Genomic DNA, 56,530 nt, shown 5'->3' with positions numbered 1-56,530 from the left:
GAGCTTGCCGGTCTTTTTGTTCGTGCGCATGGCGCTCAATGCCATCGACGGCATGCTGGCGCGGCAGTACGACCAGCAAAGCGCGCTGGGCGGGCTGCTCAACGAAGCGGGAGATTTGGTCTCCGATGCCGCGCTGTATCTGGCGTTCGCGATTTTGCCAGGCGTCCATGCCTGGCTGGCGGTGGCCGTGGTCTTGCTGGCCTGGCTGACCGAGTTCGTCGGCGTGTGCGCCGTGACGGTCGGCGCCTCGCGCCGCTATGACGGTCCCATGGGCAAGAGCGACCGCGCGTTCGTGTTCGGCGCTTGCGGGTTGGTGATCGGGCTGGGTTTGCCTGCCGCATCCTGGCTCAATATTGTGCTGATGATCGTCGCCCTGTTGTCGCTCGCTACCGTGTTGAACCGCGCTCGCGCGCTCCTGGGGGAGGTTCAAGCATGAATTTGACGCACCTGCCCGATGTGTTGCTGTATGCGCTGGCCGGCATCTTCCTGCTGCTCGCCATCGCTTCGATAATCACTTTCCTGCTCCCGAAGCGGTATCCGAACAAGGACTACACCGAGCTGCGGCTGCGTGTACGCACCTGGTGGCTGATCGTCGCCGTGTTCTGCCTGGTGGTGGTGTCCAGTCCGTCGATGGCGGTGGTGGTGCTGGGGCTGGTGAGCTTTCTCGCCTTCAAGGAATACCTTTCGCTGATCCCGACGCGCCGTGCCGATTATCGCGTTCTGTTCTGGGCCTATCTCGCCATCCCGGTTCAGTACTACTGGGTGCACATGGCTTGGTACGGCATGTTCATCATCTTCATTCCGGTATACATGTTCCTGTTCCTGCCGTTGCGCATGGTGCTGGCCGGCGATACACAGGGGTTTCTGCGATCGGCCGGCATCATCAGCTGGGGTTTGATGACCACCGTGTTCTGTCTCTCGCACATGGCTTATCCGCTGGTGTTGCCGCAGCCGGTGGGCGCGCATTACAACGGCGCGACGCTGCTGCTGTTTCTGGTGGTGCTGACGCAACTCAACGATGTCGCGCAGTATCTCTGGGGAAAGAGCCTGGGCAGGCGCAGGATCGTCCCGAACGTCAGTCCCAACAAGACCTGGGCGGGTTTCCTCGGAGGCGTTGCGACCACGACGCTGCTGGCCTGGCTGATCGCACCCTGGCTGACGCCGCTGACGGAGATTGAGTCGTTGTTGGCGGGGCTTTTGATCGGGATTTGCGGTTTCGTCGGCGACGTGGTCATCTCGGCGCTGAAGCGCGACATCGGCGTCAAGGACAGCGGCAGTTTGCTGCCCGGTCACGGCGGCATCCTCGATCGGTTGGACAGCCTCACCTACACCGCTCCGTTATTCTTCCATTTCATCCGTTATCTGCACTACTGATCATGCAGCGCCTGCTCCGCCTGTTATTCGTCCTCTTGGTGGCGCGTCCCGTCACCCTGTTCGTGCTCGGCCTCAATATCCGCAATCGGGAACGGCTGCCGGTGCGCGGGCCGGCGATCGTTGCCGCCAATCACAACAGCCACCTGGATACCCTGGTGCTGTTATCGCTGTTTCCGTTGCGCGATATTCACCGGGTACGTCCCGCCGCAGCGGCCGACTACTTTCTCAGCAAACCCTGGCTCGCATGGTTTTCGCGCAATTTCATCGGCATCGTGCCGGTCACGCGGGGCGGCGGGAACCGCCATCACGATCCCTTGAGCGAATGCCACGAGATACTGGCCCAGGACGGTGTACTCATCATCTTCCCCGAAGGCACCCGGGGCGAGCCGGAAACCATGCAAAAACTGAAGTCCGGCATCGCCCATCTCGCCATGCACTGCCCGCAAGCGACGGTCGTTCCCGTGTTCACGCACGGACTGGGGCGAGCCATGCCCAAGGGCGAGTGCCTGCTGGTGCCGTTTTTCTGCGATATGTTCGTGGGCGAACCGATGCGCTGGACCGGCGACCGGCGCAGCTTCATGGAACTATTGGAGTCGCGGTTCAGGTCCTTGCAATCCCAACTGAATCCGGTAAATCACCTGTACGAAGGCGCCACCAATGCCCCCGAGTCGCACCAATGAGCGCCGCTTTACAGCCACGGCGGAGAATTCCGGCATTTTTGACAGGCTGAGTCCCCATCGCCGGTTCTCGGTCATGCAGCCGTGCCGGCGCTTAGAGCGTTTTCTTCTCGTTCGTACGACAAAACAGGCTCGGCGGAAGTGGTTGGCGCCTTCGGCTGGGGTGAATTGATTCAAGCCTTCGTAGGTCGGCAATCCTTTCCCAATCGCAAACGGTCGCTTTAGTCGCGACCCTTCCGACGAAGACGCTCGGCCGGGACGTGGCGTCGGGAAGGGGGGCTTCGGCGCTCCAATCGCAAACGGTCATCCCAGGAGCGCTGGGATGACCGTTTGCGATTGGAATGGATTCCCGACCGACTCGCGAGTGCCCGTATAGCCGACGTAGCCCGGATGAAGCTTGCGGAATCCGGGATGATCGGCGCTTCTACCTCCCCGGATTTCACTGCATTTCATCCAGGCTGCTCGCTGTATGGGACTCATTCCCGCACGACATGCCATCCCGATTCGCCGGGCCGGAATTTCAGTTGACCGTGCTTGAGCGGAATCACGGCGCTGCCGCTCTCGACCACCGGCAAATCGGTGGGCAGTTGTTCGAGGTCGGGCGAGAACCATTTCCAGCCGCTCCCGCGCGGCAGCTCGGTGCCGAACTCCAGCGGGTTCTGCAGCCAGACCAGGTCGGGCAAGCGCTGCTGCTCCGGCAGGCTCATATACCACCGTATCCAGCGGCTGTCGCGCGAATATCCCTGCTGCACGTATTCCTCCTGCCATGCGGGCAGTTCCGGCGCGGATTGCATGACGATGACCGTCGGTTCGATCGAGACGATGAAGAAGCGATAGGGCGCCACGCGCTGGCAATAGGTCACGATGGTGTTGCCGTAATCGTCCTGGTGGTGCACGTCGCCGGGCTGCAGCTGTTCATAGACGCTATAGGTTTCGAAGGTGCCCGCTGCGGGCCAGGCATTCATCGCGCGGTGTTTCTCTAGGAAGGCAAAGGCCTTGTTTGCCGTGTCGAGCGGGTACTCCTTGCGCCACGAGTTGGAGCCCCACGCGGGGACGCGGGTGATCCCGTTGTTCCAGTCCCAGGATTTGAGCGAATAGTAGCGTGCCTTGCGGCCGGGCGCCGCCCATGGCAGGTCTGAGTTCGTGGCGATTTCCTTGGCGAAAAAACTATTGAGCACGGCAACATCGATCCAGGGCAGGGCGGCCAGGAAAACCCCGAGCGCGAGCAGTGCGCCGAGTACCAAAAGTATGATCGTGACGATTTTCATGGGCGCTGCGCCCGCATCCGGCGTGTCATAAGTCAGCAATCGTAGCCCCCTTCCTGTTTCACGGTCACTCCGGGAAAGCCGGCGAGCATTTGCGCGGCGTCGCGGATGGCGCGCGAGCCGTGTCGCCCGTAAACGGACCAGACTCCGAGCTGCAGCATCGCATAGCCGGGCCCTTTGGCCGGCTGCAGGTCGACCCAGGTGGCCTGCACCGGTTGCCCGAGCTCGAACATCACGCTGTCCCGCAAAGTCGAGGCGCACCAGATGCCGTTCGACTCGCTGCTCCAGAGTGCGAAGCTGTGCGGGTTGAGCTTGGCGGCGATATTGGCAGGGGTATCCAGAAGTGTGGGTTGGTACAGGCTGATACGCGCCTGGCGTGCGGCCAGCGCCTGAGGTGTGGCGTCTCCCGTCAGCCAGTACGCGTTCTGCGGCCAATCCAGCACGAAGGTCCGCAACTGCGACGGCCGTTCGGCCATGGCCGTCAGCCGGGCGACGCGAGCACGCCATTCCTCGATATAGGGTTGCGCGGCCAACTGCTCGTTCCAGCTCAACCACAAGGTGCCGGCGGATTGGCCGCCGTCGACTTTACGCAACCCGCCGTAGATCGAGAGACCGACGCTGGTCTCGGGGCGTACCCAGCGGGCATAGAACGGCACGCAGTCGGCCGGATCGGCATAGGACGGGATTTCGGAACGGCTCACCTGGTCCGGTGGTCCCAAGCGTTCGGACAGGGGCGCGGCCCAGATTTCGGGCTCGGGCGTTCCGGTCCCTGCGGGCGCCAGCTCGAAATCGACGCTCGTCACCGGGCGATCCGTCGCGGGTGCCTCCAGGTGGACGTTCACCGCCGCAAAGCCGTAAGCGCTCGCGCAGAGCAGCCTGACTTCTTCCGCCCTGTGGCAACCGTGCCCCGGCTGAATGCCGAGCTGCCGGCACGCTTCCTCGAGCGTCGCGCCCCAGGGAACGAACTGATCGCCGATCCCAAAGCCCTTCTGCAGATTCAGCATGTGGATTCCCCCTCCCGTAACGAAAACGATGCGGCGAGTATAGTCAACGGGGCGGGTGTCGGCGTAGCGTGCGCCCCGGCCGTAGTGCGGAATAGGGTATTCCCGCATTCCGCCGATGGAGCCGCTTCCCATGCGGCGGAATACGCGGGTGCGCTGGCATTCTACATGAGCTGAATTTTGAGTGAGGGGATTTCTACGTCCTTGAGGAAGCTCTGAACAAGTGGATTCCGTTCATGTCCCTTCGACAGGCTCAGGACAGGCCTGTCGAAGGGCTTAATCAGAGCTTCCTTAACATGGTAGTCCAGCCGACATTTGGAGCGCGGCGCAAAACGGTCGGCTGGAATGACAAACTAGGCCCCGTGCTCCCGATGTGCCACCGTACCCGATTGGTAAGCCGCTCAACGGCGCCCCTCGCATTTGACCTCTTCCTTGAACTCCTCACGGCTGGCTTCAAGCTTAACCTTTCGGGGGCACCAGCATTGCTAAGAACTTGCGCAAATGGAACACCGCGGAATTCGCGTCCGTGCTGACGGGTTTGTTAGGACTCCCGTTTCGCTTCCCCCCATGGGTACAGCTTCGGGATATACAGTGTCAGCGCCGTTGCGATGACAATAGCAACGACGGTGCCGACAATAAACAGCGTCCAGCTCATTGGCCGGATAGCGCCAAGCGCGACTATCAAGAATAGGATGGGCAGATCAAGAAAATGTGTGAAAGTGGGAATCCCTTCGCCCCGGGCCTTCTCGAGCTCCGGCGTAATCGCGCCCGCCTGCAGGGCCTCTCTGGTGATGCGCCGCAGGCGCATGAGGTAAAAGCGGGTGACCGTATTGCCCTCGACAAACTCGAAGGCGAAGAGCACAACCATTCCGAGCAACCAGGGAACTTGCACGAAATTCCAACCGCCATAGAACTCGATCATCATCCAGGTTCCAGAAGCCAGCAGAAGAAGGGCTCCCGGTACAACCAGTCCATCGTAGAACACTATGGCCAACGCCTGTGCTCAGCCGCTGGCAAACCGCACATCGGTTTACCAGTTGGTTGGAGCGGATTTTTGGGTGCGATGGACCTCAATGAACCACTTCGGCCTGATTCGCCAAAAGTCCGTGCGGACATGGCTTGCAAGCGCCTTCTTGGAGTCCAGCACAACGGGACCACGAGGCCCGCGCCAGAAAACAGCCCAATGCCAGAAAGGCCGACCCTGCTCCAAGTGCCACCTGGTGGAGAGAAGGGCAAGTGTAGGTAAAGACTCCCAAGACTGAAACAGCGACTCATCGGGCGAAGCATCAAGCCCGAACTGCCTTAGAAGCGTGCGAACATGATGCGTTTCTGACCAGAGGCGCCGATCCTCCGCGAAAATGCCGAGACTATTCGCCACAGCCTTCGCCTGTTTGTAAGTGACTCCAACGAGTGCAGCGACGCTCGCGATGCCGCATCCCGTTATCTCCTCCTGAATGACCGGTTTCATAGCAAAACCTTCAGTTTGCGCCCGCCGGTTATAGAAAAGCCCTCGCGTTCATAGAACGCCAGAGTTCTGTCAAATTGTGGCAGGGGAGGGGTTGTTACCTCCAATCGAGTCCAGCCACGTGACGAGCCGAACCCCTTGGCCTGAGATACAAGGCGAAGACCCAATTCATCCGAGCGGTACTCCGGCCGAACGTAAAGTTCGGGAATGGTGCCAAATGCTCCCTCCGCGTAGAGGGCGTAGCTTTCATAAAGGGAAATGAACCCTGCTGGCCTTCCATTTTCGTTGCGAGCGACAAAGACGAAATATTTCTCTTGATTAATGAAGTCCGTCAGCCTAGATGCTGTTTCGGCAAAGTTGAAGTTGAACGCCTGAATTCCGATGGCGTTCGTGATTTCAGCCAGCAATTCGCCAACCATTTCGGCGATTTCCACTGCATCCTTGGCAGTGGCTCTTTGGATGGTGATCTCTGTGCTCATTTCATGACACCCAACGTTCGCCATAACCGGCGTGGTTAGGCGGTTTATCGTTTTGTGCTTTCATGTTGCTAATGCTCGTCTTCGAACTGTGACCATTGCCATTAATGACATACATGCCGCAGCTATAGCTGCGGGAAACAGAACCGTCGTGACCGAGTAACTTTCAAGGGCCAAAATTACGAGGACATTACGGGCCGCGAACAAGGCGAAAAATAGCAATGACTCTGAATGCGGGGAACTATATGCCTTCCTCACCGTTGGTCCAAACCCCAGAATATCTACAGTGGTAAGAATGACGACAGCCCACAGTGGGTCTGATGTAAAGTACCAAAGCGGTAACGAAGACAGCGCCGAAACGAAAAACATCCAATCGGTTCTTGTGATCGTAATGTCCGTGCGCTTCACGTAAGCCAAGACCGCGACAAAAATGGTGATGCTTCCCGAAACCCCGATGGGCCAAGCACCAATTCCACCTTTTCCTTCAAGTTGGGCAAGAAAAACAACGAAGGTTGTCGCGCCCCAAATGACCCAGGAAAAAACATGGGGTCGGGTTGCGCCGCTAACGATTGCGCGGATATAGGGAACAAAGGCCGCAAAAGTGAGAGCAATTGCGACGGCGCTCAAAATCTCTTTATACGGTTGGGTCCCCATGCTTTTATTCGCCTAACGATGCTGTGGAAAAAACCAGTTTTCGAACATTTTTGCGTCTGTAACTTGTTGATTGGTTGTGGACTGAATTTTCGAGTAGGGCGTTTTTCTACATTCTCAACGTGAAGCTTGAGGTGCGCGGAAACAGGCGGCAAAGCCGGCTGTCGGAGTGCCTCTCTCGAAGTGAAAGTTAGGGTTATAACTGGCCACAAACTGGACCGTATTCATCCTCATCCTCCATTATGCAGCCAAGCCAAAGACGAAGCGCCTCTGCACGTCTTCCGGTCTGATTCTTCTTACACCAGTTGACTGCGCGGTTTGTCCATTCTGTAGGAGCCATTGTAAGCGCCCCCTGTATTTCACAACTCTTGAGCCAAGCCCGCTGTACGGCCACTATTGCCAGCGCAAAAACGACATGTGCCAATCTCGGTGACATACCTGCCCCCAGTGACCAAGCTCAGCCGCGGCCTTACCGGAGCGAAGCGGAATCAAGGCCGTCGACCGAGGCGACCCGTTATGTCTTCCCCTGCGGGGGGCCTTGCACGAACCAATCAAACATTCCGACCGATGTGACGACACCATCAGAGTCTCTGACCTCTACATCGACGGTGATGGACGACCGCCGTTTCTTTTCAAACTGCTCTTTGAATTTTGAAACGGCCTCTTCGGATACGGCTGGGAACGCGAAAATAGCACTGCTTGCCGGCCTTTTGAATTTGACATGGGATTCTCGCAGGACCGGCACAACCTTCCCCGCAAGCTCGGGAAACAGTCGTTGCAGTGCTTCGCCACTGGCTGTCTCGGCAAGCGCGAACTGTGCGCTCGCATGTATCGTGTTCAAGTGGTTTTGCGTTGACGTGCTGAAGGGCAGTGTAAGCGTTCCTTCTTCCGTTCGGCATATACCGACCTTCTCTACAAAGGGAATAGCAGTAACATCCATGCGTCTTTCCTTTTTAGACATAAGGTTAAGGCGGGGGGCGCGCCCCTCTTGTCGGAGGGGGGCAATCGACGACGCTCGTGAGGTCCGGAGACTTTGTCCCGACCGCAGGCGAGCGGCCTTACCACGGCGTTCTTCCATCTCGGATTCCCGAATTCACCGCACGGCGTTCTGGTAAGCCGCGAGCATGTTTGGGTCCTCGATTGAGCCGTGATGGTGAAACTGCAGCCACCGTCCTTTCACTCTGCGGAAAATCCGTGTCGTACGGATCGCCAAGTCCAGCCTCGTACCATCAACCTCGATCCAGCCTCGCTCTCGGCCCACTACGTAGAACAGATCGCCCGCCTCGTGCTGCGTATAGTCGTAGAACTCGAAATGGTACTGCGAGCGGAACCTGAAGAGACGCTCGTAAACCGAGCGAATCTCCGGCCAGCCCCGTTTGACGCCGCCCAGGGGGTTGTCCATGACCGCTTCCGCAGACTGGTCCCAGTTTTGGGCCATCAAGTTCAAGTCGCGGTTGTTGATGGCTCGATAGAACTGGGCGAGAACTTGGCGAGGCTGGCCTAAATCACCTAAATCCTCCTGACCGGTAACCGGCGCCTGGGTGGGCTCAATGCGGCCCAAGGGGGCATCTGCCTGTCGTGTCCTTGCCGCCGAGGCATTCGGCGGCAAGGACTTCGCCGATGCCACGGCAGCTATCGAACCTAATGCCGCGAGAACGATCACAAACGTACGAATCATTCAATGTGTCTCCTAAATTTCACGAGGGACTCCTCCGTTGCTTTTGTCGCCGGCTGAGGTTTGACATGAGAGGCGACCGGGCCGCAGACCGGGGGAGGTCCATTGATGGAAGGCTCAGGTGCCCGGTTTGTCATAGAGAACCATTTGCGTGCAGCGGAAAAGTGCAATGGTCTTGCCTGTCTCTCGGTGAATGACGATTGCATCCCAGAGCTGGGTTGTCTTGCCGAGGTGAACCGCCTTCGCGATACATTCGATCATGCCTTCGCGGGCGGTTCCGACATGATTGGACTTGAGTTCGATCGTCGTGAACCCTATGGCTTCTTCAGGGAGATTGGCGACGCAACCATAGCCTGCCGAGGTATCGGCGAGCGCGACGACGCTTCCTGCATGAAGAAAACCATTCGGTGCCATGAGCGACGCCTTTACCTGGAGTTCAGACCGTACTTCCGCTGGTCCCACATGAGTGACGACGATGCCAAGATAGCCTGGCAAGTTTTGCGCGCCGAGCTTGTTGAAGTGATCCGGGGTAAGCATTGGGCACCTAAGGATGGTGTAGAAGAAACCAGTTTTCGAGCATTTTTGCGTCTGTAACTTGTTGATTGTCTGTGGGCTGAGTTTTCGAGTAGGGCGTTTTTCTGCATTCTCCAGGTTTGGATTCACCGGCACTGCGCGGTGTTATCGCGCAGCATCCGGCGGAATCATGGGTTGGGCTTCTTGTTCTATTTTCCTAGAACGGCCGACTGGTACTCGGCCAATAATGCAGGATCGTCGATAGATCCATGGTGGTGTATCTGGTGCCATTTTCCGCAATCCATTCGGTAAAACCGACTGGTACGGATGGCAAGGTCAACTTGCTTCCCATTAGCGCGGAAATATCCTCTTTCTCGACCGACAGCGCAGAACATGATTCCGGCGTGGTGAATCGTATAGTCGTAGAACTCGACATACACCTCGGCAGGGCCTGCGAAAATTCTTGAATATGCTTCTTCTATCGCTTCCCACCCTCTACGCACTCCGCCAAGGGGATTGGACATTGATGCCTCGTCGGAATTTGCCCAGTTGGCGCTCATGAGTTCCAAGTCTCGGGTATTAAACGCACGGTAAAACTCCTCAAGAGCATTAAGTGGCTTGCCATCGTTTTCCGTAGATTCGAATCCGGTAATCGGATTAGTTGTAAGGTTCATCCCGTATCTCCATTAATGGTTGTATGAGCAACTTTATGGGCAAAAAAATCACGACAACAATCGAGCGGTTTTGCGAAGTTGTGCCACGAGGGCTTTCATTTCAGCTTCGCCCAAATTACCGCACATCCTCCTATATAAAGCATCGCATGTTGCCTCCAGCGCTTCCTTCATGCTCTTGGCCTTGTCGGTAGGAAACACTCGCTGTTCGCGATTGTCTTCAGCCCCAAGTTTTGATCTTTGGACCAACCCCTTTTCCTGTAACGAATCAACAAAACGGGTGATAGTAGATTTCTCGAGCTTTAGCTCACTAGCGATCGCCTTATGGGATATTCCAGGTGACGCCAGCACGAGTCTGAGCAAATAGGCATGCGCAGGCGACAAGCCAAGTTCCTTGAAAGCCTCGTCCCAAATGCGATTCACTGCTCTTGCTAGAGCATTGACATTGAAATACAGACATCTCTCAAACACTGTCGTAGTGTAGAGTATTGTGGTTGTATGTACAACCTTGCGCCCTGCGCATGGCGCCGCGGTTCAGGCGCGTCCGAGCGCCCTGCACATAGCGTTGCCTGGAACCGCTTGTTAGGCGTCACTGGCTTTTCCTACTCAACTTCTTCGAACGCCCCTGTGCGCACCTCGCCGCTGCGCACGTAGCGGGTGATCAGCACACCGCCAGGAGTGCTGGTCGAGTGCGCCAGGGTGAAGGCCGACACCTGTGCATCATCGTCGAACAAGCGCTTGCCGCGCCCAAGTACGACGGGATAAAACAGAAGCCGAAGCTCGTCCACCAACCCGGCTGCAAGCAGTTGGCGCACCATATCGCCGCTTCCCCACGTCAATAGGTTCACGCCATCCTGGTGTTTAAGCGCGCGAATCGCGTCGACAAGATCGTCCTCCAGCGCATGACTATACTGCCAGTCAAGCGTATCGGGTCGGTGCGTGGCCACGTGCTTAGGCACGCTGTTGAACAGGTCAGCGATGGCGTGGCCGGCCCGTACACGCGGCCAATACGCCGCCCATATGTCGTAGGTACGACGCCCCAGCAACAGCTCGAACGGCTGCGCGAACAGGTCCTGCACAGCTTGGCCGGTGGCCTCGTCGGCGTAGGGCACTATCCAGCCACCGAGACTGAATCCCCCGCTGGGATCTTCTTCAGGCCCACCGGGGGCTTGAATAATGCCATCCAGACTGATGTGTTCGGCAACGATCAGCTTGCGCATACTCTTCTCCAAGTTCGACCTCATGAAAGTTCTCGTACAGGGAATGCCAATCACTGCGACCAATCAGCTTCATTCCCTAACGGATAGTCGAACGAGACTCTGCGAAATCGACGGTGCGATGCCTGGATGACGGCTAACGATGCGCGTGCAGCCGCGTGCGTCTTCGCGCGTCGGCTGCACGCGCTTGTTAGCCTCGCGACGAGGACATATCGTTCCCGCCGGCTAACCATATGGCGTGCCGTCCTTGCGAACGAACCGTCCATCAGAGTTCGCGCTCTTCATGTCGATGTCAGAGCACGTCGTCAGATCTTCTGGATGCCGCGAACCCACTTCCAGATAGATCGCGACTGCTGATGATTCATTCATCAAGTGATGACCATTACGTGTGCCTTTTGGAAACGCAGCGCATTCGCCGGCCCGCAGCAGAGTTCTTCCTTGATCTTCAACAAGCGTGACTTCGCCTTCGAGTACATAGACGAACTCGTCTTCGTGACTGTGCCAATGCCGTTGGCTCGACCATGCGCCGGGAGGCAGCGTCATCAGGTTGACCCCGAAGTCCTCAAGGCCACCTGCGTCACCCAGCCTTCGCCGAGTACGCGTAGTGCATGGCACATCGAATGGGCTGGGATACCCAGAACCTTTTCTCATGGGCACCGCCGCGATGTCGATCTTCGGCATGGGCATGACCTCCTTTGCGGCTAACATTGGCGTTAGACGCCAATGCTTCAGTTCTCAACGCTTACGGCTCACGGGATTCGCTCGGGAAGTCTGCTGCCCGAGCTGTTGGGCGAGCCCGATGAGAATTCCTTCGGGGCCCCGGATGTAGCAGAGCCGATACATGTCTTCATACTGGACCACTTCGCCGACGAGCTTCGCGCCGCGTTTGCCGAGACGGGCGAGCGTATCGTCGATGTCCTCCACGGTAAACATGATGCGTAGGTAGCCGAGAGCGTTCACTGGGGCGCTGCGGTGATCGGCGACCACAGGCGGCGCGAGGAATCGAGACATCTCGAGCCGGCTGTGACCGTCCGGCGTACGCATCATGGCAATCTCGACGCGCATGTCGCGCAATCCAGTGACGCCATCTGCCCAGTCTCCTTCGACTGGGGCGCGCCCCTCGAGCTCGAGACCAAGTTCGGTGAAGAACTCAATGGCGGCATCAATGTCTTCCACCACGATGCCGACGTTGTCCATACGCTTTACCGTCATGATGTCTCCTTGGCGTCTAACGCTAAAGTTCAGCCGCGCCGCTTTTGGGCGTCGGCTGGGACGCCTTGTTAAGTGTCCTTTTCATCAATACAACCTTGATTGATGGTTTTACGCCCATGCTCTTCAACCATATCCCTAACCAAATAAGTTGCTGTGATATTGGGCCATTTATCTACAGCTAAAGCCGTAGAAAGACCACAATACACAATAAAGATAGCTTTCTTTAAATCATCGTCTCCCGGAATTTGGCCAAATTCACTTACCCTAGAACGTACACAATTGATAAAGTCCCTTATCTTTATTTGCAATTTTTCGGCTTCGAGATTGTGAGCTATCTGGTTTCGCGCTCTTTCGAGTTGCATAAGGGACGGCCAAACCCAATCATATTCTTTTGTATTTTCGTTCTTCATAGCCCTAACTAGGGCTACCAAAGGTTCCCATCGTATAAAAAAGGAGTCTATATACTCCGGGTGATTTACATTTTGTTTTATAAATTTATAAAGCAATGACTCAGCCAACTGGTGCCCTCGAAGAATAATAATGTCTACATCTTCCCTCTTCTCAGGGAAGTATGTTTGAAACATCTTTAAAGATTCATTCAAATCTTTTAGATAATTTTCTTCAGTCATCCATTGTGATTCCGCAAGACACTTAACGATTTTCTTCAGCCGCGCCCGCGCTGAGGCACAGACGAGCCATGCAGTGTCGCGGGCGTCGGCTGCAAGAAATGGTTAGCAGGCTGGTGAAAAACTCTGACAGCCGCGCCGAATTGGGCGGATCAAGTCTTTGACCGGTTAAAATACCCGCTCTATTTTTTCGAGAACGACAATGCGCGGCGAAGATGTCAGCCAAGGCACCCTGTTCAGCTACGTGAGCCTGGAAGAGCGGGTTCCCAAAGATCATCCGCTGCGCCGGATGCGCCTGTTGGTGGATGGCCTTCTGGCCTCGCTGTCGGATGAATTTGCGGCCCGCTACTCGCACACCGGGCGCCCCTCGGTGGCTCCGGAAAAGTTGCTCCGCGCGTTGCTCCTGCAAGTGCTGTATACGATTCGGAGCGAGCGGCAACTCGTCGAGCAACTCGATTACAACTTGCTGTTCCGCTGGTTCGTCGGGCTGGGAATCGACGACCCGGTCTGGGACCGCACCGTGTTCTGCGTCAACCGCGACCGCTTGCTGGCGGAGGGCAGCGCCCGTGACTTTTTCCGCCGGGTCCTGGCCATAGCCGAGTGGCAGGGCCTGGTGTCGGACGAACACTTCAGCGTCGACGGCACCCTGATCGAGGCGTGGGCTTCCCACAAGAGCTTCGTCCGCCAGGATGGCAGCGGACCCGACCGCCCGGCGGGGCGCAATCCCGAGGTGGACTTCTCCGGCGAGAAGCGGAGCAACGCCACCCATGAGAGCACGACCGACCCCGACGCCCGGCTGTACAAGAAAGGCGAACTCACCGAAGCCAAGCTGCGCTATATGACCCATGCCCTGGCCGAGAATCGGCACGGGCTGATCGTGGATGTCGAGACCACCCAGGCCACCGGCACGGCCGAAGTCGAAGCCGCCGAACGGATGGTCGAACGCACGGTCCCGGAAGGCGCCACAGTCGGGGCCGACAAAGCCTACGACCAGGAAAAGTTCGTGGCGGGCCTGCTCGCGCGGGGCATCCAGCCGCATGTGGCCCGCAAGAAAAGCGGCAGCGCCGTGGACGGCCGGACCGCGCGGGGTAAAGGCTACGCGATGAGCCTCCGGCGCCGGAAAATGGTGGAAGAAGCCTTCGGCTGGATCAAGACCGTCGGCGGTTTCCGCAAAACCCGGCACAAAGGTTTGGCCAAGGTCTCCGGACAGGCGCTCCTGTGCTTTGCCGCCTATAACCTGACCCGGTTGCTGAACCTGATGACCTTTACCCCGGTGGTGGCGCGGGCGGTGCCCGCCTGAGGCGGGGTGCGCCCGAAGTCTGCCCAGAGGCGGGCGAAGGGGACGGAAAAGCCCTGAATCGGGGGCAGAAAGGCCCGACAGACCGGCGGAAAACCCACTTTCTCGCCCGAAAAAAGCCTTCCAGGGATGGGTAAGGGGAAAGATCGGGGAGTTTTTCACCATCCTGTTAGAGGCGTTCCTGTCTGAGAACGCGCAACACTTCTCCATCAGCGTTTTCTGCCTTCGCGATGTAGTCTTTTCGGAGCCAATCAGCCATCAATGGGTCGGGGTCAAGGAAACTCAATCTGGCTAGCTTGAGAAGAACATCTTTGCTTGGTCCCCGCCGCAGCCAAAAGTGGAAGGCACCGTTTCGGTAGTGCTGCGAGGCCCGTTCACTGCCCGGCTCATATTCTGCGATCTGTCCATTCAATAGTTCGTCCGGGAGCATGCCCCATTCGACCCACTCGCGAGGGTACTGCATCAGGTTAATGAACTCGTTCTTGGTCATGCGTTTTCTTGCCGGCCTCTAACGTGGAGGTGAGGGGCGCGGAGCGAGCGGCCGCGCCGCTTGCGGAGCGTCCCTCTCGACCGCAGGGTTAGAGAGCAACGTCTTCACGCGGGGAAACCCGAAAAATATAGTGTCACACCCGTCAACAATGCAGCAAAAGCCGCGACGGCGACCAACTCGCGGTTGTGTGGGTGTGATTGGGCCGGTGGATAGCGACCCAACGTAAGCACGCGAAGAATAATCCAGCCGGGCCAATAGAAAATACCAACGAACAAAACATCGATTACAAACTGCGCGATGGCGCGGACAACAACTTCAGCGATTGCATCGAGTGCTACAGAGTCAGCTCCCTAACTTTGTATTAGAGCCTACCCCATCTGTCTCGACGCAAAATCAAGCCTTGGCGCGAAAATATCCTCAAAGCCCGAAAGAGTGGGGCTGGCAGTATGTGTTTCCCTCCGGGAGCTATTCGATCGATCCGCGCAGCGGCCGCGAGCGGCGGCATCATGTGGATGAAAAGCTATTGTAGCGGGCCATGAAAAAAGCCGTTCAGGCTGCCGGAATAGCCAAGCCGGCGACGCCGCACACGTTGCGGCATAGTTTTGCCACTTATCTGATCGAAGGGGGCTACGATATCAGAACCGTCCAGGAACTGCTCGGCCATAGAGCGTTTTCCGGATCGGTGTAAGGGATTCGGATATGTAGGTCGGCAATCCCTTGCCGACGTATCGGCTCGGCGAAGGGCTTTGTCGGCAAGGGATTGCCGACCTACGTTCTCCCCTCCTGGAACGAATCCGTACACCGGGATGGAAAACGCTCTAAGGACGTGAGCACGACCATGATTTATACCCATGTGCTGAATCGAGTCCTTTGGCCGGACTAAGTTGAGCTCTTTCTGAACTGGTGTGGCTACCAACCCTTTCGTCGGCAAAGGATTGCCGACCTACGACCGTGCCGCTGTAGGTCGCGATTCCTTTCGCGACATTGCGCCGCTCGGCCCGCGGCTTGCCTCTTGATTTCCAAGACGGTATCTTCAATTCGACCCGATCTCCACATCCACGACCAAGGGCACCGCTAGGTCCATCGCGCGGCACATGCGGTTGCCAACGCCGGATGCCCGGCGCCGGTACTTTCGGCCGGGGTCAATGGTTTTGTCCAGTGGACAAGGATTTTCAGATCTTCCTTAACGCATTCAATGCGCCTCATCCCAATTAGCCCCGATCCCCACATCCACCACCAAAGGCACCGCGAGCTGCGCCGCGCGGCACATGCGGTTGCCGATTTCGCGGGCGGCTTCGTCGACATAATCCTCCGCCACTTCGAATACCAATTCGTCGTGTACCTGCATGATCATGCATACCGGAGCGCGGGATTCCTGAATCCAGGCGTCCACGGCGATCATGGCGCGCTTGATGATGTCCGCCGCGGTACCCTGCATCGGGGCGTTGATGGCGGTGCGTTCGGCGTATTGGCGGCGCTGGGCGTTGCGGGTTTGGATCTCGGGGATGTATAGCCGCCGGCCGAACAGGGTTTCCACGTAGCCTTTCTCCCGCGCCATGTCGCGGGTCGTTTCCATGTAGCCTTTGACGTCGGGATAGCGGGCGAAATAAAGGTCGACGTAGCGCTGCGCCTGGCTGGTGGGAATGCCGAGCTGTTTCCCCAGGCCAAAGGCGGACATGCCGTAGATGAGGCCGAAATTGATCGCCTTGGCGGAACGGCGCTGGTCGGGCGTGACCTGTTCCGGCGGCACGCCGAATACTTCTGCGGCGGTGAAGCGATGGACGTCGGTATTGTCGTGGAAGGCGGCGCGCAGGCTGGGATCGCCCGAAATATGCGCCATGATCCTGAGCTCGATCTGCGAATAGTCCGCCGCGAGGATCTTGCGGCCGGGCGGTGCGATGAACGCCTGGCGGATGCGGCGGCCTTCCTCGGTGCGAACCGGGATGTTCTGCAGGTTGGGGTCGGAGGACGACAGGCGGCCGGTGGCGGCCACGGCCTGGTGATAGGAGGTATGAACGCGGCCGGTGCGGGGGTTGATTTGCTCCGCGAGCTTGTCGGTGTAGGTCGACTTGAGCTTGCTCATGGAGCGGTAGTCCAGGATCAGTCGCGGCAGCTCATAACTTTCCGCCAATTCCTGTAACACCGATTCGTCGGTGGACGGCTGTCCGGTCGGCGTTTTCTTGACTACCGGGATGTTCAGCTTGTCGTACAGGATGGTCTGGATCTGCTTGGGCGATCCCAGGTTGAACTGGCATCCCGCCGCCTTGCAGGCGTCCTGTTCGATCTCCAGCATGCGCTTTTCGAGCTCGCGGCTTTGCTGGGCCAGCTTGTACACGTCCACCAGCACGCCGGTGCATTCCATGCGGGACAGGACCGGCACCAGCGGAATTTCGACGGTTTCGTATAGCGATTTGAGCGAATCTTCCGCCTCGAGCTTCGGCCAAAGATGGTGGTGAAGCCGCAGGGTGATGTCGGCGTCTTCCGCCGCGTATTCGGTGGCGCTTTCGATGCTGACCTGCTGGAAGGGAATCTGTTTCGCGCCTTTTCCCGCCACGTCTTCGTAGTGGATGGTCTGATGATTGAGATAGAGTTGGGCCAGGGAATCCATGTCGTGCCGGGTGGCCGTACTGTTGAGCACATAGGATTCGAGCATGGTGTCGTGGCGGATGCCGGTCAGCGCGAGGCCGTGATTCGCAAGGACATTGGCGTCGTATTTGAGATTTTGTCCGAGCTTCGGGCGGTTCCGGTCTTCCAGCAAAGGCCGGAGTTTTTCCAGAACGTAATCGCGGCTGAGCTGCGCCGGCGCGCCGGGATAATCGTGAGCGACCGGGACGTAGGCCGCTTCGCCCGGTTCCACCGCGAACGACAGTCCCACGACTTCCGCGCGGCTGTAGTCGAGGCTCGTGGTTTCGGTGTCGAAAGCGAAATATTCCGCGGCCTCCAGCTTTTTCAGCCAGCGCTCCAGTTCATCCTCGGTCAGGATCGTTTCGTAGTTACCCTTGGTTGAGGTTTGCTCGATAGGGGCGGCCGGGTTTTCGGCAGTGTTCGAAGCATCCAGTTGCCGGAGCCAGGAATTGAATTCGAGCTGGACCAGAAGCTCCCGAAGGGCGGCTTGATCCGGTTCGGTTCGTTTCAAATCGTCCGGTCCGATCGGCAGATCCACGTCGCACTTGATGGTGGCCAACTGGCGCGACAAGGGAATTTGATCGAGACTGGCGCGAAGATTCTCGCCGACCTTGCCGCCGATCTCGTCGGCATGGGCGAGAATGCCGTCCAGCGAGCCGTATTCATTCAGCCATTTTGACGCCGTTTTCGGTCCCACCTTGGGAATGCCGGGAATATTGTCCGAGGTGTCGCCCACCAGGGCCAGGTAATCGACGATGCACTCGGGCGGCACGCCGAACTTGGCTTTTACGCCCGCGACATCCAGGCGGCTGTCGAACATGGTGTTCTCGAGCATCACCCGGTCGTTGACCAGTTGCGCCATGTCCTTGTCGCCGGTGGAAATGACGACCGAAAACCCCTGTTCGACCGCCTTCATCGTGAGTGTGCCGATGACGTCGTCCGCTTCCACGCCGGATTCGATCAGCAAGGGCAGGCCCAGCGCCCGGATAATGGCGTGCAGCGGCTGAATCTGCGCCCTGAGTTCGTCCGGCATCGGCGGCCTATGGGCCTTGTAGTGCTCGAAAAGATCGTCGCGGAAGGTCTTTCCGGGCGCGTCGAACACGACGCCGATATGGCAAGTCTCATACTCTCCGATGAGCTTGCGCATCATATTGGCAACGCCCAGAACCGCGCCGGTCGGTTCGCCCCGTGAGTTGTTCAAGGGCGGCAGAGCGTGAAACGCGCGGTACAGGAACGATGAACCGTCGACGAGGACAAGTTTTTTTTCGGCTGGTTCGGACATGTTTCTTATGGAATAGGGCGGGACGGAAAAATCATTTTAACAGTCCGATGATGGTTACCGGCATGGGGCGGGCAGTTTAGTGTGCGTGAAAAAAGCGGGCTGTCGGCGAAGGGTTGCCGGCTCACGAGTTCTCTCGTCCCGTTCTGCGCATGAAGTAAACAATGCCCTCTCCAGCGGGAGAGGGTTGGGTGAGGGGAGATTAAAAGGTATTGATTCTTTTGATCCCCTCATCCCAACCTTCTCCCGGAGGGGAGAAGGAGTAACATCTTTTGCGACACCCTCAGAGAGAGCTTTTGGTTTTACTTTCTTGGCTATCGGCAAGCCAGGTTTTGAGTGTTCGCACCGATGTTCTCGCTGCAATCCGCTCCCAATAGCGCTTCGCCACCTATGGCCGAGTTTCGTTATCGCGGCGGTCCGAAAGGTGGCGGGGGCGGGTGTCCCTCGGGCACACAGGCGAAATAGGCGTGAACCTGTTCACAGCGTCCCCGTGCCAGTGGCCTGCCCGGAGGATGGAGATTACAGGCCATTCCCGCCGTCCTGCCTAGACAGGCCTCGATGGCATGGCGAGGCGGCGGGTAGGGAGGATGATCGAAGCGGTGTACGAATTCGGGCTGTCCCGGTTGCCTGTTCTCCGGTCCCCAGGCTTCGGGCGCCCTTTCCGGCGGAAACGGCGGCGGCGCCGGAATAACAGCGGGCTCTTCCCTTGGAGGTGGTGGGGGCGGGACGGGTTCTTTCCACGAGGGCGGAGACAATGGAGCCGCCGTGGGTTTTTCCGCCGGGGCGATGACGGGTTTCTCGCTTGTCGCGGGAGGGTTCTCCGGTCGTCGGGACAGGTCTACCGGCCCGAAAATGACGAGACCCCAAACCAGCAGAGCCGTTCCGAACAGCACCCACAGCCAGGCGGGAACAGAACGACTGCGCTTCAGCAGTCCGAGATTTCTGCCGCACTTTGCACAGCGGAAATGGCTCGGATTCGCATCCATCGGAACGGATGTTGCCGTCTTGCAGTGAGGGCAGTTCAGACGGGTACGACCCGACGATGGCGGCATTGGCTTTCGCGGAACCGCGGTCGATTCGGACTGTCCGGGGCCATTGGCCGGTACGGGAGGCATGAGCATTGCCCGAAGTTCCGGGATGGTCTGAGGGCGCCGTTCCGGATCGACGGCCAAGGCCATCATGACGGCTTGGCTGAAGCGGGTCGTTATGGATGGAATCCGCTGATGCGGAGGCACCATTTCATCCTTTTTGTACCGGCTGATCGCCTCCTGCGGCTTTACGCCGGTCACCAGATAATAAAGCGTGGCGCCGATGGCGTAGATGTCGGCGGCAGGGGCGAATTCGTGCTTTTCGAGATATTGCTCGAAAGGAGCGAAGCCCGGCGTCAGCATCACGGAGAGCGTCCGGCTTCTTTGCCCGTGCAGGGCGAGTCGGGCGGCGCCGAAATCGAGCAGGATGGGAGTTCCGCCTTTCGCCAGATAGATATTGGAAGGCTTGATATCCCGGTGGAGAAAGCCTTTTTCATGGACTTCCTTCAAGCCGTCCAAAACGGGAAGCATTAGGGCTGTTGCCGTGGCCTCGTCGAGCTTGCCGCCATTGCGCTTGAGATATTCTTCGAGAGAAATGCCTTCGCAGTAGTCCATCACCAGATAGGCGGTGTTGTTCTGCTGAAAGAACTCCCTGACCCGCACCACGTTGGGATGGCTGAACTTGCACAGGGTTCTTGCCTCCCGCAGAAACTGTTCCAGTCCATAGGCGAATTCCTCGCTGCCATCGAGCGTGTGTGGCGTAACCGTCAGGCTGTTGGCCTCCCGTGCCACCAGGTCGCGGGGCAAATATTCCTTGATCGCCACCGTGGTGTGCAGCACCAAGTCCCAGGCGAGATAGGTCACGCCGAAACCGCCGGGTTTGCCCAGGATGCGTCCGACGAGGAATTTGTTGTTCAGGACGGCCTGATAAGGCAGTGCGAAAGGGCTGCGCCGATGATCCGGCCGATACCCGCAGGCGGGGCAAACCGCGGATTCGCCCTTGTCCTGCATGCAGCCCATGCATAAGTTGCCGAAATTGTCGACAGCCATGTGTTTGCCGACTATGGACGGTGGATTTTTGGCAAAAACACGGGATTTATGCGTTTACCCACGGCCGCGAAAGACAACCGTCCGGTTTCTGCCCGCATTTTTGGCCTGGTATAGCGCGCTGTCCGCACGTTCTATCAGGTTCCGGGAAGAGCAGGTTGCCGCCTCGGCCGGTCCGAAGGAGGCAGCGCCCAAGCTGATGGTAACCTTGATTTCTTCTTCATCCTGGACGATGGCGGCGGTTTCGACCGCGTACCTTAACTTCTCGGCCGTGAATTCTGCTTGCTCGGCATCGCTATCCGGCAGGACGATGGCAAATTCCTCACCCCCGTAGCGGCTGAAAATATCGCTGTTTCGCAGATGGGTTTTCACTGTGTTGGCGACGTGCAGCAGGACCAGGTCACCGGTCTGGTGACCATAGGTATCGTTGATGCGCTTGAAGTGATCGATATCGAACAGAATGATGGCGAATTTCGTCGGAAATAACTGGCTGTAACTGCATTTTTGTTCGAGATAGTCCAGAAAGAATTTTTTATTGAGGATCTGCAGCACGGGATCGAGCATCGCGAGCTTGTGCAATTCCTCGTGGTAAGCGAGTTCCAGGCTGTTGTTGGCGATGAATTTGAAAAGGGTGTTTCCGAAAGTGATCAGATCCTGGTCGCGTAAGACGCATAGCATCTGTTTTTCCATATTGACGAGAGTTCCGTTCTTGCTGTTTTGGTCCTCGATGATGAATTCGGATCCCCGCTTTCTGATGACAGCATGTTTCCGGGATACGGAACTCTCGTCGATTTGGGCGTCTGCGCTTTTGGATCGGCCGATGACCATTTCGTCTTTATTCAGAACGATCCGTTTCCCCACATGGGGACCTCTAATCATGATCAGGCAAGCCACCAACTCGTTTCGGCCGCTTTTTCTTTCGGACCATTGTGTGGCGGATGGCCTCGTTGTTTCATCTGGCGATGTCTCGTTTCCCATATTTTCTCCCGGGAAGATAGCGGACTTTTGCGTCGGCATTTTTTAAAGGATAGGAGTTTATCGGCGGATCGGGCGGGTAACGTTGGTGGGGCCTCGGCTTGCCCGTCCGAAAGCCAAATGTGAAAATACCCAATCCATTCGGATCGGCGCCCGCGATTGATGACCGATACCGGTGTTCCCAGTTGGATTTTAGCCGGAGCGTTATGAACGTTCCGTTTTTTCTTTAGAGAGCCATCGCCTATGAACGAACTCTGGATTGCGCCTTCGATTTTGTCCGCCGATTTTGCCCGCCTCGGCGAGGAAGTGGTAAACGTTCTGAACGCCGGCGCGGACATCGTCCATTTCGACGTGATGGACAACCATTACGTCCCCAACTTGACCATCGGCCCCTTGGTGTGTGAAGCGCTGCGCAAGCATGGTGTCACCGCGCCCATCGACGTGCATCTGATGGTCAAGCCGGTGGACCGCATCATTCCCGATTTCGCCAAGGCCGGAGCAAGTTACATCACGTTTCATCCGGAAGCTTCCGAACACGTGGACCGTAGCCTTCAGCTGATCAAGGACTCGGGCTGCAAAGCGGGGCTGGTGTTCAACCCGGCAACGCCGCTCAATTATCTGGACCACGTGATGGACAAGCTCGACATGATTCTGCTCATGTCCGTCAACCCCGGTTTCGGCGGCCAGTCTTTCATTCCCTATGTGCTGGACAAACTGCGCGAGACCAAGCGGCGCATCGAGGCCAGCGGGCGCAACATCCGGCTGGAAATCGACGGCGGCGTCAAGGTGGACAATATCCGCGAGATCACCGCGGCCGGGGCCGATACCTTCGTGGCCGGATCGGCCATTTTCGGTGCCGGAAAGGACAGCGATCCGAACCGCTACGACTCGGTCGTGCGCGCATTGCGCGAGGAAATGGCCAAGGCCAGAGCCATTTAATAATGCTGGATCGCACGCCGGAGCTCATTGCTTTCGACCTGGACGGCACGCTCGTGGACAGTTCGCCGGATCTGGCTGCTGCCGTCGATGCCATGCTGGGCCGGCTGGGCTTGCCGCCGGCCGGGGAATCGCGGGTGAAAGGCTGGATCGGCAACGGCGTCGACATGCTGGTGAAGCGCGCGCTGACCGGAGAAATGTGGCCTCAAGGCGAGCCGGCGCGATTCGCCGAGGCCTTGCCGATGTTCATGGATCTGTACGAGGCGAACGTCTGCAATCGCAGTCGCTTGTTTCCGGGTGTTGCCGAAGGGCTGAAACTGCTCAAGGCGGCGGGTTTCCGCCTGGCGTGCGTCACCAATAAGCATTCGAGGTTCACCCGTCCGCTGCTGGATCGGTTAGGCGTACTGCACGATATGGACTTCGTCGGTTGCGGCGATCAATTCGAAAAGCATAAGCCGGACCCTTATCCCTTGCTGAAGACCGCCGAATTTTTCGCAGTCGAGCCTTCCCGCGGTTTGATGGTCGGCGATTCCGCGAATGACGTGAAAGCCGCGCGGGCGGCTGGGTTCATGGTCGTCTGTGTGCCTTATGGCTATCATGGCGGCAACGGCGTCGAGTGTCTGGAGCCGGATGCCGTCGTTTCGTCCCTGACCGAGTTGCCCGCTTTATTGAAAAAAGCCGCGTGAGCATCATGCATCGACCTATTCTGAAAGAGCGATGGCGTCACTGAACCAGCCTCAAACGTAAACCGGGTTGGGCCGGAAGGCCTTAACCCGAGGAATGGCTTATTGGGTTACGCTTCGCGAACCCGCCCTATCTGGATGGACAAGACATCATGACGCCCGAACGATTTCAGAAGTACGCCGATCAAGGCTACAACCGCATTCCGCTGGCTCGCGAGGTCCTTGCGGATCTCGATACGCCCCTGAGCGCCTATCTCAAACTGGCCGACTCGCCTTATTCCTATCTGTTCGAGTCCGTGCACGGGGGCGAGCAGTGGGGGCGTTATTCCATCATCGGTCTTCCGTGCCGCACCGTGATCCGGGTATGCGGTTCGGAAATCATGGTCGAGAGGGACGGACGCATCGTCGAGGCGAATCGCGTCGATAATCCCCTGGACTGGATTCGCCGCTACGGTGCACGCTTCAAAGTTCCGCAGATCGAAGGCTTGCCGCGTTTCACCGGCGGGCTGGTCGGCTATTTCGGCTACGAGACGATTCATTACATCGAACCCCAGTTGCACTGCGAAAAACCCGATCCGATCGGGGTACCGGACATTTTGTTGATGGTGTCCGAGGATGTGCTGGTATTCGATAACCTGTCCGGCAAGCTGCTGGTTCTGACCCATGCCGATCCCTCCGAGGCGAATGCTTACCATCAGGCGCAGGACCGGCTGGAAACGCTGATCCAGGGACTTCGGCAAAACCGTTTGCCGGCGAATCGGGGCCAGGGGGCACAAAAACAGGTCGATGAAAGCGACTTCGTCTCGGGCTTCACCCAAGAGGGTTTCGAGAACGCGGTGCGGCGGGTGAAGGAATATATCGTCGAGGGCGACGTGATGCAGGTCGTTCTTTCGCAGCGCCTGTCGATTCCGTATTCCGCCTCGCCCATGGATTTATACCGTGCCTTGCGCTGTCTGAATCCCTCGCCTTACATGTTTCACCTGAATCTCGCGGATTTTCACGTCGTCGGTTCTTCGCCGGAAATCCTGGTGCGCGTAGAGGACGAAACCGTTACCGTCCGGCCGATCGCCGGCACCCGGCGGCGCGGCAAGACCCACGAAGAGGATCTGGCCCTGGAGCGGGAGCTTTTGGCCGACCCCAAGGAAATCGCCGAGCACCTGATGCTGATCGACCTAGGCCGCAACGACACCGGGCGGGTGGCGGAGACCGGCAGCGTCCGCGTCACCGACAAGATGATCATCGAACGCTATTCCCACGTCATGCATATCGTGTCCAACGTCACCGGCCGTCTGGCCAAGGGCAAGGACGCTTACGACGTGCTGGCCGCGACATTCCCCGCCGGCACCGTCAGCGGCGCGCCCAAGATCAGGGCCATGGAAATCATCGCCGAGCTGGAGCCGGTCAAGCGCGGAGTCTATTCCGGCGCCGTGGGCTACATCGGCTGGTCGGGAAACCTGGATACGGCCATCGCCATCCGCACCGCCGTCATCAGGGACGGCACCCTGCATATCCAGGCGGGAGCGGGCGTGGTGTACGATTCCGTTCCCCGAAACGAGTGGGAGGAAACGCTTAACAAGGGGCGTGCGGTATTTCGTGCGGTCGCCATGGCGGAAGCCGGGATCGAAGGAGGGCGGAGCTTATGAGCGCTCGCGTATTGATGATCGATAACTACGATTCGTTCACCTACAACCTGGTACAGTACCTGGCGGAATTGGGCGCCGACGTGGAAGTGGTGCGCAACGACCAGATCGACGTCGAGGAAATCGAAACGTTCGCCCCGGACAAGATCGTCATTTCGCCGGGACCGTGCACGCCGAAAGAGGCGGGCATCTCGGTGGACGCCATCCGCCAGTACGCGGGCAAATATCCCATTTTGGGCGTCTGCCTCGGCCATCAGAGCATCGGCTACGCGTTCGGCGGCAATATCATTCACGCCAAGAGCATCATGCACGGCAAATGCTCGATGGTGCATCACCGGAATACGGGGGTATTTCGCGGGTTGAACAATCCGTTCCAGGCGACCCGGTATCATTCCCTGGTCATCGAGCAGGAAACGCTTCCCGAGTGCCTGGAAGTCACCGCCTGGACCGAGGACCGGGACGGCAAGATCGAGGAAATCATGGGCGTCAGGCACAAGCAGCTCGCCATCGAGGGCGTGCAATTCCATCCGGAATCCATCCTAACGGAGCAGGGCCACGACCTGCTGCGCAATTTTCTGAATCGCTGAGGGTTTTCGATGGAGATGCCAGTCGTCCTGCAGGCTTTGTTGGATAAGAAAAATCTCGGCGCGTCGCAGATGCGCAAGGTGATGCGCACCATCATGAGCGGCGGCGCCACGCCGGCGCAGATTGGAGCCTTTTTGGTCGCGCTTCGCGCCAAGGGCGAAAGCGTGGAGGAAGTGGTGGCGGCGGCCAAGGTGCTGCGGGAGATGGCCACCAAGGTTCCGGTGAGGGGCGATCATCTCATCGACACCTGCGGCACCGGCGGCGACGCCAACCACACGTTCAACATCAGCACCACGGCGGCATTCGTGGTAGCGGCGGCCGGCGGCAAGGTGGCCAAGCACGGCAATCGCTCGGTTTCCAGCCGTTCGGGCAGCGCCGACGTGCTGGAGGCGGCGGGCATCAATCTCGATTTGACGCCGGACCAGGTCAAGGCCTGTATCGACCGGATCGGCCTGGGATTCCTCTTTGCCCAGCGCCATCACGGCGCCATGAAGTACGCCATCGGCCCGCGGCGGGAAATCGGCGTGCGGACCCTGTTCAATCTGCTCGGACCGCTTACCAATCCGGCCGGCGCGCCCAATCAGCTGGTCGGCGTTTTTTCCGACGTCTGGGTGGAGCCGCTCGCGGAAGTGCTGCGGCAGCTCGGCAGCAAGCATGTGCTCGTGGTGCATGCCGAGGACGGGCTGGACGAAATCAGCATCGGCGCGCCCACTCACGTCGCGGAACTCAAGGACGGTCAGATCACGACCTATAGGCTGACGCCGGAACAATTCGGCATAAAACGCGCGCCCTTGAGGAAACTGACCGTCGATACCGCTGCCGCGAGTCTGAAGATGATGCTGAGCGTGCTCGACAAGGAACCGGGTCCGGCTCGGGACATTACCGTTCTCAACGCGGGCGCGGCGATTTATGCGGCCAATCTGGTGGACAGCCTGGAGGCGGGCGTTGAGCGTGCGAAAGCGGTCATCGACGCCGGTTCTGCCCGACGGAAGCTGGACGCCTTGATCGAATTCAGCCAATCCATAGCCATTCATGAATAATCCCCCCGACATCCTGCAAAAGATTCTGGCCCGCAAAGCGGAAGAAGTTACCGAGCGCCGTTTGCGCACGCCGCTGGAGGAACTCCGGCGACAAGCGGAGGAAGCCGGCGCTCCTCGCGGTTTTGTTCGCGCTCTACGTAGCAAGGTCGACAACGGCGCGGCCGCCGTCATTGCCGAAATCAAGAAGGCTTCGCCCAGCAAGGGCGTGATGCGGCCGGATTTCCGCCCGGCGGACATCGCCCGGAGCTATGCCGATCACGGCGCGGCTTGCCTTTCGGTGCTGACCGACCGGGATTTTTTTCAAGGCTCAGAGGAGTACCTGAAAGAGGCCGGAAGCGTTTGTTCGGTGCCGGTGCTGCGGAAGGATTTCATGATCGATCCGTACCAGGTGTTCGAGGCCCGCGCGATCGGGGCGGATTGCATTCTGCTGATTGCCGCCGCCTTGAGCGATGCGGCCATGTGCGAACTCGCGGATGTCGCCGTCGACCTCGGCATGGACGTGCTGGTGGAGGTACACGATGCCTCCGAATTGGAACGCGCCTTGCGCCTAGACCTGCCGCTTGTCGGCATCAACAATCGGAATCTTCGCACCTTCGAGACCCGCCTCGACACGACGCTCGACCTGCTGGAACGGATTCCGCCAGGCCGCTTGGTCGTAACCGAGAGCGGCATTCATACGCCGGAGGACGTGTCGCTGATGCGGCGTCACGGCGTCCACACCTTTTTGGTCGGCGAAGCGTTCATGACGGCGGAAGATCCGGGCGTTCGTTTACAGGCCTTGTTTGCTTCAAACTAAGGTGGATTCGGTGCCGCATCGTCCTGGGATGGTGTCGCAACGGTAGGCCGGGATGACGACCGAATCGCGGCAACCCCGAGGAAATGCTGGGTTTCGTTCATCAACCCAGTCGACGTGTTAAGCTCACGACATTAGCCCTCTCGGAGAGGGCAGGGGTGAGGGTAATCGAAAGATCGCTTTCTTTCCGTAATTTGCAGTAACACGGTTGTTGGACACTCATTCACTGAGCCCACCAAGGCATAGCCTTCATGCTTCCTCATCTCGACGATCTCGCGATTCTGGTTAAAGCGGTAGCCAAGGAAGAATTGCTGCCCCGGTTTGCGGGAACCGAACGCCGGTTCAAACCCGACGGCAGCGTCGTTACCGAAGCCGATTTCGCCGTGCAAAAGCGGCTGACTATTGAATTGCGCGAGCGTTATCCGGCGTTCGAACTGCTGGGCGAAGAAATGGACGCTCAGCGGCAACAAGAACTGCTGGCGCAAAACGATAACGGGCTCTGGTGTCTGGATCCCCTGGACGGAACCAGCAACTTCGCCGCAGGTCTGCCTTTTTTCGGTATTTCGCTGGCTTTGCTCATCGAGCGCAAACCGGTCTTGGGGATCGTCTACGATCCTATCCGCAATGAATGCTTCACCGCGCAGCGCGATCATGGCGCCTGGCTGAACGGCGTTCGACTCAGGGTTCGCCCCACGGATCTGCCGCTGCGGCGCAGCTTGGCAGTGGTGGATTTTAAACGCTTGGGGCCGCTGGCGGCGAAGCTGGCCGCCCGTCCCCCATACAGTTCGCAACGCAATCTAGGTTCGGTGGCTTTGGAGTGGTGCTGGCTCGCAGTCGGCCGATTCCATGTTTATCTGCACGGCAAACAAAAGCTCTGGGACTATGCCGCGGGCGCGCTGATCTTATCCGAAGCCGGAGGCCATGCGGAGACCCTGCAAGGTGAGCCGATTTTCAGCCCGGAATTGCAGCCCCGTTCGGTGGTCGCTGCCGGCGATGCACGTCTGTTCGAGGAATGGAAGACCTGGCTGGTTGAACAGTCGAGCGGCGTCGATTCTCCCTGATCTTTTTCATGCGGCAGGACTTCCGTTTCCGGCCTGATGTGTCTCGGCCGCAGAGCCGATTGCGAAATCACATTGTCCGTTTATCCCTCGATATGGTCCGATCGTCGCCGTGAGCCGGGATATCGGCGACATGCGGCGTTCGATGCCAGTGATATCCTATCGCAACCTTGAGCATGGAGATGGGGCGGAACGGAAGCCGAGTCGATGCCGATAACGACGCACCGCGAAATCGATGGCCCAGATATGGAGTGGTATGGGCATGTACCTTGCATAAACGGCTATTTTTTGGCCAGACGCGGAGGGGTTAATATCGTGAGTGATGCTGTTCTTGTACGCCAAGGCGCGCCATATTCGGATCGTCCGGTACACGCCGGCGATTTCAATCGCACAAGGGCCTTTAGTCAGCCCCTCGCTCAACTGCGCTTGCCGCTGCTCCTTCTTGTTGCCGGTTTTCTTCACGCCTGCGCTTGGTCGCCTTTCCGGCAGGAAGAGCCGAAAGCCCCTCCCGAGCCGCTGGTCGAAAACATCGAGGGCAACCGCTTTGCGTTGGGAAAAGACGACAGTGTCGTCGGACAACTGGCGACGGTGAAGATAGCGGAAGGGGATTCTCTTCCGGACGTGGCTCGACATTTCGGTCTGGGCCTGGAAGGGGTCGGTGAGGCCAATCCCGATATCGATCTATGGGCGCCGCAGCCGGGCAGCCGGGTTATATTGCCGATGCAGTTCACCCTTCCGGACGCTCCACGCAAGGGCATAGTCGTCAATCTCGCCTCTATGCGCCTTTTTTACTTCCCGAAGAAGAAAGGCGGAGAGGTGGTCACCTATCCTGTCGGCATCGGCCGCGAAGGCCGCTCCACGCCGACCGGCGAAATGCTGGTCGAGCGAAAGACCAGTCATCCGACCTGGCACGTTCCGGAGTCCATTCGCAGGGATCACGAGAAGAAAGGCGATCCTCTTCCGGCGGTGGTGTCGCCTGGCCCCGACAATCCCCTGGGCGACTACGCCATGTATCTGAGCCGTCCGAGCTATTTGATTCACGGCACCAACAAACCGTATGGCATCGGACTTCGTGCGAGTAACGGCTGCGTCCGACTTTACCCGGAAAATATCGAAACGCTTTATCGGGAAGTGCCGGTCAAAACGCCCGTGCGCATCGTCAATCAGCCCTATTTGGTGGGGTGGCGCAACGGCGAACTTTATCTGGAGGCCCATAAGCCTCATGAGGAACTCAATGCAAAGCAGCTCAAGAAAAATCTGATGGCCGCGCTCAAGAAAATCGAAAAGAAGCAGGAGCGAAAGCTGGATTGGCCACGCATCGAGCAGATCGTGAGCGAGGCTCGGGGCATTCCGGTACCCATTTTCGAGAACAGCGAAAATCTCGCTCGGCTGGTGAGTCAAGCCGTGGCTCTGAAATATCCCGATGAGCTATACGGTCGGCCGAAAACGCCGGCGATGACCGATAGCGGCTGGTACATCACGGCGCTGGAATCCGGGGACGAATTGAGCGCTCAGCGTTTGGCGGCGGTTCTGAATCATCAGGGACCGCAGATTCCGGCCCGGGTGGTGGCCCTGGAGAACGGACGCTTCAAAGTCATCGCCGGCCCCTTCAAAGACAGCAAGGCGACCAAGGCGGCGGCGAAGCGGATGAAGATCGATCTGGATATCACGGGCGATATCGTGTCGCCGAAAGAGCGCGTGAGTCTCAAATAGCGTTTATCCCCGAGGCGGCATCCGAACGCCGGTAACGGCTGCCGCCTCGTCCCGGCGGCGTCGATCGCCTCGGGCGAGATGGTCCGATTTCAGGTCGTAGGTCGGCAATCCTTTGCCGACGACCCTCGCTAAGTACATTCATGAAACTTTTACGGCATAGGAACCGATAATCGAGAGCACCAGCTGTGGAGAGCGGTTGTGACGGTCGAAGAACTCGCGGGCGGCTTGGAGCAAGGCGGCTACCGTCTCGAAGAGTTCGCAATGGGTCACTTCGCGGCGGAAATGGCGCCACAGCATCTCGATCGGGTTGAGCCAAGGGCTATAGGTCGGCAAGTACAGCAGGACCAGTCGCCCGGCGGCTCCGCGCACGACCGCTTCGATCTCGTCGTCTTGATGCGTGTCGGCATTGTCCCACGCGACGTAAATCGTCCCCGTGGGATGCTGGTCCACTATGGCTTGCAGCAGTTCGGCCACCTCCCGACGGCGCTTGTGTCGTTTGAATAAGACCACGGTTTCACCGGTATGGTAATTCACCGCTCCCAACCCATAGCGCTTCTTAGGCTGACCTGGGGTCGGAATCATAATTTGCTGGCCTACCGGGCTCCACAACGCCGTCAAGGTAGGCAGCCAACTGAGGTTAAACTCGTCGGCGTAGTAAAACACATCGCCCGGTTTCAAGTGATCACGGGTGTCTTCGACCGCTTTTTTTTCACCGCATAGTCTGGATCAGGGCTGCTGATCTTATGCTGCGGACGACTGAGCACAATCCCTTCGCGCTTCAAGGTTTGGCGCAGGGTTTCCAGAGCGATGCGAATCCCGGTTTGCTCGGCCAGGTAATCCACCAGCCGTTGCAGGGTCCATATGGAAAACGGCAGGTCCAAACTGCGCGGACGGCGCCGTACCGCCGCCACCAGGGCGGCCCGATACGCCGCCGTCACTTTGGCTTGCCGTCCCGCTCGCGGCGCATCTTTCAGCCCGTCCACGCCTTCGCTCTGATGCCGTTTCAGCCACCGCACCACGGTATCCTCGCTCTCCCGCACGATCCCCGCGATCTCCAGCGCTTTGAGACCCCGCTCGGCCGAGAGCAAGACCATCTGGGCACGAGTTCGGAGTCGTGGGTCCTTGGTCTTTCGATACAGGGTGTCTAACTCACTCTGTTGCGCTTTGCCCAACGGGGGGATCAGGATGGCTTTCATGCCGCCAGTGTACGCCCTTTCCGCAGAACTTTATGGGATGTACTTAGAGCATTTTCATACCGATTGTACGGGCACTCGCGAGTAGGTCGGGAATCCCTTCCAATCGCAAACGGTCGCTTTAGTCGCGACCCTTCCCGACGATGTCGTTGGGCCAACGGGTTCGTCGGCAAAGGATTGCCGACCTACGACTGTAGCACCCTGTAGGTCGGGAATCCTTTCCCGACGCCATGCTCCGGCCGAGCGTCTTCATCGGCAAAGGATTGCCGAATGCTTGAATCCATTCACCCGAGCCGAAAGCCCAACGACGTCCGCCAAGCCGGTTTTGCCGTACGAGCGAGATAAAAACGCTCTAACTCCAAAGCGCTTTAAATCAAGGAGTCAATTCTTGTAGGGGATTGGGCCGCGAGGCCGTAACCTACCGGGCGAGGTTGCGGAATCGGTGGGTTACGGCACGCGGAGACATCACCGTAATTTTCCGGAATCGGCGCAATGCGTGCCTAACCCACCCTACAAAGGTATCAAAACTCCGGAGCGGCGCGGTAAGTCCAGGTAACGGCCAAATTGCCGAAAAAGCCGTCCCCCAGTTGGACCTGGTCGAATTCGCGGCGGGGATTGGCGAGCACTACGTGCTTGGTGTTCAGATCTTCATAAATCGGCAAGCCGACCGACCCGCGCAGCTTGAAGTTTCCGCCGAAAGCGTTGAGAAAGCGGTAGTCGAAGACGAATGCAAGATTGGTCACGGTGCCGCCGCTGTTCCCGATCTTGTAGCCGTGGTCTTCGCTTTTTTGCGTGTAGCTGGCGTCCATCTCGATGCCCAACATCAGATCATAGTTCGGCGTGTAGTGGAAAGCCGCGCCGACGGTGGCGACGTCGCCGAAGGCAAAGTCGTTGTCATTTTCCGGGTTGACGGTGTAGAGGGCCGAACCGTGAAACCAGAAATCTTTCCAGCGCTGCGAGTAGAGCAACCCGCCGGTGAAGGTGGCGGTGTCTTTGCCCAGCTGTAGAGCGGGGCCGGTGGAAACGAGCCTTCTCCCGGCCACGGGATCCGTGGTCGCTCCCCTCTCGCCGTCGAACTGTCCCGTCGGCAAGGTGGTGCCGAGCAGAATGGTCCCGAATTTGTCCCAGCGGGTGCTGCGCCAGAAGTTATAGCGTCCTTCCAGGGTAATGTCGCCGATGCCGTTTTCCTCGCCGACGGTTTCCCTGACGCTGGTGGGCGACGTTCTGACTAGCGTCTTGGTTCTACGTTCGAACCAGGGGACGTTGACGAAAAGAGAGAGATTGTCGGTGGGCGAGTAGTTGACGATCAGTGCCTGCTGATGCGCCTGGACTTCTTTCGGAGCCCGCGGCTGGGTCCTGTTGCTGTTGATGAACTCGCTGGGATCGGTGCTGTTTGAGCCTGCTTTGACCTGGTCTTTCTGCATGTAGCCGTAGACGGCGCCGATGCTGAAGGCTCCCGCTCCCGGCGTCACTGCCGTACGGATACGGAATGGCGCGGTGGTCCCGACCGGCGAGACATCCTGATAGGCGATCCCGAAGTCGATCACGTCGCCCCCTTCCTTGGCGGCGAATGCCTCGGCCTCTTCCCGGTTGGCGAAAGCGATATAGTTCGGAACCATATCCGGAATGACGCGGCTGCCGATGACATAAATGGCGTCTTCGGCATCTATCAGCTTGCCGGAGACCCAGTCGTGCACTTTTACCGATTCGAAGGCGGAAAGTCCGCCGGCATCGTCGACCTCGCGCAGCATGCAGGCGACGCCGCAGGTGAATTTTTTCTTGCCGTCCTTGTAAACCAATTCGGCGGCACTCTTTAGGTACTGATCGATGTACATACCACAGACCCGGCAGCTTTCCCGTTCATGGGGCTCCTCGGCCGAGACCGCAAACGATATGAGCAGAAGCTGGCATATCGCCAATGCTGGCCCCAAGCCAAATCTAATGAGTGCCGTCATAAAATCCCCCTTTGTATAGCACTGTGGTCAAAAGCTTTTCGAAAGTGTCGATACTGGCTTCCCCGGTGATCTTCTCCCGCACGATGCCTTTCTCGTCGAGCACCAGGGTCGTCGGCAAGCCGATTACGCCGAACTGCCGGGCTACTTTTCCGTATTCGTCCACCAGCATCGGATAAGTGACGTGATCGAACTTCCGGAACCGCTCGTCCGCCTCGACGGGCCGGCTTTCGTGTATGGCGACCGGCAGGAAACCTTTGTCCTTATATTTTTGATAGAGGGTTTCCAGGGCCAGGACGGTTTCTTTGTTGCAGTGGGAGCAATCCATAGCCCAGAAGCGCACCAGGACCACCTTGCCCCGGATGTCCTTGGGCAGCGTCACGGGATTTCCGTGAAAATCGGTGAGCGTGACGACGGGCGCCATGTCGCCGATCTGCAAGCCCGGCCGTCGACCGTTGCAGGCGCCGAGCGACGCCATGATCGACGCGGCCAATAAAAGTCGAATCCAAAATGTGATCGTCATGAACGCCGGTCCAGCGATTCGATGACGGCCGGGGTCACATCCTGAAAGCGCAAGATCTTGGTGCCCTTGTGGTCCTCCAGAAATTCCTGGGCGGACTCTTGATCCCTGAAGGGGAGCAATTCATGACCCATGGGGCCCAGCACGTCCGAGCCGATCACGTAAAATGCGGGCTTGGCTTCGATCAGTTCGACTTCGTAATAATCCGTGACGTAAATGGCGACGATTTGGTCCGCCGTTTTCCCCGGTGTGTATTTGGACGTGTCGAAGATATGCTTGAACATATCCTTGGCGCCGTCGTAAAAGTACGAGGTGCCGTCCTTAAAAACGATCTGCGCCACCCACTTCGGATATTTGTAGACGAACATGCCGCAGACCGGGCAGCGGTCGCTCTTCTTGAGCACCGCCTTTCCTGCTGCGTCGGCGACGGAGCCGGGAACGACCCGGGACAAAGCCAGCGCCGCGAGGGCGCGCAAACAGTTCCTTCGGGATCGATCGGTCATGATGGCTACCTTAACTTACAAAATGAGATTCGAGATCGCGATTCGATACGTCACGATGGATGCGAAAGCCGTGTAGGACACGATCGAGGTCAATGCGAGTCTTCTTAGCAGCGATGGTATTGCCGAGCTCAGGCTTGCTATCCCGCGGAACGGGATCAGGACGGCGATGCCCGCGCCGGCGACTACGGCGCTGAACAACAGGATGTATAGCAGATAACCGATGTAGTTATATTCCTCCATGATGATGCAGAACGGACAATGGTGGGTCGGCAATTCGTAGATATAAAGCGAGATGCAGGAAATGATCGCGACTATGGAGACGAAGAAGGCCACTACCGCCAAAGCGGAATAGACATAGCCGCCTTTTCCCCGAAGATAGAAATAAATGCCGGAGAGCAGCGCCGCGGCAATGCTGATATAAAAAGCCCAGAGCGTGGGTAATGCCGGCAGGGCCGCGATTTCCGAGCCGAGTCCCTCGACCCGTTCGCTGCTGAAAAGGGCGCCGCAGCACGAGGTGATGACATTGGCGTCCAGCTTCAGGAAATAAGCCAGTTCCACAATCGTTTCGGCCACGATGAACGGGGCGATGACCGCCAGCAGGAGGTATTTTTTCCTGATGAGAGGGTAGTCGTAAGCCTGATTGTCCGCGTGGTTCAGCACCAGCCAGAGTCCCGCCAGCAGGAAATTGCCGACCTTCAGGATCAGGGTCGGATAACCGAAGGCATTCACGCTCAAGGCCCCCGCGGCGCACATGGCGCCGACGAACAGCGGGTAGAGCGTGTCGGCGGTGAACACGTAAAGGAACAGCGAGATCAGTTGCAGCCCGAAGGTATAGGACAGCAGCGTCGAGACCAGGTAGGTCCGCCGCTCCAGGGTCAGCTGCAGTTCGCTGCCGCTCTCGATGTTCCAGTGGCGATAGATCTGTAGCCCATAGTAGGCCGAATAAACCACCATCAGGCTCACCGTCAGCGCGGCGATGATATTGGCGATCACCGCCGGATGCATGATCACGGCGCTTCTCCTTCGAGCCGGCCGTCCCGCAGCCGGACCACCTCGTCGACGACGCTGGCCTGGTACACCAGGGGGTCGTGGCTGGTAATCAGGACCGTTTTGCCGTCTTTTTTGAACGTTTCCACGATTTCGAGGAATCTGTAAGAGAGCTTGGTGTCCAGGTTGGAGGTTGGCTCATCCGCGATGATGACGGACGGGTCGTTGATCAGTGCTCGGACGATGCCCACCCGCTGCGCTTCGCCGCCGGACAGCCACTCGATGCGCGAGTGTGCCTTGCGGGAAAGGTCTAGCCTGTCGAGCAGATGCATCGCGCGCTCCTTGAGCGGCCCATGCCGTTCGCCCAAGGGGTAGGCGGGCAGCATGACGTTTTCCAGTGCAGTGATCCCCTTGATCAGATTGTGCTGTTGGAAGATGAAGCCGAAGGTCTTGCGGCGGATATCGGTCAGAAAGCGTTCCGGCAAGCTGGTGATTTCGCGTCCGCTCAGTTTCACCCGTCCGGCGGTAGGGCGCGACATGCAGCCGATGATGCTGAGCAGGGTGGTCTTCCCCGAGCCGCTGGGGCCGGTCAGAACGGTGACCTTGTTGGAGCTGATGTTGAGGCTGATGCCGTTGAGCGCCGAGTATTCGCTCGGCTTGCCTGTGTTGAATACTTTGCGGACGTCGAAAAGCTCGATCATGAATCACTCTCCCGTATGGCGCATGGCGGTGTCCGGATCGATGGTCGCCGCCCGCCAGGCCGGAACGATGGTGGATACCGTGTAGGGCACCACCGTGAGGAAGAAGAGGGTGGTCAATTGTTCGGCGCTTACGAAAGGCATCAGCTTGAACTGCGGATACAGGGTCGACCAGCCTTTCAAAGCCGGTTCGAACACCAGGGAATGGGTGAAGAATACGTGGATGTAAGCGAGGATCACGCCGCCGAGAAATGCGGTCAGCGAAATCACCGCGCCTTCCCAGAATTTCATGCGGATGATGTCCGAGGTTTCCCATCCGATGGCCTTCAGTATGCCGATTTCGCGCCGCTCCCCGGCGCTGAGCCCGGAGGCCTTGTCCCAGGCGAAGATGACGAATGCCAGGACCGCCGCGGACAGGATCACGATCATCATGCCGCCGCGCCAGTTGAAGATCGAGTCGTAGGTGCGGAGGATCTCGTCCCGTATGATCGGGCGGGAATCGGGAAACAGCCGGGTGATCTTGGCGGCGATCGTGGAAAGCTCCTCGGGATTTCTGACCGAGACCGCCAGATCGGTCACATAGTTCTCGGGGATGCCGAAAAATCTGCGGAAGTCGGGCTCGGTCATCAGGATCAGATCGGAGGAGACAAGTTCCGACGCGGAGGAAAGCGTGTCCTTGATTCTCAAGGGCATTCCTTCGCCGGCATGGGTGCGGAACAGTATGAATTCGCCCTTGCCGGCATTCCGCACCCGGGCGATGCCGTTGCCGATGACGATGTTTCCCGCGCCGATCGTTTCGGCGCCGACGAGAGGCATGGCTTGCTCTTCAGGGCCGTGGCGGTGCTCGTTTTCGGTCACGACCGTGCGCATCGGCTCGGTCTCGGCTTGTTCCGTCGCTGTCGTGGCGGGCGGCACCAGCAAGGTGTAGTTGGCTCCGAAAACAGGGTCGAAATAATAGCCCCAGAGCCGCCCCTCGACTGCCTGCACGCCCCGGATTTTCAGAATTTCGTCCCGATAGCGCAGCGGCATGAGGTCGTGCCGTCCCGCCACGACTTTTTGGACGATCATTTCCGGTGACTCTCGAAGGACGAGGGATGCCTCTTTCTTGATCGCGTGGGTAAAGAACATCACCGAGGCCAGGATGAACACGATCAAGGCGTACAGGATCAAGAGGCCAATGTTCTTCACCTTGCGCCGCAGCAGCGACGACAGGGTGAAATCGATGATGTATTTCTGCTTCTCAATCCAACTCTTCATTGATTTTCCGAATGTTTTCCGGTGCGCCCAGGAAGGAGCCGGAAGGGAAATGCTCCAGGGATATGGGATGGTCCTGAAAGGGTGTGCTCAAGTCCGCTTGCGAGAGATGACGCGTGTAGCGGGCCTCGGTAAACAGGCATAGATCGGTGAGATGGAGTGCCTTTACCAAAGCCCGTTTTTCAGTCAATTCCGGTGGATGCGTCCGAGTGGAGATTGCGGCGTGCAGGAGCAACAAACCGAGGATGGCCGATTGCGCTGCGATCGCCGATAAAAAAACGCTCGATTTCCTGGTCATTGTTCTTGTGAATTGTCTTGTGTTTCGGTCTGCGGCGCGTCTTTCCTCAAACTATGCTCTGCCGCTGGCGGGGGGGCGAAGAGAAGAGTGTGACCGCCATGCAACAGGTATGCCTGAATTTGAGACCTTTTTTGATCGGAGTTTTCCGATGTTCATGTGCGTTGATTGCGGCGGAAGTGTGGGAAATCCCGCTTCGGTAGTGTAAATCCCACAGTTTTCGGCGATACGTCGACCGCTCGACAACTTCGCTCATTCGGGCGGGCGACGGCCGGGTTGTTCGTCGCTCTTCCCCTGTTCTGGGCCGGCGGCGTCTTCTTGCACGATGAAGCTGCCGGGAATCATGCCCATCCAGCAACTCCAGGGAATCACGCCGGCCTGTTGCGGCGTGAACTCGACGGTTTGCTCGCCTTTTACCACGTCGAATTCGAGCCCCAGAGACGGGACAATGATCCGGTGGTTGCAGTAGTTCAGTTCCTTTCCCTCGATGATCCACTTCACGGGAACGCCTTTTTTCAGTACGAACGTGTCCGGTTTAAAACCCCGCTTATTGACCTCCATGCGGATCACCTGGTAATCGCCGGCGGGAGCCGTGGAGTCCTCTTTCTTGGTCAAATTTTCCAGGCGGGTTGCGGCCAAGGTCGCCAAGGTCCGAAAGTCGTAGCCGGAGCCGCTCATGATCAGGCCTCGATTCAGCATGATGAGTCCGAGGGCCATCACCAGAAAGGCGGATACTTTCAAGAGTCCTCGGGTCGCCTGGGCGGAAATCAGGCTGGTCAGCACCCCGAAGCCGAACAATATCGGCAATGTGCCCAGCCCGAAGACGAAAAGGAGCTTGGAGCCTTCGATAAAGCTGCCGGTGCCGGCGGCCATGATGTACATGGCCTGGAGCGGACCGCAGGCGATCATCAGACCGTTCAGCAGGCCGATCAGGAATGGACTTTTGCTTTTTTGCGTCCTGCCGTATACGAAGCGGTTCAAGAATGTCGGTATGCGAATGTGAACGCGCCGGAGGCTCTTGAACCAGTCCAGCATGTTGAGGCCGAACACGATCAGGAAGATGCCGGCCGCGATCGCGGCGATGCCACGGATTTCCGGGGTAAAGGCTATGAACGAACCGAGCAGCCCGAATAGGCCGCCGATCAGGGTATACGATAAGGTCTTGCCGACCCCGTAAAGGACGTGGGAGAGCACCAAGGAACGTTTGCCGGTCGCGGCGGCGCTCGCGGTATAGCCGACAACGAAACCGCCGCACATTCCCACGCAGTGAAAACCGGTGACGAAGCCGATCAGAAACAAGAGGCCATAGCTCATGCTACGATCGAACTCTGGCAGGTGCATGCGCTCGGCGAGCTGATCGCCTTGGATCAGGAGTGCGGCAATAACGGTTAGTGAGAGCAGGGCGACCAGCAATCGTCCGAAGGCGCGGAGCCGCGAAGAACCGCCGGCCGGCGCCGGTGAGCATTGATAACCCTGGCTATCGATGGCTTCGATGATTTTTCGGGGATCGGTTCGAGCGGGGTCGAAGCTGACGGTGGCGGTCCCGGCCGCAAAATCGGCCTTGATATCTTGGACCCCGGAAAGTTGGGCCACCGCTTGCTCGATCGTCGTTTCGCATCCCTGGCAGTGCATGCCGTCGACGCGGAATTTCCGGGTTATCATCGCCATCCAATAGTACCTGCTGGGAAATTTCAGCCCGTTACCCGCGGAGCTCAGTAGGGGTGAATTATATTAGCGGATTTTAATGATGACGTTACAAGAGTGTTTCATCAATGTATCGTTTTCGGGCGAATGAGGAGCCTTGAAACAAGGAACCGCGGTAATGATGGCGTTTCTCGTTTTCGGCAAGGATGAATGGCTGCAAAAACTACGCCTCTCGATGAAGCGTGTTCAAAGCACGGCTCGGATAATAGTTGGCGGGAAACCGCGAAAGGCGTTATGAGTCAGTCTTCACGCTTAAATTCGCCTTCTATCGTGTGCCGGGTTTCGCGTGTCGTCTTTCCGGGAGGGTGGGAAATGCCGCTTTCGAGAATACGTTGCGCGATTCGTTTCCGGGTGGCCGGCAGCAGGCAGAACAATGCCAGCATATCGCTGATGAAGCCGGGTATCAGCAACAGCAAACCCCCGGCGGCTATCAAGCCGCCTTCGATCATCTCGCGGGCCGGCAATTCGCCACGCGCCAAGGCTTGCTGAACCCGGAACCAGGTGGTCCAACCCTGTATTCTCAATAAAAAGCTGCCTAGCGCCGCAGCACCCAGCAACAGGAATAAAGTGGGGAAAAAACCCAGCGAACCGACGAGTTTGATCAGTAAATAAATCTCCAAGACCGGCAAGCTCAACAGCGCGAGCAATAACCATTGACCGATGTTCATTAAGCCCTCATACGTTTAGAATTCCGATTAATCCAGTGCTTTTTGCCATGTCTACCCAATACTGTCTAGTTTTGTGCACTTGTCCGGATGCGAACACCGCGGAGACGTTGGCTAGGGCGGCGGTCGCCGAACGCCTGGTCGCCTGCGCCAACATCGTTCCCGGACTGACATCCGTTTATCCTTGGGAAGGCAAGATAGAAACGGCTCAGGAGCATCTCCTCCTGATGAAGACCGAAACGGCTTCTTTGGAAGCATTGGAAGTCTTTGTGCGCGAGAAACACCCGTACGAACTTCCCGAATTCATTGCGGTCTCCATACTGCATGGTTCGACCGCGTACCTCGATTGGATCAGCAGATGGCTGCCCCCCGAAAATTGATGGACCGTCCGGACGGATTGCTTCCGGACAGAGTCCGCATCCCCGACCTTCTTCCTACTGAGTGATTTTGTTATGCCGCAGTTCCCCGACAAAGGTATCTACACAGATCGTCACCCCGGCAGGGAGTGCCGGGGTCCAGGCGCCAAGGATGGCAAAGGCCTTTCACATCCCTGTGTTCTGGATTCCGGCAATCCATGCCGGAATGACGGCTTTGCAAACGTGTGCATATACCTTTGGTTCCGCGAGTGGGTTTTTGGGTTGTTGTTTGTCTTTTTGTCGGTCTGGACGGGTGCGGTTTGGGCCATTAGCAGCGATGAGCTTCTGCCGCCCGAACAGGCTTTCCGGGCATCGGCAAAGATCGAGGGCGATGAGGCCTTGGTCGGATTCGACATCGCGGACGGCTATTATCTGTACCGGCAAAAATTCAAGTTCGCGTCCAAGACTTCGGGCGTCGATTTGGGCGAGCCGGTTTTTCCGAAGGGAGAAACCAAACACGACGAATTTTTCGGCGAGATGGAGATTTATCGCGGGCACGTCGATATCCGTCTTCCGTTGATGCGGAGCGGCGGCACCGCCGATGCACTGGCTCTCGACGTAACCTCGCAGGGCTGTGCCGATGCCGGAGTATGCTATCCGCCGTACAAGCGGACGGTGAACGTGGCGTGGCCTCCGACTGGCGCAGGCGGTGCCAAGACCGATTCGCTCGGAAAATTGGCCGAAGCCTTCAAATCGCTGGGCGTGAAAACCCAGCCCGTCGATTTGCTGCCCCCGGATGAGGCGTTCCGTTTCTTCGCCGAGGTCAAGGATGCTGGTACGCTGTGGGTGAGCTGGCAGATTGCCGACGGGTATTATCTTTACCGGGAAAAATTCAAGCTGGCCTTGCTCGGCGAGAGCGGGGTAAAGCTCGGGAGCTATGAGATTCCGCACGGCGAACCCAAGCACGACGAAGAGTTCGGGGCGGTGGAGGTATTCCATCGGGAAGTCGGTTTTGCCGTTCCGCTGTCGCGTGCCGATGGCAAGCCGGTCAATATTCAGTTGCAGGCGAATTATCAGGGCTGCGCGGAGACGGGTGTGTGCTACCCGCCGATGCAGAAAACCGCGAGCCTGGATTTGCCGGCCGGTGGTACCGGAAAAATCGCGTCGGTAGCAAATCCTGCCGAGCCGGTATCGGAGCAGGACCGAATCGCCTTCGCGCTGCAAAGCGATTCCCCCTGGGCGACGGTTCTCAGTTTTCTCGGGTTCGGGCTGCTGCTGGCGTTCACGCCCTGTATTTTTCCGATGATCCCGATTCTGTCGGGCATCATCGTCGGGAATGGCCACACGATCACGACCGGCCGGGCTTTCATGTTGTCCCTCAGCTACGTATTGGCTTCGGCGTTTGCTTATACCGTCTTCGGCGTTTTGGCCGGGCTGTTCGGCAGCAATCTTCAGATTCTGTTTCAAAAGCCCGAAGTCATCGTGGCATTCAGCGCTTTGTTCGTGCTGCTGGCCTTGTCGATGTTCGGCGTTTATACGCTGCAAATGCCCGAATTCATCCAATCCCGCGTGGTTTCCATCAGCAATCAGCAACGCGGCGGCACTCTGACTGGAGCGGCGATCATGGGCGCACTTTCCGCCTTGATCGTCGGGCCGTGCGTGGCGGCGCCCCTGGCCGGCGCGCTAATCTATATCGGCCAGACCGGCGATGCGGTGCTTGGCGGGCTGGCTTTGTTCGCGCTGGGCTTGGGTATGGGTATCCCCTTGCTGGCCATTGGCGCATCGGCAGGCAAGTTGCTGCCCAAGGCCGGGACCTGGATGAATGCGGTGAAGGCCGCTTTCGGCGTGGGTCTTTTGGCGATCGCGGTTTGGCTGCTCGAACGTATTCTGCCCGCCGCCGTATCCATGTTCCTTTGGGCACTGCTGCTGATCATTCCGGCCATTTACCTCGGCGCCCTGGATGCCTTGCCTCATCCGGCCTCCGGATGGCGCAGACTGTGGAAGGGCGTGGGCATCGTCATGCTTACGTACGGGGTGCTGCTGTTGATCGGCGTCGCTTCGGACAGCACCGACCCGCTACAGCCGTTGCGCGGGATCTCTGCGGCGACGGCCAAGGCGTCGCCGCAGTCGATCGCGTTCCGAAAGGTCAGGACCATTGACGACCTGAATCAGCAGGTGGCGGCGGCCGAGGTCGCCGGAAAGTGGGTCATGCTGGATTTCTATGCCGATTGGTGCATCTCCTGTAAGGAAATGGAGCGCTATACCTTCGCCGATCCCAAAGTACAGAATGCGCTCAGCAACGTGGTATTGCTGCAGGCCGATGTCACGCAAAATTCCGCGGACGATCAGGCGCTCTTGCAACGCTTTGGTCTCATCGGTCCGCCGGCGACGCTGTTCTTCGGACCTGATCGGGAGGAGCGGAAATCGTTCCGCGTGGTCGGCTATATGAATGCGGATGAATTTTTGGGACATTTGCAAAGGGCGTTGCAGTGAAATCGACAAAGTTTCTCTACGGATTGCTCGCATTGGCCGCGCTTCTTCTCGGCATTCTCGCCCAAAGCTGGCTGAGCGGAGAGTCGACAGCCCCGAGGAATGGGGCGCCTCCGGAGCCTGTGACGCTCAGGGATCTCGATGGCAATCCGCACGATATCGCCGAATTGAAAGGCAAGATCGTCGTACTCAACTTCTGGGCGACCTGGTGCGCCCCCTGCCGGGAGGAGATGCCGGAGTTCGTCCGATTGCAGACGGAATTGGGCGACAAGGGCGTCCAGTTCGTCGGCATTGCCATAGACGAATCGGAAGCCGTGCAGGACTTCTTAAGAGAGACGCCGGTCAACTATCCGATATGGCTGGGTGACGAACGTGCCGCCGCCTGGGCGGAGAGTCTCGGAAACCGGCTTAACGTCTTGCCGTTCTCCGCCGTTTTCGACCGTGCCGGCCAGCAGGTGGACGCCCATACGGGGCCATTCTCGAGAGAGCAGCTCATGAAGGTTCTCGAAGCGCTGCTTCATTGACCTTTCCGCCAAAACGCGCTAACTGCGTCGAATGTAAGCGAAATCCTTCATTTGTGGACAGATTTTGCGCATTTCGGCAAAATAGCCGCGGTTTTTCGGCTTCTGCGGTAATCGGAAACGGGGCTGCTCTCGTAATATGGCAAACATCCTTGTGCTCAACGGCCCGAATCTCAATTTGCTTGGGTTTCGCGAGCCGGGGTTATACGGCAGTCAAACGCTTGGCGACATCGAGTCTGCACTGGACTCCAAGGCGCAAGCGCTGGGTTGCCATCTGGATTTTTTCCAGAGCAATGCCGAGCACGAGCTTATAGACCGTATCCACCAGGCGTTCAGGGAATCCATCGACTTCATACTCATCAATCCGGGAGCTTACACGCATACCAGTATCGCGCTTCGAGATGCGTTTCTTGCAACCCGCATTCCTTTCATTGAAGTCCATTTATCCAACGTTCACGCGCGGGAGCCTTTCCGCAAACACTCATATTTATCCGATATCGCCAAAGGCGTTATTTGCGGATTCGGCGCGCTCGGTTATGAGCTCGCCTTGACTGCCGCCATACACATCCTAAAAACAGGCTAAGACATGGATATTAGAAAAATAAAAAAGCTCATCGAAATGATCGAAGAGTCGGGCATTGCCGAAATCGAGATTCGCGAAGGGGAGGAATCGGTACGCATCAGTCGGTACAGCAGTACGGCGCCGCAACCGGTGCAGGTATTGCAGGCTGCTGCGCCGGCCGTTGCGCCACAGCCGACCGCAGCGCCTCAGTCGGCCGAGGCGACGGCGGATAAACTGACCGGGCACATCGTCCGATCGCCCATGGTGGGAACCTTTTACCGTTCGCCCTCGCCAGGAGCGAAGGCTTTCGTCGAGGTCGGCCAGCGCGTGGAAGTAGGCGATACGCTCTGCATCATCGAGGCGATGAAGATTCTAAATCAGATCGAGGCGGACAAAGCCGGTGTGATCGCAAAGGTGCTGGTAGAAAACGCCCAACCGGTGGAATACAACCAGCCCTTGTTCGTCATCGAGTAACGGCCTATCGCCGTTGCTTCTAATTCGGCCCATCCACCAGGTGTCAGTTCATGCTCGGTAAAGTTCTCATCGCCAACAGGGGCGAGATCGCCCTGCGCATTCTTCGTGCTTGCCGCGAACTCGGTATCAAAGCCGTGGCCGTGCATTCCGAGGCCGATCGCGACCTAAAGCACGTGCGGCTCGCCGACGAGTCCGTGTGCATCGGTCCTGCGCCGTCGAAGGAAAGCTATCTCAACATTCCGGCTATCATCAGCTCCGCCGAAGTCACCGATTCGGTGGCTATCCATCCCGGTTACGGGTTTTTGTCGGAGAACGCCGACTTCGCGGAAAAAGTGATCCAAAGCGGTTTCATTTTCATCGGCCCTCGTCCGGAGACCATCCGGCTCATGGGGGACAAGGTGTCTGCCATCGAGGCCATGAAAAAGGCCGGTATTCCGTGTTTGCCCGGCTCGGATGGCCCTTTGAGCGAAAATCACGACGAAAACCTGAAAGTCGCCCGCCGAATCGGTTTTCCGGTCATCATCAAGGCGGCGGGCGGCGGTGGAGGACGCGGCATGCGGGTCGTCCACAGCGAGGCGAATCTTCCGAGCGCCATCACGCTGACTCGAGGGGAGGCCGCGGCGGCATTCGGCAACGACATGGTCTATATGGAGAAGTTCCTGGAAAATCCGCGGCATATCGAGGTCCAAGTGATTGCCGACGGACACGGGAATGTGGTTCATCTGGGCGAGCGCGATTGCTCCACTCAGCGTCGGCATCAGAAAGTCGTCGAAGAGGCGCCGGCGCCCGGCATTACCGAGGAGCAGCGTCGCCAAATCGGTGAGCGTTGCGTCAGAGCCTGTCAGGAAATCGGCTATCTGGGCGCCGGAACCTTCGAGTTTCTTTACCAGGACGGCCAGTTTTATTTCATCGAGATGAATACCCGGGTACAGGTGGAACATCCGGTGACGGAAATGGTGACGGGCTTCGATATCGTCAAGGAGCAGCTTCGCATTGCCGCCGGCGAGGTATTGGCGATCAGGCAGGAGGATGTTCAGATGCGGGGCCATGCCATTGAGTGCCGGATCAACGCCGAGGATCCGCAAAGTTTTATCCCGAGCCCCGGCGTGATCGAGCAGTTCCATATGCCCGGAGGTCCTGGAATCCGGGTCGAAACGCATATCTATAACGGCTATCGGGTACCGCCTTATTACGACTCGATGATCGGCAAGCTCATCGCCCACGGCGAGACCCGGAGCGGGGCTATCGCGCGTGCCCGCATGGCGCTTCAGGAAATGGTCATCGGCGGTATCAAGTGCAATATTCCTTTGTTGCTCGATATCATCAACGATGCGGCTTTTAATGCCGGCGGGCAGAATATCCATTATTTGGAGCAGAAGCTCGGATTGAAACACTGATGTGGCGTCAGCTGGCGATTACGGTCGATGAGTCTTTGGCGGAGCCGGTTTCCGATCTTTTGTCGAATCTCGGCGCCGTTTCCGTCAGCTTCGAAGATGCCGGCGACCAGCCTCTGTTCGAACCCAGGCCGGGGGAGACGCCGGTTTGGCGGCAGACTAAAGTGATCGGGTTATTCGATGCCGACGCCAATACCAATCGCATACGGAACTCGGTCGCGAACCAATTCGGCGAGCGAGTACTTCAATATCAGCTCGAGGATTTGGAAGACCGTGTATGGGAGAGAGCGTGGCTGGATCATTTTCAGCCGATGCGCTTCGGCCAGAGGCTCTGGATTTGCCCGACCGGCTTCGAGCCGCCGGAACCCGTGGCCGTCAACGTAGTGCTCGACCCCGGCTTGGCTTTCGGAACCGGCACTCATCCCACGACAGCGCTTTGCCTCGAATGGCTGGACGGCCAGGATCTCGCAGGCAAGACCGTGATCGATTACGGCTGCGGATCGGGAGTTCTGGCTGTGGCTGCATTGAAGCTGGGTGCGGCGAAAGCCTATGGCGTGGATATCGATCCCCAGGCGCTCACCGCCTCGGACGAAAACGCGCGCAAGAATGGCGTGGAGGACAGGTTGGCCCTCGGGTATCCGCGCGAGCTTGCCGCTGTCCGCGCTGATGTGCTGGTCGCCAACATTTTGGCTACGCCTTTGATCGAACTGGCGGCGGAAATCAGCGAAAAAGTCCGGCCCGGCGGGAGTTTGGCATTGTCCGGTATTTTGGCGACGCAGGTCGAAAACGTCCGCGCGGCCTACGCGTCGCAGTTCGATTTCTCTCCCCCCGTGGTTCGCGAGGAATGGGCATTGCTTACCGGCGCCAAGCTTCGAGGTTGAATCGTGTTTACCCGCTGTCCCGAGTGTAAGACCGCATACCGCATCAGCGTCGGCCAATTACGGGCTGGACGCGGAGAAGCGCTTTGCGACCGCTGCCATATCGTTTTCAACGTCTTAGTATCCTTGGGGCAAGCCGTGAAGGATGCGGTTCCGGAGGACACGCCTCAAGCCAGACCTCCGGTTTTGGGAGATCGAGAAGCGGTCCTCCTCCGAAAATTCGAGCGGGAGCTGTCCGAGGAGTCGGGTGGCGAGCAATCGGGGACCGAGCACAAAAGCAAGGCGTTTGACGGGGAAGCTCGGGCAGGCCATGGCAAAGGAAAGTCCGGTCCGTCCTCGGTAACGCCGGGTGCTTTGTGGGGGCTGGGCGTGTTCGGGCTGCTGGGTCTCCTGATTGCTCAACTGGTCATTTTCGAAGGAGACAGAATAGTACAGAGCGCACGACTGCGTCCCTGGCTGGACATGGCCTGCAAGACGATCGACTGTTCTTTGCCGCCCTATAAAGACGTGCGCCGCATCCAGATTTTCGATCGCGCCTTGCGGCCGGACTCGACCCGCGATGACGCACTGGAATTCCAACTCGTCTTTGCGAATCAGTCCAACTTGCCGCAAATGCTCCCCAATCTGAAGCTGGTTCTCACCGAACTCAACGGAAGCCCGGTGGCGGAGCGGATATTCACGCCTGCGGAATATCTTCCCGAAGGGGAAAAAACCTCGCTGATGCCTGTCGGCAAACCGTTTGAAATTCGCTTGCTATTGGCCAAACCCACTAACGACGTGGGCGGCTTCACGTTCGAACTGCTCTGATCCGGGTCTTTCATGCTTTCCGATAGCGAAATAGCTATCGGACGTCAAATCAGCTGCAAGAATGCGCACAGGCAAACGGGTGAGTCGAGCCCGAGCCTTGCTGTTGATGGGCGAGGCCGCCTGCCTGGAAATGAAAAGAAATCGGCACTCCGCTAAATTTCGGGCAGGCGGCATTAAATGGGCTTATTTCAGCCGCTTGGCTAGCATCCTCTTGAAACACGGACCTCGGAATGCGAGCCCGAGTCTTTAGATTTTGCGGGAACGTCTTGAGATCAGGCCCAGCCCGGCGATGGCCGAGCCGAACAGCCAGACCGCGCCGGGAACCGGAACGGGTGCCGGCGCTACTCCCGGGCCGTCGCCGCCGCCGAAATAGCCGCTCGTGATCTCGCCGTTCTGGTTGCCGTTCATGGCCGGTTCGGGGCCTGAAAAGTCCGTCACGTGGGCGGCGTACCAAGCGTTTCCTTGGTCCGCAGTTCCGGTAGAGGGGGCGTGGTAGGAGTCGGGCGTATCGCCGTTGATGTCGGTGATGCTAAAGCTGAGCGGCTCCTGGCGGTTACTCCCGGTGCCCGACACGACTACGTCGAATCTGCCGAATCCGTTTAGTGTCCGGTTGAAATCGACGTTCCAGCCGGCGGGTAAACCGGTGATATTGTCCGATTCCAAGCTGGTTCCGTTTGCCAGATTGAACCCGAACGATTGGATGCCGAAATTGGATAATTCCTTGTCCGCAAATGGCTGGCCCGGATCATTCAGTGCATCGACGTCAAAGGTAACATCGTTCCCCGATGTGCCCACATTCACCGTCAAGTAATTCGTTCCGTCGGTAAAGGGGGCTTGGTCGATGTTCGTTTGGTCCAGGAAATAGGATGCTGCCTGGGATTGGCCCGTCACGGCCAATGCCGCTCCCAAATAAAGCGGTGCGAGTCTCATGATTCTCTCCTTGAAAATCCAGTTTGGCCAATTCGGTGGGCGGATACAAACCGGGTCTATCCGGACTATCCCTGATCCCGGTTACGAGCGTGAGCCCGTAACGGTGTTGACGCACTTGAATCGCCAGAGTTCCCGATTGTGAGCAAGGTTTTACGTTCCGTCTCACGTTTGCGACGGATGCCTTCGAAGCATTTGAGAGAGCGGGAAGCCGGTTTCGACGGTTGAAGTTGTATTCCGAGGGAGGAGGCGACGGAACGAAGGCGAAGCGATTGGGCGGTGTGCGCCGTTTGAGACAACAGCCGATTCGCGTCCGAATCGGGCAAATCTTCCTTGGAGCGCCGAAAGTTCTTGGCTTATTCTATCCGGCGACCGTGGGGCATTCCTTTGTGTCAGGGCTCCAAACGTTGGTCATTTAGTATAAGTAAGTCTTATTACAGTAATCATAACAACTGAATTTTTTTTATGAACGGAACGGCTTATAGTTCCTCGCTGTGAAAGGACAATACGATTTGCGGTCCAAGTAGGACCAGAAAAACATTCCTGAGAACAATCCACAGATGTGGTAGGAGGAAAGTATGGCTGTAAAGACCTATAGCGCGGGCGTAAAAGAATACCGCGAGACCTACTGGATGCCGGATTACACCCCGGCGGATACCGATATCTTGGCCGTATTCAAAATTACGCCTCAGCCTGGCGTGCCTCGCGAGGAAGCGGCAGCGGCAGTCGCCGCAGAATCGTCCACCGGCACCTGGACTACGGTTTGGACCGACCTTCTGACCGATCTCGACTATTACAAAGGCCGCGCCTACCGCATCGAAGACGTTCCGGGCAGCGACGAGCAGTTCTATGCCTTCATCGCTTATCCGATCGATCTGTTCGAGGAAGGGTCGGTGGTAAACGTTTTCACTTCTCTGGTCGGCAACGTGTTCGGCTTCAAGGCCGTCCGCGGATTGCGCCTGGAAGACGTGCGCTTCCCAATCGCTTATGTGATGACCTGCGGCGGTCCGCCCCACGGCATTCAGGTCGAGCGCGACATCATGAACAAGTACGGCCGCCCGCTCTTGGGCTGCACCATCAAGCCGAAACTGGGGCTGTCCGCGAAGAACTACGGACGCGCGGTTTACGAGTGCCTGCGCGGCGGCCTGGACTTCACCAAGGATGACGAGAACGTAAACAGCCAGCCGTTCATGCGCTGGAAGCAACGCTTCGATTTCGTCATGGAAGCCATCCATAAGGCGGAGCGCGAAACGGGGGAACGCAAGGGCCATTACCTGAACGTGACCGCGCCGACCCCGGAAGAAATGTACAAGCGTGCGGAATACGCCAAGGAAATCGGTGCGCCCATCATCATGCACGACTACATTACCGGAGGGTTCTGCGCCAATACGGGTCTTGCCAACTGGTGCCGCGACAACGGCGTTCTCCTGCATATCCACCGTGCCATGCACGCCGTGATCGACCGCAACCCGAATCATGGCATCCATTTCCGTGTGTTGACCAAGATTCTGAGACTATCGGGCGGCGATCACCTGCACACCGGCACCGTCGTCGGCAAGCTGGAAGGCGATCGGGCGTCCACCTTGGGCTGGATCGATCTGCTTCGCGAGCGCTACATCAAGGAGGATCGCTCTAGAGGCATCTTCTTCGATCAGGATTGGGGCGCCATGCCGGGAGCGTTCGCCGTCGCTTCGGGCGGTATCCATGTCTGGCACATGCCGGCGCTGTTGTCGATTTTCGGCGATGACGCCGTGTTCCAGTTCGGCGGCGGTACTCTCGGCCATCCGTGGGGCAACGCGGCGGGCGCCGCAGCCAACCGCGTTGCTCTGGAAGCTTGCGTCGAAGCCCGCAACCAGGGCCGTCAGCTCGAGAAAGAAGGCAAGGAGATTCTGACATCCGCGGCCAAGGACAGCCCCGAGCTCAAGGCTGCATTGGAAACCTGGAAGGAAATCAAGTTCGAGTTCGATACGGTTGACAAACTCGACGTGGCGCACAAGTAATCGCCCGGACAGTCCGACTGATTTGAAGCGATACCGTTGAAGAACCGAACGTCGCTAGAAAGCAGTCCCCTCTGAAACGGGAGGGGATTGCTCAAGCGATCAATGAACGAGGATTGGAACAATCATGAGTGAAATGCAAGATTACAAATCCAGCCTGACCGATGTTTCGAGCCGAAAATTCGAAACTTTCTCCTATTTGCCGCCGATGGACGCCGCCAATATCCGAAAACAGGTGGAATACATCGTCAGCAAGGGCTGGAATCCGGCCATCGAGCATACCGAACCGGAGAACGCCTTCGACCACTACTGGTATATGTGGAAGTTGCCGATGTTCGGCGAAACCGATGTGGACCGTATTCTGGCGGAAGCGGAGGCCTGTCATAAGGCGCATCCGAACAACCATGTGCGGTTGGTCGGCTACGACAACTTCAAGCAGTCGCAAGGCGCTGCCATGGTGATTTACCGGGGGCCGATCAAAGCCTAGGCGCAGCCAGGCTTAGGTTCGAAAGCCCCGTTCTGTGAATGCAGGCCGGGGCTTTTTTTCGAGATGGCGATTCAAAAAGGTATGGACTTAAGCAAGCGACTTGATCGGAGCGTTACGCTCAAAGACGGGCGCAGGCTCGGCTTCGCCGAGGTCGGTGATCCCGGCGGAATGCCGGTCGTCTACTGCCACGGGTTCCCCGCCTCCCGGCTGGAGAGCGTCCTCATTGCGCAGGCGGCCGAACGTCAGCGGGCACGCATTATCGCCCCCGATCGTCCCGGCTACGGACTGTCGGATTTGAAGCCGGCGCGCACTATCGGGAGTTGGGCTGACGACGTCGCTCAATTGGCTGATTATCTCGGCATCGAACGGTTCTCAGTGCTGGGCACGTCCGGCGGGGGACCTTACGGGCTGGCCCTCGCCGCGCAGCTGCCGGACCGGGTACAGGCGGTCGGGATCATCTGCGGTCTCGGGCTATTGGAAGATCCGGAAGCGACGCAGGCTATGCATTGGCCGGCACGGTTCGGATTCGGCGCGGCCCGTAGCGCACCCCGGATGCTGCGTTTGATTTACGGAGAGTTCCTCGGACGCCTGATTTTCCGAAGCCCCGAAGTGGCGCTGTCTCTACTGGCTTTAGGCAGTCCGGCTTCCGACCGGTCGACCTTGACGCGCCCGGAGATTAAAGCGGCCCTCTGCGCCTCGGTGCGGGAGGCCTTGCGTTCGGGCGGGGAGGGAGCAGTACAGGACATGATTTTGTATGCTCACGACTGGGGGATTGACCTCGCGCAGATCCGAATGCCGACTACGTTCTGGCACGGCGAAGCGGATGTTACCGTGCCGTTATCCCACACGCTGGCGCTCGCCGAACGACTTCCCCACGCTCAGGTTTTTACATTTCCGGGCGAGGGCCATTTTTCTCTGCCGATAAACCGTGCGGACGAAATTATCAAAACGTTAATCGAGTCGATAAAACGTGGAAATCCGTGAAGAGGATTGAGCGATGACCATCTCCGAACAGTATTTTATCGAAGAACAACCCTATTACCGGCCGGTCTCTAACGAGATCGAGTTATTCGAGGCCGCCTATGCCGCGCGGATGCCGGTCATGCTGAAAGGCCCGACCGGTTGCGGCAAGACCCGTTTCATCGAGTTCATGGCTTGGAAGCTGAAGCGGCCGTTGATTACCGTCGCCTGCAACGAGGACATGACGGCCTCCGACCTGATTGGACGTTTCCTGCTCGACGCCACCGGCACGCGCTGGCAGGACGGGCCATTGACCACGGCGGCCAGGATCGGTGCGATTTGTTACCTGGACGAGGTGGTCGAAGCGCGCCAGGACACGACGGTGGTCATACACCCTTTGACCGATCATCGCCGGACCATGCCGCTCGACAAGAAAGGCGAGTTGGTGCATGCGCATCCCGATTTCCAGTTGGTCATTTCCTACAATCCCGGCTATCAAAACCTTTTGAAGGACTTGAAGCAATCCACCAAGCAACGCTTCGGCGCCCTGGATTTCAATTACCCGAAGACCGAAGTGGAAACCGAAGTGATTTCCCACGAAACCGGCGTCGACCCGAAAACCGCAGAGAAGCTGGTGCAGATTGCTCATCGAGCCCGCAATCTCAAGGGCCATGGTTTGGACGAGGGAATTTCGACGCGTCTTCTAGTGTATGCGGGGCAGCTGATCGCGAAGGGCGTCGAACCGAGGGCGGCATGTCAGATGACCTTGGTTCGCCCCCTGACCGATGATCCGGACATGCGGGATACTCTGGACGCAGCGGTTGCTACGTTTTTCTAAAAAAGGACTAAGCCGCTGCGGGGCAAGACGAGGCGAGCCATGAGCATCAACCTGGAAGACTACCGCGAATACCTGGAGCGGGTCGAGCCGCATATCAAGGACACCCTAGAGGCCAGCTTCCACGAAGCGGGGCGGGTGATGTCGCCGGGCGGCTTGCGCAATTATATCGAGGGTGCCCGCGTGCTTTCGGAACTGGGACGCGGGTCCGAACTGGTGGTGTCCTATATCCAGGAAATGCCCCTGGTCGCCAAGGAAGTGGGCGACGAAATCATTCCCGACGTGGTGACCTCGGTGATGAAGCTGGCCTCCATGGTCAGCGGGGGCGTGATCGCCGCGCTGTTCGACAGCCTGCCCACGGCGGCCAGCCGGCTGGGCGATGCCGACTTGCTGCGCCAGTATCTGGCCCTGGTCCATCAGCTTTCGGCGAAAGCACCACGCGGATTGCGCCCGATGCTTCAGCACCTCGACCAGCTATTCGATAAGTTGACGCTGGGCGGGCTGCGCCGCTGGGCGCTCTGGGGCGCACAGGCGCACGGGCGCGATTTCGAAAACCTGGCCAAATATTTCGGTCTCGAAACGGCGGACAGCCTCGCGGTGCTCCAGAAGGAACGCCGCGGCACGCTGTTCGTCGATACCCAGCGCAAGCTGAACTTCTATCTGCGCGCGTTGTGGGGCCGCGATTTCCATTTGCGCCCGACGGCCGGCGATTATGAAACGCGCGAAGGACTCAAGCCTTTCATCGAGTTTCCGGTCATCTACCTGCCCGATGCTTTCGACGATTACGGCGGCATTTCCGGCAAGGAGCTGTACCGTGCTGCCTGCGCCCACGCCGCCGCGCATCTCGCCTACACCAAGAAGCCGATCTCGGCGGAAGCGTTGAATCCGGTGCAGATGTTCATGATCGGTCTGATCGAGGATGCCCGTGTCGAGCATCTGGCCATCCGGCAGTTTCCAGGGCTCCGGCAGCTCTGGCTTCCGTTGCATGAGGCGGATGCCGAAGGTCGGGAAAGCCGCGATCCCGCTCTGTCTTTCTTGGAGCGCTTGGCCCATGCGCTGCTCGATGCGGAACTCGAAACCGAGGATAGCCTGATTCGGGAGACGGTAGCGGCCTTCCGGGAAGTCTTTGCGGCTCGTCCTGATGACAACCAAATCAGCTGGGATCTGGGTGTAACGCTATATAACAAGGTCAAGGACCGACTGGTGCTCCCGCCGTTGCGCATCCTGGAGGGCATAGCTATCCCGTACCGCGACGACAACCGGTTCATCTGGGCGTTCGCCGAGCAGCTCTGGGAACAGGCGGAATACGCACCGGCCAGCGAGCGCCAGGTCCGCAGGAAGGTTTCGGTCATGGAGATGGTCAACGAGGTGGACTGCGAACTGGCGGGGGACGATGCCCAGGAGGTCTGGACCCTGGAGACGCCGTTCCATTTGGATCAGGAAGGCTGCACCATCAATGAACTGGAAGGCAAGGAGCCGGTCAGCGATCCTTATCATTACCCCGAGTGGGACTACCAGGTACAGTTGCACCGCCCCAATTGGGCGACCGTTTTGGAAAAACGGCAGCCCAGGGGGGAGCAGGAACTGATCGAGCAGATCCTGGTGGAGTACAAGCCCGTCGCCAGCCGCCTCAAGCACATCATCGATGCCTTGCAGCCACGGGGTTTGGTCCGCCAGCGGCGGCAGGAGGACGGCGACGAGATCGATCTCAACGCCGCCATTCGCGCCATGATCGACATCCGCATGGGTGAGATGCCGGACCCGCGCATCAATATCCGCTATATCCGCAAGACGCGGGATCTGGCGGTACTGGTACTGCTCGATCTATCGGAGTCGACTAACGAGATCCTGCCGGGATCGGATCGCGCCGTGATTCAGCTTGCACGTGAGGCGACGACCCTGCTGGCCTGGGCTATCGACGGTATTGGCGATCCCTTCGCCATCCACGGGTTTGCTTCGGACGGGCGGCACGACGTGCAGTATTACCGTTTCAAGGATTTCGATCAGCCCTTCGACGATCAGGCAAAGGCGAGATTGGCGGGCATGCAGGGAGGGCTTTCGACCCGGATGGGGGCGGCGCTGCGCCACGCCGGAAAGTTTCTGCTGCGTCAGCCGCAGCAGAAAAAACTGCTGCTTTTGGTTTCCGATGGGGAACCCGCGGACATCGACGAGCGCGATCCGCAGTACCTTCGGTTCGATACCAAAAAGGCGGTGGAAGAACTGGCTACCGTCGGAGTCATGAGCTACTGTCTTACGCTCGATCCCGAGGCAGACGAGTACGTGTCCAGAATCTTCGGTCCCAACCGCTACACCGTCGTGGATCACGTGCAACGATTGCCGGAGCGCCTGCCTTCGCTGTTCGTTAGCTTGACTGGATAGATTGAGAGGAGCACCTATCCCGAATCTCGGAATAGGCGCTCGGGAATATGGCGTGAAACGACGCCGATGATTCATGGGGAGTCGGCCGATAAGCCGGGTTCAGTCGTGGACAGTCATTCATCTAGGGCGCGCGTCACCGCGCGCCTCGAGCGACCTACCCGGGAGCCGTGCGGGCCGCACGTCAGGAGTTGCCTCCAATGCCCCCCTATTTGGTCTTGCTCCGGGCGGGGTTTGCCCTGCCACTTCCGTTACCGGAAGCGCGGTGCGCTCTTACCGCACCATTTCACCCTTACCGCGGTCCCGGAGGACCGTGGCGGTATATTTTCTGTGGCACTTTCCGTAGGCTTGCGCCTCCCAGGCATTACCTGGCGCCTTGCCCTGTGGAGCCCGGACTTTCCTCTCCCCGCGTCGACGACGTGGGCAGCGACTGTCTGGCCAACTCCCGATGGTATTGTATTAAGAGATCGGTCGAGTGGCTAGTAACCGAGCGGTTACGCCACTGTTTCGAAGCTTTTGTCGAAACGACAGAAAAGCGGGCGTTTGTTGATTTAAGTCAAAATCGTACCGTCCGGTTGAGGCTAGTATTTTGACCACGCGAGAACGCTAAGTTGATTTACCTCCATCTCCTCTTTGGAACTTGTTATAGCATTCTCCGGGTTAGCGACATTGCGTTTAAGACCTCTTAATCCTCTGGGATGTTGTCAGGGCCGAAGCTTTGCTAAGGCCCTTTTTTTTGTGCTGAATTTTGAAACAGTCCTGTAACCAAAATTAGAGTCTCGGCCCCCGTTTTTCCTTCTGATTCAAGAACTCCGCGCGTTGAGCCCCTCGGGTATTTGTGTTCTAATACCAGACGGTTTACCTAAGTCTTAGGGAAACGCCGAGCATACCTCTCGCTACGCGCAGCTTCGATTTGAGGCGCGACGTTTTGAATAAACTCGTGGCACTCTCTCGGCGCGCCTTAAGCCGAATACATCTTAGCACTCCCTCTACCGTCTTCTTCGAACCTGTTGCAGGAATGCGAGAGGGGTGGTTTGGCCGTCAATTTGTGCGATCCACAGGCGTATATATGCTAATCAGAACAAAGAAAGGCTTGAATCTGCCGATCACTGGGGAGCCCGAGCAAACGATACACGACGACGGTAACGTTGTTAAATCCGTAGCGTTACTGGGCTTGGATTATGTCGGATTGAAGCCCTCCATGAATGTTTCGGAGGGAGACCGGGTCAGGCTCGGTGAGGCGCTGTTTTCGGATAAACAGTATCCCAAGGTTTTGTTCACCTCGCCCGGGAGCGGCGTGGTCAAGGCGATCAATCGCGGCGCCAAACGCGTGCTTCAATCCGTCGTCATCGAATTGGACGGCGATGACAGCGTTCAGTTTCAATCATACGGCCAATCCAAACTCGCCGATCTGACTGTCGAGCAAGTAAAAGAGAATCTGCTGGCTTCCGGCTTGTGGACCTCTCTTCGAACCCGCCCCTACAGCAAGGTTCCCGATCCCGATACGGCGCCCCATTCCATTTTTGTGACGGCGATCGACACCAATCCATTGGCCGCTCGGCCGGATGTTGTCATTCAGGAACGGGTTCAAGACTTCAAAAACGGACTGACTGTCGTTTCCAAGCTGACCGAGGGGAAGGTTTATCTCTGCACGGCGCCGAATCATTCCCTGCCTTCCGGAGA

General features: G+C 58.2%; 56 protein-coding genes, 1 other RNA gene and 1 pseudogene (2 of these 58 cut by a window edge). 27 read left to right on the top strand and 31 right to left on the bottom strand.

Annotated features, from left to right (window positions below; genetic code table 11):
* The 3 genes in view from ACR2TX_RS23920 to ACR2TX_RS23910 are tightly spaced (at most 2 nt apart) and all read left to right on the top strand, a layout consistent with a single transcriptional unit that may run on beyond the window.
* On the top strand, positions 1–436 hold the 3' portion of the coding sequence (locus ACR2TX_RS23920) for a CDP-alcohol phosphatidyltransferase family protein (protein WP_156880706.1). The gene continues 173 nt to the left of window position 1, outside the view; the window shows 436 of its 609 coding nt (coding positions 174–609); its start codon lies off the left edge, out of view; the stop codon is at positions 434–436.
* On the top strand, positions 433–1,374 hold the full coding sequence (locus ACR2TX_RS23915; protein ID WP_156880707.1) for a phosphatidate cytidylyltransferase: 942 nt from the start codon (positions 433–435) through the stop codon (positions 1,372–1,374). The genes ACR2TX_RS23920 and ACR2TX_RS23915 overlap by 4 nt, the downstream gene beginning before the upstream one ends.
* A gap of 2 nt (positions 1,375–1,376) precedes the next feature.
* A complete protein-coding gene (locus tag ACR2TX_RS23910) occupies positions 1,377–2,054 on the top strand; it encodes a lysophospholipid acyltransferase family protein (protein WP_077729463.1) in 678 nt (225 codons plus the stop codon).
* Between the two features lie 473 nt (positions 2,055–2,527).
* Here the strand turns inward: ACR2TX_RS23910 and ACR2TX_RS23905 are convergent, their stop codons facing one another.
* The 14 genes from ACR2TX_RS23905 to ACR2TX_RS23840 all read right to left on the bottom strand — a co-directional run bounded on the left by ACR2TX_RS23905 (position 2,528) and on the right by ACR2TX_RS23840 (position 12,826).
* Positions 2,528–3,358 (bottom strand): hypothetical protein, encoded by an 831-nt coding sequence (locus ACR2TX_RS23905; RefSeq protein ID WP_434130836.1) that lies wholly within the window; start codon positions 3,356–3,358, stop codon positions 2,528–2,530.
* Positions 3,352–4,452: a hypothetical protein gene (locus ACR2TX_RS23900; RefSeq protein ID WP_086134316.1), complete on the bottom strand. Its 1,101-nt coding sequence runs from the start codon at positions 4,450–4,452 to the stop codon at positions 3,352–3,354. The genes ACR2TX_RS23905 and ACR2TX_RS23900 overlap by 7 nt, the downstream gene beginning before the upstream one ends.
* 406 nt (positions 4,453–4,858) lie before the next feature.
* Positions 4,859–5,302 (bottom strand): DUF2269 family protein, encoded by a 444-nt coding sequence (locus ACR2TX_RS23895; protein ID WP_434130835.1) that lies wholly within the window; start codon positions 5,300–5,302, stop codon positions 4,859–4,861.
* 479 nt (positions 5,303–5,781) lie between these two features.
* Complete coding sequence (locus ACR2TX_RS23890; RefSeq protein ID WP_077728917.1) at positions 5,782–6,261, bottom strand: GNAT family N-acetyltransferase; 480 nt, start codon at positions 6,259–6,261, stop codon at positions 5,782–5,784.
* A 60-nt stretch (positions 6,262–6,321) separates the two neighbouring features.
* On the bottom strand, positions 6,322–6,912 hold the full coding sequence (locus tag ACR2TX_RS23885; protein WP_077728755.1) for a hypothetical protein: 591 nt from the start codon (positions 6,910–6,912) through the stop codon (positions 6,322–6,324).
* Positions 6,913–7,423: 511 nt separating this feature from the next.
* Positions 7,424–7,849, bottom strand: coding sequence for a PaaI family thioesterase (locus ACR2TX_RS23880; RefSeq protein ID WP_434130834.1), 426 nt, complete (start codon positions 7,847–7,849; stop codon positions 7,424–7,426).
* A 153-nt stretch (positions 7,850–8,002) separates the two neighbouring features.
* Positions 8,003–8,587, bottom strand: coding sequence for a YybH family protein (locus ACR2TX_RS23875; protein ID WP_434130832.1), 585 nt, complete (start codon positions 8,585–8,587; stop codon positions 8,003–8,005).
* 114 nt (positions 8,588–8,701) lie between these two features.
* Positions 8,702–9,121: a PaaI family thioesterase gene (locus tag ACR2TX_RS23870; RefSeq protein ID WP_077728758.1), complete on the bottom strand. Its 420-nt coding sequence runs from the start codon at positions 9,119–9,121 to the stop codon at positions 8,702–8,704.
* A 185-nt stretch (positions 9,122–9,306) separates the two neighbouring features.
* Positions 9,307–9,771: a YybH family protein gene (locus ACR2TX_RS23865; protein ID WP_077728759.1), complete on the bottom strand. Its 465-nt coding sequence runs from the start codon at positions 9,769–9,771 to the stop codon at positions 9,307–9,309.
* A gap of 48 nt (positions 9,772–9,819) precedes the next feature.
* Positions 9,820–10,191, bottom strand: a complete 372-nt coding sequence (locus ACR2TX_RS23860; RefSeq protein WP_168175345.1) for a MarR family winged helix-turn-helix transcriptional regulator — start codon at positions 10,189–10,191, stop codon at positions 9,820–9,822.
* 179 nt (positions 10,192–10,370) lie between these two features.
* A complete protein-coding gene (locus tag ACR2TX_RS23855) occupies positions 10,371–10,988 on the bottom strand; it encodes a dihydrofolate reductase family protein (RefSeq protein WP_434130830.1) in 618 nt (205 codons plus the stop codon).
* Positions 10,989–11,210: 222 nt separating this feature from the next.
* Positions 11,211–11,666: a cupin domain-containing protein gene (locus ACR2TX_RS23850; protein WP_077728918.1), complete on the bottom strand. Its 456-nt coding sequence runs from the start codon at positions 11,664–11,666 to the stop codon at positions 11,211–11,213.
* 54 nt (positions 11,667–11,720) lie between these two features.
* The gene (locus tag ACR2TX_RS23845; RefSeq protein ID WP_077728762.1) at positions 11,721–12,197 is read right to left on the bottom strand and encodes a VOC family protein; all 477 of its coding nucleotides are present in this window, start codon (positions 12,195–12,197) and stop codon (positions 11,721–11,723) included.
* Positions 12,198–12,265: 68 nt separating this feature from the next.
* Complete coding sequence (locus ACR2TX_RS23840; RefSeq protein WP_077728763.1) at positions 12,266–12,826, bottom strand: hypothetical protein; 561 nt, start codon at positions 12,824–12,826, stop codon at positions 12,266–12,268.
* A 199-nt stretch (positions 12,827–13,025) separates the two neighbouring features.
* Here ACR2TX_RS23840 and ACR2TX_RS23835 point away from each other — a divergent pair, with 199 nt between their 5' ends.
* A complete protein-coding gene (locus ACR2TX_RS23835) occupies positions 13,026–14,123 on the top strand; it encodes an IS5 family transposase (protein ID WP_434130828.1) in 1,098 nt (365 codons plus the stop codon).
* 166 nt (positions 14,124–14,289) lie between these two features.
* Here ACR2TX_RS23835 and ACR2TX_RS23830 read toward each other — a convergent pair whose 3' ends face one another.
* On the bottom strand, positions 14,290–14,610 hold the full coding sequence (locus ACR2TX_RS23830; protein ID WP_077728764.1) for a hypothetical protein: 321 nt from the start codon (positions 14,608–14,610) through the stop codon (positions 14,290–14,292).
* A 397-nt stretch (positions 14,611–15,007) separates the two neighbouring features.
* Here ACR2TX_RS23830 and ACR2TX_RS23825 point away from each other — a divergent pair.
* Positions 15,008–15,274 (top strand): annotated as a pseudogene (locus ACR2TX_RS23825) (tyrosine-type recombinase/integrase); the annotation flags it as partial.
* A gap of 528 nt (positions 15,275–15,802) precedes the next feature.
* On the opposite strand, the gene polA reads toward ACR2TX_RS23825, so the two are convergent.
* The 3 genes from polA to ACR2TX_RS23810 all read right to left on the bottom strand — a co-directional run bounded on the left by polA (position 15,803) and on the right by ACR2TX_RS23810 (position 21,468).
* Positions 15,803–18,517: a DNA polymerase I gene (gene polA / locus ACR2TX_RS23820; RefSeq protein WP_434130826.1), complete on the bottom strand. Its 2,715-nt coding sequence runs from the start codon at positions 18,515–18,517 to the stop codon at positions 15,803–15,805.
* 401 nt (positions 18,518–18,918) lie between these two features.
* Positions 18,919–20,592, bottom strand: coding sequence for a serine/threonine-protein kinase (locus tag ACR2TX_RS23815; RefSeq protein ID WP_434130825.1), 1,674 nt, complete (start codon positions 20,590–20,592; stop codon positions 18,919–18,921).
* A 54-nt stretch (positions 20,593–20,646) separates the two neighbouring features.
* Positions 20,647–21,468, bottom strand: coding sequence for a GGDEF domain-containing protein (locus ACR2TX_RS23810; protein WP_168183830.1), 822 nt, complete (start codon positions 21,466–21,468; stop codon positions 20,647–20,649).
* 339 nt (positions 21,469–21,807) lie between these two features.
* Here ACR2TX_RS23810 and rpe point away from each other — a divergent pair, with 339 nt between their 5' ends.
* The 8 genes from rpe to ACR2TX_RS23770 all read left to right on the top strand — a co-directional run bounded on the left by rpe (position 21,808) and on the right by ACR2TX_RS23770 (position 30,012).
* On the top strand, positions 21,808–22,503 hold the full coding sequence (gene rpe, locus ACR2TX_RS23805; RefSeq protein ID WP_077728769.1) for a ribulose-phosphate 3-epimerase: 696 nt from the start codon (positions 21,808–21,810) through the stop codon (positions 22,501–22,503).
* A gap of 2 nt (positions 22,504–22,505) precedes the next feature.
* The gene (locus ACR2TX_RS23800; protein WP_086134324.1) at positions 22,506–23,186 is read left to right on the top strand and encodes a phosphoglycolate phosphatase; all 681 of its coding nucleotides are present in this window, start codon (positions 22,506–22,508) and stop codon (positions 23,184–23,186) included.
* Between the two features lie 149 nt (positions 23,187–23,335).
* Positions 23,336–24,826 carry an anthranilate synthase component I gene (gene trpE, locus ACR2TX_RS23795; RefSeq protein ID WP_434130823.1) on the top strand — a complete coding sequence of 497 codons (1,491 nt, stop codon included), beginning with the start codon at positions 23,336–23,338 and terminating at the stop codon, positions 24,824–24,826.
* A complete protein-coding gene (locus tag ACR2TX_RS23790) occupies positions 24,823–25,410 on the top strand; it encodes an anthranilate synthase component II (protein WP_434130821.1) in 588 nt (195 codons plus the stop codon). Before trpE ends, ACR2TX_RS23790 begins: the two co-directional genes overlap by 4 nt.
* Before the next feature lie 9 nt (positions 25,411–25,419).
* Positions 25,420–26,448, top strand: coding sequence for an anthranilate phosphoribosyltransferase (trpD, locus tag ACR2TX_RS23785; RefSeq protein WP_434130819.1), 1,029 nt, complete (start codon positions 25,420–25,422; stop codon positions 26,446–26,448).
* Complete coding sequence (gene trpC / locus ACR2TX_RS23780; RefSeq protein WP_434130817.1) at positions 26,441–27,244, top strand: indole-3-glycerol phosphate synthase TrpC; 804 nt, start codon at positions 26,441–26,443, stop codon at positions 27,242–27,244. The genes trpD and trpC overlap by 8 nt, the downstream gene beginning before the upstream one ends.
* 248 nt (positions 27,245–27,492) lie before the next feature.
* On the top strand, positions 27,493–28,302 hold the full coding sequence (locus ACR2TX_RS23775; protein ID WP_156880342.1) for an inositol monophosphatase family protein: 810 nt from the start codon (positions 27,493–27,495) through the stop codon (positions 28,300–28,302).
* 312 nt (positions 28,303–28,614) lie between these two features.
* Positions 28,615–30,012 carry a L,D-transpeptidase family protein gene (locus ACR2TX_RS23770; RefSeq protein WP_434113731.1) on the top strand — a complete coding sequence of 466 codons (1,398 nt, stop codon included), beginning with the start codon at positions 28,615–28,617 and terminating at the stop codon, positions 30,010–30,012.
* Between the two features lie 138 nt (positions 30,013–30,150).
* On the opposite strand, the gene ACR2TX_RS23765 is transcribed toward ACR2TX_RS23770, so the two are convergent.
* From ACR2TX_RS23765 to ACR2TX_RS23715, 11 genes are all read right to left on the bottom strand, one after another.
* The gene (locus ACR2TX_RS23765; RefSeq protein WP_156881976.1) at positions 30,151–30,690 is read right to left on the bottom strand and encodes an IS630 family transposase; all 540 of its coding nucleotides are present in this window, start codon (positions 30,688–30,690) and stop codon (positions 30,151–30,153) included.
* A complete protein-coding gene (locus ACR2TX_RS23760; RefSeq protein ID WP_434130815.1) occupies positions 30,687–31,208 on the bottom strand; it encodes a helix-turn-helix domain-containing protein in 522 nt (173 codons plus the stop codon). The genes ACR2TX_RS23765 and ACR2TX_RS23760 overlap by 4 nt, the downstream gene beginning before the upstream one ends.
* A 518-nt stretch (positions 31,209–31,726) precedes the next feature.
* Positions 31,727–33,160 carry a nitrous oxide reductase accessory protein NosL gene (locus ACR2TX_RS23755; RefSeq protein ID WP_077728776.1) on the bottom strand — a complete coding sequence of 478 codons (1,434 nt, stop codon included), beginning with the start codon at positions 33,158–33,160 and terminating at the stop codon, positions 31,727–31,729.
* Positions 33,144–33,680, bottom strand: coding sequence for a TlpA family protein disulfide reductase (locus tag ACR2TX_RS23750; protein WP_077728777.1), 537 nt, complete (start codon positions 33,678–33,680; stop codon positions 33,144–33,146). The genes ACR2TX_RS23755 and ACR2TX_RS23750 overlap by 17 nt, the downstream gene beginning before the upstream one ends.
* The gene (locus tag ACR2TX_RS23745; RefSeq protein WP_077728778.1) at positions 33,677–34,180 is read right to left on the bottom strand and encodes a nitrous oxide reductase accessory protein NosL; all 504 of its coding nucleotides are present in this window, start codon (positions 34,178–34,180) and stop codon (positions 33,677–33,679) included. Before ACR2TX_RS23745 ends, ACR2TX_RS23750 begins: the two co-directional genes overlap by 4 nt.
* 15 nt (positions 34,181–34,195) lie before the next feature.
* Positions 34,196–35,185, bottom strand: a complete 990-nt coding sequence (locus ACR2TX_RS23740) for a hypothetical protein (RefSeq protein ID WP_347257864.1) — start codon at positions 35,183–35,185, stop codon at positions 34,196–34,198.
* 2 nt (positions 35,186–35,187) lie between these two features.
* Entirely contained in the window at positions 35,188–35,868 is a 681-nt protein-coding gene (locus ACR2TX_RS23735; protein ID WP_077728780.1) for an ABC transporter ATP-binding protein, read from the bottom strand.
* 3 nt (positions 35,869–35,871) lie between these two features.
* The gene (locus tag ACR2TX_RS23730; RefSeq protein WP_347257860.1) at positions 35,872–37,122 is read right to left on the bottom strand and encodes an ABC transporter permease; all 1,251 of its coding nucleotides are present in this window, start codon (positions 37,120–37,122) and stop codon (positions 35,872–35,874) included.
* Positions 37,106–37,417: a hypothetical protein gene (locus tag ACR2TX_RS23725; protein ID WP_077728782.1), complete on the bottom strand. Its 312-nt coding sequence runs from the start codon at positions 37,415–37,417 to the stop codon at positions 37,106–37,108. Before ACR2TX_RS23725 ends, ACR2TX_RS23730 begins: the two co-directional genes overlap by 17 nt.
* A gap of 249 nt (positions 37,418–37,666) precedes the next feature.
* Complete coding sequence (locus tag ACR2TX_RS23720; protein ID WP_434130812.1) at positions 37,667–39,082, bottom strand: urease accessory protein UreH domain-containing protein; 1,416 nt, start codon at positions 39,080–39,082, stop codon at positions 37,667–37,669.
* A 275-nt stretch (positions 39,083–39,357) separates the two neighbouring features.
* On the bottom strand, positions 39,358–39,786 hold the full coding sequence (locus ACR2TX_RS23715; RefSeq protein ID WP_077728784.1) for an FxsA family protein: 429 nt from the start codon (positions 39,784–39,786) through the stop codon (positions 39,358–39,360).
* Positions 39,787–39,833: 47 nt separating this feature from the next.
* Here ACR2TX_RS23715 and cutA point away from each other — a divergent pair, with 47 nt between their 5' ends.
* From cutA to ACR2TX_RS23675, 8 genes are all read left to right on the top strand, one after another.
* On the top strand, positions 39,834–40,163 hold the full coding sequence (cutA, locus tag ACR2TX_RS23710) for a divalent-cation tolerance protein CutA (protein ID WP_434113720.1): 330 nt from the start codon (positions 39,834–39,836) through the stop codon (positions 40,161–40,163).
* A gap of 219 nt (positions 40,164–40,382) precedes the next feature.
* The gene (locus tag ACR2TX_RS23705; protein WP_434130810.1) at positions 40,383–42,632 is read left to right on the top strand and encodes a protein-disulfide reductase DsbD; all 2,250 of its coding nucleotides are present in this window, start codon (positions 40,383–40,385) and stop codon (positions 42,630–42,632) included.
* Positions 42,629–43,153, top strand: a complete 525-nt coding sequence (locus ACR2TX_RS23700) for a TlpA family protein disulfide reductase (RefSeq protein ID WP_156880356.1) — start codon at positions 42,629–42,631, stop codon at positions 43,151–43,153. Before ACR2TX_RS23705 ends, ACR2TX_RS23700 begins: the two co-directional genes overlap by 4 nt.
* A 136-nt stretch (positions 43,154–43,289) precedes the next feature.
* Complete coding sequence (gene aroQ, locus ACR2TX_RS23695; RefSeq protein ID WP_077728787.1) at positions 43,290–43,733, top strand: type II 3-dehydroquinate dehydratase; 444 nt, start codon at positions 43,290–43,292, stop codon at positions 43,731–43,733.
* Between the two features lie 3 nt (positions 43,734–43,736).
* Positions 43,737–44,186 carry an acetyl-CoA carboxylase biotin carboxyl carrier protein gene (gene accB / locus ACR2TX_RS23690; RefSeq protein ID WP_077728788.1) on the top strand — a complete coding sequence of 150 codons (450 nt, stop codon included), beginning with the start codon at positions 43,737–43,739 and terminating at the stop codon, positions 44,184–44,186.
* Positions 44,187–44,236: 50 nt separating this feature from the next.
* Complete coding sequence (gene accC / locus ACR2TX_RS23685; protein WP_077728789.1) at positions 44,237–45,583, top strand: acetyl-CoA carboxylase biotin carboxylase subunit; 1,347 nt, start codon at positions 44,237–44,239, stop codon at positions 45,581–45,583.
* Complete coding sequence (gene prmA / locus ACR2TX_RS23680) at positions 45,583–46,461, top strand: 50S ribosomal protein L11 methyltransferase (RefSeq protein ID WP_156880358.1); 879 nt, start codon at positions 45,583–45,585, stop codon at positions 46,459–46,461. The genes accC and prmA overlap by 1 nt, the downstream gene beginning before the upstream one ends.
* 3 nt (positions 46,462–46,464) lie before the next feature.
* Positions 46,465–47,265: a zinc-ribbon and DUF3426 domain-containing protein gene (locus ACR2TX_RS23675; RefSeq protein ID WP_077728791.1), complete on the top strand. Its 801-nt coding sequence runs from the start codon at positions 46,465–46,467 to the stop codon at positions 47,263–47,265.
* A gap of 246 nt (positions 47,266–47,511) precedes the next feature.
* Here ACR2TX_RS23675 and ACR2TX_RS23670 read toward each other — a convergent pair whose 3' ends face one another.
* Entirely contained in the window at positions 47,512–48,195 is a 684-nt protein-coding gene (locus ACR2TX_RS23670) for a VPLPA-CTERM sorting domain-containing protein (protein WP_086134330.1), read from the bottom strand.
* A gap of 575 nt (positions 48,196–48,770) precedes the next feature.
* Here ACR2TX_RS23670 and ACR2TX_RS23665 point away from each other — a divergent pair.
* The 5 genes from ACR2TX_RS23665 to ACR2TX_RS23645 all read left to right on the top strand — a co-directional run bounded on the left by ACR2TX_RS23665 (position 48,771) and on the right by ACR2TX_RS23645 (position 54,850).
* Complete coding sequence (locus ACR2TX_RS23665) at positions 48,771–50,192, top strand: form I ribulose bisphosphate carboxylase large subunit (protein WP_077728793.1); 1,422 nt, start codon at positions 48,771–48,773, stop codon at positions 50,190–50,192.
* Between the two features lie 124 nt (positions 50,193–50,316).
* Entirely contained in the window at positions 50,317–50,676 is a 360-nt protein-coding gene (locus ACR2TX_RS23660) for a ribulose bisphosphate carboxylase small subunit (protein ID WP_077728794.1), read from the top strand.
* Positions 50,677–50,757: 81 nt separating this feature from the next.
* Positions 50,758–51,660, top strand: a complete 903-nt coding sequence (locus ACR2TX_RS23655; protein WP_077728795.1) for an alpha/beta fold hydrolase — start codon at positions 50,758–50,760, stop codon at positions 51,658–51,660.
* 13 nt (positions 51,661–51,673) lie between these two features.
* Entirely contained in the window at positions 51,674–52,474 is an 801-nt protein-coding gene (locus tag ACR2TX_RS23650; protein WP_077728796.1) for a CbbQ/NirQ/NorQ/GpvN family protein, read from the top strand.
* Between the two features lie 39 nt (positions 52,475–52,513).
* Positions 52,514–54,850 (top strand): nitric oxide reductase activation protein NorD, encoded by a 2,337-nt coding sequence (locus ACR2TX_RS23645; protein ID WP_434113708.1) that lies wholly within the window; start codon positions 52,514–52,516, stop codon positions 54,848–54,850.
* Between the two features lie 73 nt (positions 54,851–54,923).
* Here the strand turns inward: ACR2TX_RS23645 and rnpB are convergent.
* Positions 54,924–55,293: RNase P RNA component class A (gene rnpB, locus ACR2TX_RS23640), an RNA gene on the bottom strand.
* Between the two features lie 623 nt (positions 55,294–55,916).
* On the opposite strand from rnpB, the gene ACR2TX_RS23635 reads away from it, so the two are divergent.
* Positions 55,917–56,530, top strand: partial view of a Na(+)-translocating NADH-quinone reductase subunit A gene (locus ACR2TX_RS23635; RefSeq protein WP_434130808.1) — the 5' portion only. Its footprint extends 745 nt past the window's final position; the window shows 614 of its 1,359 coding nt (coding positions 1–614); its start codon is at positions 55,917–55,919; its stop codon lies off the right edge, out of view.

This window comes from Methylocaldum sp. GT1BB, assembly GCF_051027545.1.
In the GTDB taxonomy this organism is placed as follows: domain Bacteria; phylum Pseudomonadota; class Gammaproteobacteria; order Methylococcales; family Methylococcaceae; genus Methylocaldum.
Note: the sequence above shows the minus strand (reverse complement) of the source record. Positions and strands in the feature narration are given on the sequence as shown.

Bases quoted from the DNA above. Each gene is read 5' to 3' on its own strand.
- prmA (WP_156880358.1), top strand. From the start codon at position 45,583: ATGTGGCGTCAGCTGGCGATTACGGTCGATGAGTCTTTGGCGGAGCCG.
- ACR2TX_RS23720 (WP_434130812.1), bottom strand. From the start codon at position 39,082: ATGGCGATGATAACCCGGAAATTCCGCGTCGACGGCATGCACTGCCAG.
- ACR2TX_RS23775 (WP_156880342.1), top strand. From the start codon at position 27,493: ATGCTTCCTCATCTCGACGATCTCGCGATTCTGGTTAAAGCGGTAGCC.
- ACR2TX_RS23740 (WP_347257864.1), bottom strand. From the start codon at position 35,185: ATGCATCCGGCGGTGATCGCCAATATCATCGCCGCGCTGACGGTGAGC.
- ACR2TX_RS23800 (WP_086134324.1), top strand. From the start codon at position 22,506: ATGCTGGATCGCACGCCGGAGCTCATTGCTTTCGACCTGGACGGCACG.
- ACR2TX_RS23840 (WP_077728763.1), bottom strand. From the start codon at position 12,826: ATGACTGAAGAAAATTATCTAAAAGATTTGAATGAATCTTTAAAGATG.
- ACR2TX_RS23915 (WP_156880707.1), top strand. From the start codon at position 433: ATGAATTTGACGCACCTGCCCGATGTGTTGCTGTATGCGCTGGCCGGC.
- ACR2TX_RS23725 (WP_077728782.1), bottom strand. From the start codon at position 37,417: ATGACCAGGAAATCGAGCGTTTTTTTATCGGCGATCGCAGCGCAATCG.
- cutA (WP_434113720.1), top strand. From the start codon at position 39,834: ATGTCTACCCAATACTGTCTAGTTTTGTGCACTTGTCCGGATGCGAAC.
- trpC (WP_434130817.1), top strand. From the start codon at position 26,441: ATGAATAATCCCCCCGACATCCTGCAAAAGATTCTGGCCCGCAAAGCG.
- ACR2TX_RS23645 (WP_434113708.1), top strand. From the start codon at position 52,514: ATGAGCATCAACCTGGAAGACTACCGCGAATACCTGGAGCGGGTCGAG.
- accB (WP_077728788.1), top strand. From the start codon at position 43,737: ATGGATATTAGAAAAATAAAAAAGCTCATCGAAATGATCGAAGAGTCG.
- ACR2TX_RS23750 (WP_077728777.1), bottom strand. From the start codon at position 33,680: ATGACGATCACATTTTGGATTCGACTTTTATTGGCCGCGTCGATCATG.
- ACR2TX_RS23715 (WP_077728784.1), bottom strand. From the start codon at position 39,786: ATGAACATCGGTCAATGGTTATTGCTCGCGCTGTTGAGCTTGCCGGTC.
- polA (WP_434130826.1), bottom strand. From the start codon at position 18,517: ATGTCCGAACCAGCCGAAAAAAAACTTGTCCTCGTCGACGGTTCATCG.
- ACR2TX_RS23670 (WP_086134330.1), bottom strand. From the start codon at position 48,195: ATGAGACTCGCACCGCTTTATTTGGGAGCGGCATTGGCCGTGACGGGC.
- ACR2TX_RS23870 (WP_077728758.1), bottom strand. From the start codon at position 9,121: ATGCTTACCCCGGATCACTTCAACAAGCTCGGCGCGCAAAACTTGCCA.
- ACR2TX_RS23735 (WP_077728780.1), bottom strand. From the start codon at position 35,868: ATGATCGAGCTTTTCGACGTCCGCAAAGTATTCAACACAGGCAAGCCG.
- ACR2TX_RS23755 (WP_077728776.1), bottom strand. From the start codon at position 33,160: ATGACGGCACTCATTAGATTTGGCTTGGGGCCAGCATTGGCGATATGC.
- ACR2TX_RS23865 (WP_077728759.1), bottom strand. From the start codon at position 9,771: ATGAACCTTACAACTAATCCGATTACCGGATTCGAATCTACGGAAAAC.
- aroQ (WP_077728787.1), top strand. From the start codon at position 43,290: ATGGCAAACATCCTTGTGCTCAACGGCCCGAATCTCAATTTGCTTGGG.
- ACR2TX_RS23730 (WP_347257860.1), bottom strand. From the start codon at position 37,122: ATGAAGAGTTGGATTGAGAAGCAGAAATACATCATCGATTTCACCCTG.
- ACR2TX_RS23810 (WP_168183830.1), bottom strand. From the start codon at position 21,468: ATGATTAGAGGTCCCCATGTGGGGAAACGGATCGTTCTGAATAAAGAC.
- ACR2TX_RS23900 (WP_086134316.1), bottom strand. From the start codon at position 4,452: ATGGGAAGCGGCTCCATCGGCGGAATGCGGGAATACCCTATTCCGCAC.
- ACR2TX_RS23815 (WP_434130825.1), bottom strand. From the start codon at position 20,592: ATGGCTGTCGACAATTTCGGCAACTTATGCATGGGCTGCATGCAGGAC.
- ACR2TX_RS23830 (WP_077728764.1), bottom strand. From the start codon at position 14,610: ATGACCAAGAACGAGTTCATTAACCTGATGCAGTACCCTCGCGAGTGG.
- accC (WP_077728789.1), top strand. From the start codon at position 44,237: ATGCTCGGTAAAGTTCTCATCGCCAACAGGGGCGAGATCGCCCTGCGC.
- trpD (WP_434130819.1), top strand. From the start codon at position 25,420: ATGGAGATGCCAGTCGTCCTGCAGGCTTTGTTGGATAAGAAAAATCTC.
- ACR2TX_RS23855 (WP_434130830.1), bottom strand. From the start codon at position 10,988: ATGCGCAAGCTGATCGTTGCCGAACACATCAGTCTGGATGGCATTATT.
- trpE (WP_434130823.1), top strand. From the start codon at position 23,336: ATGACGCCCGAACGATTTCAGAAGTACGCCGATCAAGGCTACAACCGC.
- ACR2TX_RS23835 (WP_434130828.1), top strand. From the start codon at position 13,026: ATGCGCGGCGAAGATGTCAGCCAAGGCACCCTGTTCAGCTACGTGAGC.
- ACR2TX_RS23845 (WP_077728762.1), bottom strand. From the start codon at position 12,197: ATGACGGTAAAGCGTATGGACAACGTCGGCATCGTGGTGGAAGACATT.
- ACR2TX_RS23910 (WP_077729463.1), top strand. From the start codon at position 1,377: ATGCAGCGCCTGCTCCGCCTGTTATTCGTCCTCTTGGTGGCGCGTCCC.
- ACR2TX_RS23665 (WP_077728793.1), top strand. From the start codon at position 48,771: ATGGCTGTAAAGACCTATAGCGCGGGCGTAAAAGAATACCGCGAGACC.
- ACR2TX_RS23655 (WP_077728795.1), top strand. From the start codon at position 50,758: ATGGACTTAAGCAAGCGACTTGATCGGAGCGTTACGCTCAAAGACGGG.
- ACR2TX_RS23875 (WP_434130832.1), bottom strand. From the start codon at position 8,587: ATGATTCGTACGTTTGTGATCGTTCTCGCGGCATTAGGTTCGATAGCT.
- ACR2TX_RS23790 (WP_434130821.1), top strand. From the start codon at position 24,823: ATGAGCGCTCGCGTATTGATGATCGATAACTACGATTCGTTCACCTAC.
- ACR2TX_RS23650 (WP_077728796.1), top strand. From the start codon at position 51,674: ATGACCATCTCCGAACAGTATTTTATCGAAGAACAACCCTATTACCGG.
- rpe (WP_077728769.1), top strand. From the start codon at position 21,808: ATGAACGAACTCTGGATTGCGCCTTCGATTTTGTCCGCCGATTTTGCC.
- ACR2TX_RS23880 (WP_434130834.1), bottom strand. From the start codon at position 7,849: ATGGATGTTACTGCTATTCCCTTTGTAGAGAAGGTCGGTATATGCCGA.
- ACR2TX_RS23660 (WP_077728794.1), top strand. From the start codon at position 50,317: ATGAGTGAAATGCAAGATTACAAATCCAGCCTGACCGATGTTTCGAGC.
- ACR2TX_RS23745 (WP_077728778.1), bottom strand. From the start codon at position 34,180: ATGACCGATCGATCCCGAAGGAACTGTTTGCGCGCCCTCGCGGCGCTG.
- ACR2TX_RS23850 (WP_077728918.1), bottom strand. From the start codon at position 11,666: ATGCCGAAGATCGACATCGCGGCGGTGCCCATGAGAAAAGGTTCTGGG.
- ACR2TX_RS23885 (WP_077728755.1), bottom strand. From the start codon at position 6,912: ATGGGGACCCAACCGTATAAAGAGATTTTGAGCGCCGTCGCAATTGCT.
- ACR2TX_RS23760 (WP_434130815.1), bottom strand. From the start codon at position 31,208: ATGAAAGCCATCCTGATCCCCCCGTTGGGCAAAGCGCAACAGAGTGAG.
- ACR2TX_RS23890 (WP_077728917.1), bottom strand. From the start codon at position 6,261: ATGAGCACAGAGATCACCATCCAAAGAGCCACTGCCAAGGATGCAGTG.